Genomic DNA, 56,616 nt, shown 5'->3' with positions numbered 1-56,616 from the left:
GAGAACATCGTGCCGAGAAACAGCATGAAGCCGTCCGGATACTGATGATGCGCGCCGTGCGTCTGCGTGACGAGATCGGCCGGATCGCGGCTGATTTCGCTCATGTGGCTGACGCCTTCGAGCACGAAGCCATCGTCCGCGCCTTCGATGCGCAGCGACACGCTCGATGCGCGCACCGAATCCAGGGTGAAACGTTCGTCGAACAGCCGCACGAACGGGCCGATCGCGCAGGACGCGTTGTTGTCCTTCGCCTTGCCGAGCAGCAGCGCGCTGCGGCCTTCGATGTCGCGCAGATTCACGTCGTTGCCGAGCGTCGCGCCGACGATCTCGCCGCGCGCATTCACCGCGAGCACGATCTCCGGCTCCGGGTTGTTCCATTGCGATGTGGGATACAGGCCGACGTCCGCGCCGAACCCGACCGACGACATCGGCTGCGACTTCGAAAACACCTCCGCGTCCGGTCCGATGCCGACTTCCATGTATTGCGACCACGCGCCGCGTCGCTCCAGTTCGGCCTTCAGCTTCGCCGCGCTTTCCGAACCCGGCTTGATCTTCGACAGATCCGCGCCGATCAGCTTGTTGATCGTGTCGCGTACTTCCTGCGCGCGGCTCGCGTCGCCGCCGGCCTGCTCCTCGATCACGCGTTCGAGCAGACTCACCGCGAACGTGACGCCGCATGCTTTCACGGCCTGCACGTCGCACGGCGCGAGCAGGCGCGGGGCATCGGAGGCGCCCTGGAGCGTCGCTTGCAGCAAGTCCTGGACGTTGCCGAGATGTTCGCCTTCAGCGTTGCGGGCGATGTCGAGCGCATCGGCGTTATCGAAGAGGTCGGCGGTCGTCGGCGCGGCGCGCGTGATGTCGAACACTTCGCCCCGGCGCACGGCGACGACGGCGGGGCCGTTCACGGGCGCGGGACGCCAGACACGGCCGATCAGCACGGCATCGGCGAAATCTTCGGGCAAAAAGGAGGAGACGTTGGCGGTTTGCATGAATGCGGATGACCGGCGGGAAAGGAAAGCCGATCGTAGCCCGCGTCCGGGACGGTGTCCATCGGGTTGATTATTTATCCAACCTGTTGGAATATGGCCGGACGCAATGTCCGAGCCCGCACATGGAAAGAGCCTACGACGTCCCCGCGCTGCGCCGCGCGAGCGACATTCTGGATGCCCTCGCCGCCGCCGCGAAACCGGTGCGCGCCGCGTCGCTTGCCGAACAGACAGGCCTCTCGCGCAGCACGCTCTATCTGATGCTCGAAACGCTCGCGCGCATGCAATGGATCGAAAAACATGACGACGGCTACATGATCGGCGTGCGTCTGTTCGAACTCGGCAACGCGTATGTGCGTCACGACAAGCTGCAGGCCGCCTTTCGCGAAGGCGCGGGTGCGTTCATCAACAAGCACAACGAGGTCGTGCAGCTCGCGGTGCTCGACGGCGTGGAGGTGGTCTACATCGCGCGGGAGGATGCGCATCGTCCGGTGCGGCTCGTGTCCGATCTCGGCTCGCGCCTGCCCGCGCACTGTTGCGCGCTCGGCAAGGCGCTGCTGGCGGGAATGGCCGATGAAGCCGTGATCGGGCGCCTTCCCGAGCGTCTTGAAGCGGTGACGCCGCGCACCATCACGCGGCGCGCGGCGCTGTTGCGCGAACTCGCGTCGATCCGCAAGAGCGGGCTCGCTGTCGAGCGCGAGGAAGTCGCTGAAGGACTTGCGTGCTTCGCGGCTTACGTCGGGACGACGCCGGCGGGCAAACGCGTCGCGGTATCGACGAGCGTGCCGCTCGGCCGGCTCGATGCGAAACGTGAAAAGCAGATCTCGATCGGCATCGTGCAACTCGCGGCTCATTTGCGCGGCGCGCTCTGACGATGCGACGCGCGCGCGTCCATGCGGCCCGTCGAAGCGGTGAGGCGCGTGCCGATCGATTCCGCTTCCTGCTCCGCGCGCACCGGCGCCGGCGCGTGCGCCGCGATCAGCACGTCGCAGCGTGCGTGTGAGCAGACCACGTCGCGCAGACGTGCTTCGCCGTGGCGCCAGCCGGTGTCCGCTTCGCCGCCGAGCACGATGAGGTCCGCGCCCGCCGCTTTGGCCTCGTTCGCGATCAGCTCGCCAACACTCGTGCCGTCGAGCGGCTGCGTGACGCTGCGCGCGATGCCGTCGATGCCCGCGCTGTCGATCAGTCGCGCCGCATAGCGTGTCACGGCCCGCGCGTGGTCGTCGATCACGTGGAGCGTGTCGCCGGGATTGCTGTCGGCGGTGACGATCGCCCACCACGGCATCTGATCTACGATATGCAGTGCCGTGAGCCGCGCATTGCAGTCGCGGGCGCGCGTGATGGCGGTGGTGAGGGCGCTTTCGCTGAGGCTCGTGCCGACCGCGACGAGAATGTGCTTGTACATGATGACTCTCCGGTGTGTATCGCTCAGACCGGATGATCGGCGCGCAAAGTTAGCTGCGAATGAGCGCGAGTCGTCGCTGCATGTCGCTCGCCACCGCGATGATCCGCGAGCGCACGCAGGCGACGATCCTCGCGTATCTCGACGTTTTCGCCCCGTGCGCGATCTTCGCGTTCCTGTTCATTCCGCTGACGTTCTCCTTTTCGCCCGGGAAGGCGATCTCAGCGGCCACCGCCCAAAATTAACGGCGGCGTTTTTTCCAGTCGTAGTCGGCGGGCGGATCGGCGACGCCCGGCTTGCCGACCGCATGCGGGTTTTCACTGCATAACGTGACGAAGCTGATGTCTTCGCCATCGGCCTGGCGCTTGCGCAGGGCTTCCGCGTAGCGCAGCGCGTCGGCGAGCGCGTTTGCATCGAACCTTTTGAAGCATGCCGCACCTTCGGTATCAGGGTTGCCGCCGAGCCAATACACGACGAACATCGTTTAGCCTCTCGTTTGGGGATGTGCACCATCGTCGACACTCATGCACGGCGATGAAGATCCTGCACGGCGCCCGTGCATCGGCGCGCCGCGACAGCCACCGGGAATTCCCGAAGTGTAACGTTGGCGAGCCGCACGCCGCCTGACGATGACTTCAGGAAAGCTGCGAGGGAACGATCGTTGCTGTCATCCTCGTTTATTCCGAGGCCCAAACATGCAACGACAAGACCGTGTTCCTTCGCGAGCGCTGTGGCGCATCCCGCCTCGCGCGACGCACCACGACGAGCCGCGCGTGCTCATTGCCGATGACGATCTGGAGGCGACGCGCGCGATCTGTCTTGCCCTCGAAGACGCCGATTTCACGGTACGCGCGGTGCACACGGGCCTCGACGCGGTGTCGCTCGCGCGCAAATGGCGGCCGGGCGTCGTGCTGCTCGATCTGATGATGCCGCTCGGCGATGGCTGGGAAGCGGCCGAGGCGATCCGCGCGATCGATCTCTCGATGCTGCTGATCGCGCATACGAGCCGAACGGATATGGAGGATCTGACGCGCGCGCAGCAAACCGGCTTCAACGGCTACTTCGTCAAGCCGACGGAGCTCGACGGCATGATTGCGGTGCTGCGCGACTATTTCTCGATGCGGGAAGGCGAAGGCGATCACGCATCGGTGCGCGTGCGCTGAATGTCGACGCGCTTCGGCGGGAGCTCGTCCATATCCCCCTGGATGTGATCTTTCAGCATGTCTTCCCAGTACTGGCAATAACCGGCCCAGAACGGCATCTGCGTATGCGCGGATGCGGCAGTCGGCAGCGGATCGGGCAGCATCTTGCCCAGACGGCGGATCTCCTTGTGCTTCCATTGCAGCAGCGCGCGGCGATGTCCCCGTCGCGGGAGGCACATTTCGTTCATTCTCGCGACGGCGATCGAAAAGCCCTCAGCGGGACGCGAGGCCATCTTCGTCAGCACGGCTGTTTGCGGGCACGGCCCGCGTTCATGGCAGATGATCGCGCCGATCTGTCCAAGGATGAACATCGCTTTCGCCATCGGCGGCTCGGAAGGGTGTTGCATGACGCCTCTCGGTTGATCGTTATGAGTTTTCTTGACGGGCACTCGACGTTGCCTTGGTGTTGAATGGATACGTCTGGCTATGCCTATTAATAAGATACCGTAATCAGATTGATCTGAATTGTGTATCAACAAAAAGATACACTGGCGCCGACTGTTATCGCGCTCGAAAAAGCAAAACGCCCCTGTGTGGCATGCAGGGGCGTTCTATTTGTCGGCGCGTCCGGGCTTAGTTTAGTGCCGCGTCAAATCCGGATGTTGCGGCTCTTCGATGCTTACCGGCACGTCCTTGAGCCGATAATGCTCAACTGCGGCATTTGCGCCCGAAACGGATTGGCGCGGAAATCGAAACGCCGGCCGCTTCGGTCATCGGGCCGCGTCCAGCACATGACGGACGAACAGGTCGCGCACGCCCGTTGGCGCGTCGTGACTATCGCAGGTCGTGGCCGCGACGATCCGCTCGCGGGGCGCGACGAATATGAACTGGTCGCCGTGTCCAGCCGCGAAGACGTAACGCGGAGCGATCCAGCAGAGGTAGCCATATTGCGCGTCGTTCATCGGCGGGCCGCCGTCGCTTTGCACGGACATGGCTTCGTCGATGAACGTCTCGTCGACGAGCCGCGTGCCGCGCCATGCGCCGCGATGCATCATCAGGAGGCCGAGCCTGATCATGTCCGACGTGCGCAGCATGAGCCCGCGGCCGCCGAACGTGTGGCCTTCCTCGTCGCTGATCCATTCGCTCGCCGCGATGCCGAGCGGCGCGAACAGCGTATCGCGCGCATAGCGTGCGAGCGTGCGCCCTGTCACCGATTCGATCACGAGCGATAGCAACTGGACCGCATGCGAGTCATAGGCGAAGCGCGCGCCGGGCCGGGCGATCGGCCGCGACAGAATGAAGCGCAGACGACTGTCGCCGGGGCGAAACCGGTCGCAGGGACCGAGCACGCAATCGTCGATGACGCTCGGGTCGCACTCGAAGCCCGATGTCATCGTCAGCAGATGCCGCAACGTGACGCGCTGGACAAGGGGATCGAAGGCAGGCTCGCGCATCGACGGCAAAATGCGGCAGACGGGCGTGTCGAGCGGCGGCAACACGCCTTCATGCAGCGCCGCGCCGACCGCGAGTCCCACGACAGTCTTCGTGACGGAATTGATGTCTTGCAGACATTCGGGCGCAACGTCCCGCCGATAATGCTCGAACACGATGCGATCATCGTGCGCGACGACGAAGCTGCGCACGCCGCTTTGCGCACTCAGCGCGCGTTGCAATGAATCGTTAGCAACGTTCATGAGCCAAAAGAATAAAAAGGATGTCGAATCAAATACCGATCGTCGTGCAGGTGCAAACGAATCGTGTTACACATTGAGCAATCCGGATGCCAGGCACGACGGTATTGCCCTCTTCCAGCGGTTTCAACTCACTTTCAGCGAGCCCTCAATTTGTTCGTCCGACGACTCGCGACGCTCTGGCGCCTTGGCCGGGCGTTCGTCCACGAAAGCCAGCAGACGCATCTGACCGATGACGGCGCCGCAATGACGCGCGTCGCGCGCTTCTTCGCGTCGCATGGCGCGCGCGCCGCGCCGCTCGGCGCCGGTGTGCCCGCGCTCTCGCAGCTTTCGCGCGTGCTGGAAAACGCATCGGGCGCGCTCGCGCGTCATCCCGCGCTCGCTGAAACGGCGGTGCGCGTCGCGCTTTCCGAGCTCGATGGACTGTTCACGCCCTACGATGCAGCCCGCTTTCGCGCGGCTTGCAAAGCGGCGTTTCCCGCCACGCTCGCTTTCGAACTCACGGCGCTCTGCGACATGCCTTTGCGCTCGGGTGTCGCGGAGCAGACGCACGTCGCGCGCATCGGCGCGTTGCCCGTGCGCGTCACGCTATTGCGCGCGGACGCTTATGGCGAACTCGAAGACGATCTGGATTTGGCGCTCGCGGCGGCGCGTTTCGCGCAGCGGCGCTCGGCGAAGGCGCGCGACCTGCGTCCGGTGGAGTGGGTGAGCCGCGCGCGAGAGAGCGTCGATGCCATGATCGACCTGCGTCAGCGCGCGGCCGATCAGAGCTACTTGCGCTTCCGCCTGCGCGACGACAATCGCCTCGCCGTGCCCGAAGTGCTCTGGGACTATTGCAACGATGTGGTGCTGACCACGCGCGCGATCGAAACGGCGGCGCTGTCGGATGCGGATGCGCTCGCATCATGTGGGCTCGATCAGGCCGATGCCCTCGCGACGCTCATCGAAGCCTTCTTCGACATGGCGTTAGGCGTCGGGCTGTATCACGCGGGGCTGGATGCGGTGGGCGCGCGCGTGAGCGTCGAGCCCGACACGCGCGGCCAGATCGTTCTCGAAGCCGATAACCCGATGACGATCTTCGCCGCCCACGAACGCGATTTTCTCGTCGGCGTGTCGCATGCGCTCATGGCAGGCGATCACAAGGCGGCCGCCCGCGCCCATCTCGAGCACGGCCGGCCCGAGGCGAACGCGACGACTCACGAAGTGCGCGTCGAGGCGACGTATCGGCGTGAGGCGGAGCGTTTCGCCTCGCCGCATGCAAGGCGCAGCGCCGGCGTCGCGCATCTGTTTGCCGCGGTCGGCCAGGCGCCTGCCGAGCACATGTTCAGCGCGGCGCACGGGCGCATTGCATCGCGGGCGGTGTTGCTCTCGAGAGCGGCGGAAAGGATCGAGCGCGTCGCGCAGGACGTCGCGCCGAATGTCGATGTGTGGAAGATCGCGCGCAAGGTCATCGTGCGGCTTGCCGCCGATCAGTTGAGCTTCAGAAGTCTGGCGGCGCGCCTCGCGCATGAAGCGACGCACTGGCCGCATACGCTGCCGCGTCTGCCGTCGCTCATCGCGAATCGCGCGGCGGCCGCGCAACGCACGCGCGGCACGACGTCTCGTTAGCGCGTGCCGGGGCTCATGCGCTCCGCGATCGCGCGGCATGCTTCTTTCAGCGGCGCGATGTAGGTTTCGAGCGGGGTCGCGCTCTTTCTGAACAGCGGAATGCTGACGCTCACGCAGCCGAGCGTCGCGCCGTTCGCACCGACGATCGCACTGCCGTAGCAGAAAATCTGCGCTTCGTTTTCTTCGCGGTCTTCGGCGTAGCCGCGCATTCGGGTCGCGTCGAGTTCGGCGTCGAGTGCCTGGCGCTCGACGATCGTGTTCGGGGTGAAGCGCGCGAACGCGATGCCTTGCAGGAGCGCGTCACGTTCAGCGGGCGATTGTGTCGACAGATACGCCTTGCCGACGGAACTCGAATAAAGCGTCACGCGCGTGCCGATGCGCGAAGCCATGCGCACCGCGTGCGGGCTTTCGAGCTTCTCGACGTACACCATCTCCGAGCCGCTGCGCACCGCCAGATGCACGGTTTCCTGCGTCGCGTCGCGCAGGGTCTGCAATGCGTCGGCGGCGGCGATGCGCAGATCCGAGCGCTCCCAGCTTCGGCTTGCGAGCGACATCAGACGCGGGCCGAGCGCGTAGCATCCGGCGCGCGCGTTCTCGACGACCAGCCCTTCGGCAAGCAACGCGCCGACGATGCGATACACCGTCGGGCGGGGATAGCCGCTCGCGGCCGTCAGACGCGCGATGGTCGGCGGCTCGTCGGCATCGGCGATGAGTTGCAGCACCGCCATGAACTTCGAAAAGGCGGCGGTGCCGGTTGCCCTGGCGGCGTCGAGGGAAGTGGTGTCTGATGGCATGATCCGCGAATCATGCCACGAGATAGCCGCCGTCGACGGGAACGACCGCGCCCGTCATGAACGACGCCCCCGGCGACGCGAGAAACGCCGTCACCCGCGCGACGTCTTCGGGCAAGCCCCAGCGCTTCATCGGCGTGCGTTCGAGGATCGCTTGCGCGCGGCCGTCGTCGTCCTGGAGCGCCTGGGTGAGCGGTGTCGCGATCCAGCCGGGCGCGACCGCGTTCACGCGGATGCCGTCGGCGGCGTAGGCGATCGCGAGCGACTTCGTCAGTTGCGCGACGCCGCCCTTGCTCGCGCTGTACGCGGGCACGAGGCCGCCGCCGAAGAACGTCAGCATCGACGCCGTGTTGACGATAGCGCCACGGGTCTTCGCGAGCAGCGGGCGCGCGGCCGAGCACATGCGCATCGTGCCGTTGAGGTTCACGGCGATCACGCGCTCGAACGTTTCGATATCGTGCTCGTCGCCGCGACGGATCATGCCGGCGCAATTGACGAGCACGTCGAGCGTGTCGAGCGTGGCGAAGAGCGCGGCGGTGCTGGCGGCATCGGCGACATCGAGCGCGGCCACTTCGATGCCGTTGCCCAACGCGTCGCGCTGGGCATCGGTCGGCGCGAGACCGGCTGCAACCACGCGCGCGCCGAGCGCCGCGAACTGTTGCGCGATGCCCGCGCCGATGCCCTGGGTGCCGCCGGTCACGACGACGGTCTTGCCCTTGAAGAGATCAGATTGAAAAGTCATATCGTGAAGGTCAGACGGCGGGAATGGGTTCGGCCTGCTGCTCGGTATCTTCGATCGGCGAACGCACGACGAACATGTAGACGAGCGCGGCGGCGAACGCGACGCCCGCGCTGATCAGGAACGCGTTCACGAACGAGTGCGTCTTGTCGACCACGAGACCGGTGATGAACGGCGCGAACGAGCCGCCGAAATAGCCGCCGAAGTTCTGGATGCTGCCGAGCGACGCGACCATGTGGCGCGGCGCCGCGACGGAAACGAGCGCCCAGGCCGCGCCGCTCGCCATGTTGACGAAGAACATCGCAGCCGAGAGATAGACGATCGCGAGCGTGAGGTTCGGCGTGAACGCGGCCGGCACTGTGAAGAGCGCACCGCCGATGAGACCCGAGCAGATCGGCCACTTGCGGCTGCGGATCGGGGCGACGCCGCGCGCCATCAGTCCATCGGCGATGAAGCCCGACGACAGCATGCCGAGCGTGCCCGCGAGATACGGAATCGTCACGATCCAGCCCGTCTTCGCGATCGTCAGATGACGCTCATGTTCGAGGTATGCGGGCAGCCACGTCAGATAGAGCCACACCATGTAGATCACGCCCATGAAGCCGAAAATCATGCCCCACGTGGTCGCCTTTCCGAAGAGGCCGCGCCATTCCGCGAACGTCATGTTGCGTTCCTTGCGCTGCGTCGGCTCGCCTTCGGTCAGATGCGCGAGTTCGTCCGAGTCGAGCTTCACGTCGCGGCGATTGCGATAGACGATGTACCAGCCGATAGACACCGCGATGCCGAGCGCGCCCATGATGACGAACATGTTGCGCCAGCCGAACGACAGCAGCAGCACGGTAAGGATCGGCGGCGCGAGCGCGGGGCCGATCGTCGATGACGTGACGAAGATCCCCGTCGGTTTGCCGCGTTCGCGTTGCGCAAACCATTCCGACACCACCTTAGCGCCCGCCGGAAACTGCGGCGCCTCGCCGATACCGAGCGCAATGCGCGCCGCGAGGAATTGATGCAGGTTCGTCACGAGGCCGCCGAACAACTGCGCGACCGACCACACGAACATGCCGAGGCCGAGCATGATGCGCGCGCCGAAGCGGTCGAGCATCACGCCGATGGGCAACTGCGAGAATGCATAGGCGAACGAGAACGCGGAGAGCAGCAAGCCCATCTGCGAGGCAGAGAGGCCGAGCTCCTGCGTAACCGAGTGATTGGCAATCGAAAGCGTGCTGCGATCGAGATAATTCACGATGCCCGCGAGCATCAGAAAGGCGATCGCGACGACCTGAATGCGCTTCAGGCGCGGTGATTTTTCCAGCATTGTTGTCTCCTCCGGATGCTCTTTTGAGTCTGCGAGAGGTGGTTCGGGAAATTAGCGAATGAACTGGTCGACGAAATCCGCGCCGAGACCAACCGACTCATAGTGCTTGCGGCACATGTCGACTTTGGTGAACACGTCTTCGTAACCGGTGTAGTTGCCGTACGGGTCGCAATAGAACATCACGCCGTTCACCTGGAAGTAGGTGATCATCTCTTCCACGTCTTCCGGCACGTAGAGCGTGTGCGTTTCGCCGGGCGGCTCGAAGACGTAGCTGCCTTCGGTCGCTTCCCAGTCATGCTCGAGATAGCGCCAGCGGCCTTTCAGCACCATGCCGTGAACGGCTTGCGGGTGACGGTGGCGCGACAGCACGCCGGATTTGCGCACGCGCAGGAGGTTCATCCAGTAGCCGGTCGATACGTTCAGGCACAGCGGACGGAACCAGACGTTTTCCGCTTGCGGGACCCATTCGCGCTCGTCGGCGGGAATCGCGCAGGGGACGACGATTTCCTTTTGAGCTTCTTTCGGGAAGGGCAGTTGATACGGCGTCATGGCGTCCGCCGTGGGTTTTGGCGCGGTCATCGCGTCTCCTTGTCCATAATGTGGATCATAGATTCAAATTATGGACAAATAATCGGCCTCGTCGGGAAGATTGTCAAGATTCTTCACCGGATGCTGAATTCGTGCAGGATGACGGCCGGATCGCAAACGAAAAAAAAGCGGACCCGCAAGCGGGCCCGCCTTTCGATTCGCTCGGTGAGTCCGAGAGGCTTATCGCGCCATCATCAACATATGCACGTTATGCATCACCCAGACAGTGCCGACGATCAGGATGAACGACATGAGAATGGTGTAAGCAAACGACATCGCATGCCAGCGCTGTCCCTTCGACGCGTTCACGTGCAGGAAGAACACCACATGCACGATGACCTGCACCGCGGCCAGCACCGCGAGCGCGACGATGCCGCTCTCGCCCTTGAATGCGCCCGACGTTGCGGCCCAGAACGACGCCACGGTCAGCACCACGGCCAGCACGAAGCCGATGAGATACCCGCGCACGGTGACGTGCGGGACATCGCTCGAGTTGGTATGAGCATGTGCCATCAGACGACGCTCCCGAGATAGACGAAGGAAAACACGCAAATCCAGACGATGTCGAGGAAGTGCCAGAAGAGGCTCAGGCAGGCGAGACGACGCAACTCGCGCTCGTTCATCTCCGGATTGCTCGCGATCTGCACCGCCAGCACGACCAGCCAGATCAGGCCGATGGTGACGTGCAAGCCGTGCGTGCCGACCAGCGTGAAGAACGACGACCAGAACGCGCTGCGTTGCGGACCCGCGCCTTCAGCGATCAGATGCGCGAACTCGTGCACTTCCAGCCACAGGAAGCCCGCGCCCAGCACGAACGTGACGAAGAGCCACGCGAGCGCTGCGCCCGACTTTCTGCGAGTCGCCGAGATCATCGCGAGACCGAAGGTCAGGCTGCTCGTGAGAAGCAGCGCCGTTTCGTACGCGACGTCCGTGAGGTTGAAAAGATCCTTGCCCGTCGGGCCGCCTGCTGTCTGCATCGCGAACATTGCGAAGGCCGCGAAGAGTGACGCGAACAGCACGCAGTCGGTCATCAGGTAGGCCCAGAAGCCGAACACCGAATGCGACTGGTGCTCGTGCTCATGGCCGTGCGCGTGCTGCGCGGAAAGTGTCGATTGCGACATTACATTGCCTCCAGTTCGAGTTCGCGCTCCGCGCCGGCCTTCACAGGCGACTTCGGCGGGCGATTGCGCTCTTCGGTCGACTTCACGGTCGCAGCCGGGATGATGAAGCCCGCGTTCTCACGGAAGCTATAGCCGATCGCCGTCGCGACGACGCCAACGAGACCCACGACCGCCAGCCACCAGATGTGCCAGATCGCGGCAAAGCCGAATGCGAGGGCGAAGAGACCGATTGCGAGACCCGCGCTCGTGTTCGACGGCATGTGGATGTCGCGGTACGGACGCGTGTCGACGCGGCCATGTTCCTTGGCATCGGCGAAATCGTCGAGTGCGCGCACAGCCGGGATATTGGCGAAGTTGTAGACGGGCGGCGGCGAGCTGATCGTCCACTCGAGCGTGCGGCCGTTCCACGGATCGCCGGTGATGTCGCGATAGGCAGGCTGATTGCGGCGGATGATGCTCACCACGATCTGCAAGACCTGGAACACGACGCCCAGCGCGATGATCCCGACACCGATAGCGGCGACGATGAAGAACGGCTGCCATGCCGGGTTGTCGTAGTGATTCAGGCGGCGCGTCGCGCCCATGAAGCCGAGGATGTAGATCGGCACGAACGCGACGAAGAAGCCCACGAACCAGCAGATGAACGCGTTGCGGCCGAGCTTTTCGTCGAGCTTGAAGCCGAACACCTTCGGCCACCAGTACTGCACGCCTGCGAAGTAACCGAACACCACGCCGCCGATGATCGCGTTATGGAAGTGCGCGATCAGGAACAGCGAGTTGTGCAGCACGAAGTCCGCGCCGGGAATGGCCAGCATCACGCCGGTCATGCCGCCGAGCGTGAAGGTGATGACGAAGCCGATGGTCCACAGCACCGGCGTGGTGAACTGCACGCGGCCGCGGTACATCGTGAAGAGCCAGTTGAAAATCTTCACGCCGGTCGGGATGGAGATGATCATCGTCATGATGCCGAAGAAGGCATTGACGTTCGCGCCCGAGCCCATCGTGAAGAAGTGGTGCAGCCACACGAGGAACGACAGCACCATGATGCAGCACGTCGCCCAGACCATCGTCTTGTAGCCGAAGAGCGGCTTCTTCGAGAAAGTGGCGACCACTTCGGAGTAGATGCCGAAAGCGGGCAGAACCAGGATGTAGACCTCAGGGTGACCCCAGGCCCAGATCAGGTTCAGGTAGACCATCGGATTGCCGCCGCCGTCGTTCGAGAAGAAGTGCATGCCCATGTAGCGGTCCAGCGCCAGCAGCGCGAGCGCCACGGTCAGGATCGGGAACGTCGCCATGATCAGCACGTTGGAGCAGAAGGCCGTCCAGGTGAAGACGGGCAGCTTCATCCACGTCATGCCGGGCGCGCGCATCTTCACGATCGTGACGAAGAAGTTCACTCCGGTCAGCAGCGTGCCGACGCCGGACAACTGCAACGCCCAGATGTAGTAGTCGACCCCGACGCCCGGACTGAACTGCGTCTCGGAAAGCGGCGGATACGCGAGCCAGCCCGTCGACGAGAACTCACCGATGAAAAGCGACAGGTTGATCAGGATGGCGGCCACGGCCGTCATCCAGAACGAGAGCGAGTTGATGAACGGGAAGGCCACGTCGCGCGCGCCGATCTGCAGGGGCACGACGAGGTTGAAGAACGCGACCAGCAGCGCCATGGCCATGAAGAAGATCATGATGGTGCCGTGCGCCGAGAAGATCTGGTCGTAGTGATGCGGCGGCAGATAGCCCGGTGCATCGAGCGCAATGGCCTGCTGAATGCGCATCATGACGGCGTCGGCGAAACCGCGTACGAGCATCAGCCCGGCGACGATCAGATACATGACGCCGATGCGCTTGTGATCGACCGAAGTCAGATACTCGCGCCAGAGCCAGCTCCACTTTCCGAGTTTGGTGATAAGGGCGACGGTACCGAGTGCGAGGATCGCCATGAAGACGGTCGCCCCCATGATGATGGGCTCGTGGTACGGGATCGCCTCAAGCGTTAATTTGCCGAACATGGCTTACCCCTTTGTTACACAATTTTCGCCATTCACATCGAAGCGGCCATTGTTGTATTTGGCGACGATGCTTTTGAAAAGCTTCGGATCAACGGTCGAGAAGTAGCGTACCGCAACCTTCTCGCTCGGGCGTGCGACGCCGGCGTAGACGTCCATGCTCAACGCCTCGGGCGCGCTCTTGACTTGCTTGAGCCACGCGTCGAAGTCGGCGTTGGACATCGCCAGCGCGCGGAACTTCATGTCGGAGAAGCCCTTGCCGCTGTAGTTCGCCGAGATCCCCGCATAGTCGCCCGCGTGATCGGCCAGCAGATGCAGACGCGTCTGCATGCCCGCCATGGCGTAGATCTGGCTGCCGAGTTGCGGGATGAAGAACGAGTTCATCACCGAATCCGACGTGATGCGGAAGTTCACCGGCGTGCCCACCGGAAACGCGAGCTGGTTCACCGACGCGACGCCCAGATCCGGATAGATGAACAGCCACTTCCAGTCCAGCGCCACGACTTCGACGTTGATCGGCTTGACGTTCGATTCGAGCGGCTTATAAGGATCCAGCTCGTGCGAGGTCTTCCACGTCAGGATGCCGAGATACAGGATGATGATCGCGGGGATGATCCAGACGACGACTTCGATGGCCGTGGAGTGCGCCCACTTCGGCGCGTAGGTGGCGTTCTTGTTGGACGCCCGATAGCGCCATGCGACGAACAGGGTGAGCAGAATCACCGGGACGACGACCAGAAGCATGGCGTAAGTCGCGGTGGCGATCAGCGAAGATTCCGCTGCGCCAATCACGCCTTTCGAGTCCAACACCTCCAGCTTGCATCCCGAAAGACAGAGACTGGCTATCAACCCCGATAACAATGGCACTGCTAAACGTTGGGTATTTTCATTCATTGCATTCGCTGGTTTCTATGATCGAAGCGTCCCGGGAAGAACGCCACTGCACGGCTTTGCGCCGCGTCAAGATCATGCCACGCGCGATTTTTCGCGATGGCGCGAATGTTTGGAAAATTGTTTCAGATCAAACCGATGCGACAGGGTGTCGCGCAGGATGGGGCCTTGCCGGTGTGTCCGGAAGAGGGTAGGGGAGTCTACAACGAACGGATGAGGTCGCGGGTGTCATAAAGCGTGGCGTGGGAGCGCGCGGCGACCCGCCGCAATACGCCATGCCGACGCTTATGCGGCAAGCCAATTCTCTTCGTGCGTGCGGGCGCGCGCTCGGCTCGCAAGCCGCACCGCGACGCGAGCGGTATCCGAGTCAGGTCCTCCAAGCCTTCGACTCGGAATGTGCTGATTTTTATTGCCTGAGCCCGGCATCAGAATGCCTGCGCCAGCGAAGCTACCTCAAGAGGGAACGCCTCCCGCTATCTGCGAACGACTGCCATGCGTACCCACATGGCGTGGCGAACGCCCCGCCGTGTACGCGCGTCCATGCCGAAAGATCCGCGCAGCGCCGTTGCACACGAGAAAGATTGAGGACTGCAATCGTTATAAATATATGGACGCAAAAATTCAACGCATGAAGTCGTTCGGAGCAAGCATGCTCCTTGGAATCGCATTGCAGTGGACGGTCGCATCCGCGCACGCGGATAGTTCGGCCAGCAATAAACGCGAACTGGAAATGGCGTGGAAGGCGGCGCAGGCTGCGGCAATCGTAGGACCTGCCGACATTCCTCTGAGAGACCAGGCCAAACTCAAGATCGGGAACGGCGAGGTGTTCATCCCCAAGGCCCAGGCCGACCGGCTGATGAAAGCGAACGGCAACAGCGAGGACCCGGATCGCATTGGTCTGGTCGTGCCGACCAACGATGACGAATGGATCGTCGATGTCGATTACATCGCCTCGGGCTATATCAGGGACGACGAGGCTAGGGACTGGAACGTCGACGATCTCTACAAGTCCCTGAAGAAAGGCACCGAGGCGGCGAATGCGGACCGTGAGGAGCGAGGTATTGCTCCGGTCGAAATCATCGGATGGGTGGAACGCCCGCATTATGACGCCGCGAAGCGCCACCTGATCTGGTCGATGGCGTCGCGCTCGAAAGACGAGCCCGCCGGCGCGCCGCAGACGATCAACTACAACACGTACGCGCTCGGGCGCGAAGGTTACATAAGTCTGGATCTGATCACCGACAAGACCACGATCGACAAGGACAAGCGCGCCGTGCAGGCATTGCTCGCGGGCCTCGATTTCAACAGCGGCAAGCGTTATGCCGACTTCGACGCGAAGACCGACAAGCTGGCGGAATACGGCCTCGCGGCGCTGATAGGCGGTGTTGCGATGAAGAAATTGGGCCTCTTCGCGCTGATCGCTGCGTTCGCCGCGAAGTTCTTCAAGGTCATCGCGCTGGCGGTCGTCGCACTGGGCGGCGGTCTCGTGAAGTGGTTCAAGCGCAAGCCGAAGCCTGATTCGCACACGACGCCGGATGCGTAGCGGGCAGTCATGCGCGCTCCGCGGCGGCGCACGCTCGAGCTAGGCCGTTTCGACTAGCGGCACATCGTCGCTTCATCCTCACGGCGGATAGGCGTTTCGTGCGACGCTCCTTACCATTCGGAGCCTGCGTCTGACAATATTCCGCGTGCACCCCAGCCGCGGTGATATCCGTCACCTAAGCGTCCCATAAGCTTCAGGCGCCGAAAATGTAAGTTTCGTTCCTGAATGCGGAGCGTTCCGGCGCGTTTTGCGCGCCGCGGTCTCCGCTGGCGCGCATGCCCTCCACCGACCGAATCTCCCAGCTTCACGCCGCGGAAGTTCCGTGGCGCTATTACGATCTCGCCAAGTCGCGCGTGCAGGCCCACGAACCGCCGGCGCCCGGCGAGGTCTGTCTATGGCTGGTGCCGAGCGAATTCCGCTTTGCGTCGGCGTCGAATATTGGGAACTGGCTCAGTCCGGCCGAGCGCAAACGCGCGCGCCTGCATCCGAACTCGGCGCTCGGGCGGCGCTTCGGCGTCGCGCGCGCGACGCTGCGTCTCGTCCTCTCGCACATGCTGCACTGCGAGCCCGACCAGGTGGGCGTGGAGGACGAACCCGGCGAACGCATCGTCGTCACGCACCCGCTCGTCGAGGGCACGATTCATGTCGATGTCGCGTACTCGGGCATCTGGATCGTGATCGCGGTGGCATCGACGAGAATAGGGCTCGGCCTGACCGTCGAGACGACCGGCGCCCACGACACGGACGCCAGACAGCTCATGTGGGGCGAAGCGGCGCGGATCGGCAGACTGCGCGCGGCACACGGCACAATGCACGACGACGCCTCGCCGCCCGACTGGCGCGGCCTCACGCTGCCGATGCCCGGCGGAATTTGCGGCGTGCTTGTCGTCGACCAACCCGTCGCGCGTGTGCAGGCGTTCGGGTGGGAAAGGCCGTTCGAGGCGGAGGGGAGCGCAGCCGCGTCCTGAATCCGCACGAGCGCCGGGCAATTCGGGAGAAACAGGACATCATGGATTACACGGCGCTCGCGCAACGCCATGCGGTCGCGATCATCGCGATCGTGCTCTTCGTCGTTCCTTCCATCGCGGCCTGCGCCTCGGCCTATGCCGCGCGGGACAGGCGGGCGTCGGGCACCACCGTCGCGGTCGCGGCGTCCGTGACGGCCGCACTGGGCGCGGCGGTGTTCGTCGCCATTGCAATGCGCATTGCGCACGGCACGGCGTTTTCATCGGCGGATCAGCGTGTGCTCGACGCCGTGCGCGACGGCACGCCCGCACTCGCCGCGCGATGGTTCGCCAGTCTCACGCATCTCGGCGATCCCTGGTTTCTCACGCTGCTGTGCGCGCTCATGTGCGTGGCGCTGATTTTCACTCGCCGCTTCGGTCTCGCCGTGTATTTCGCCGCGGTTACGAGCGCGGGCGGCCTGCTCAACCATGCGCTCAAGGCGATGATGCGCCGCGGCCGCCCCACCGGCTCCACGGTGCCGCTGCCCGAAAGCTTCGCGTTCCCGAGCGGCCACACGTTCGGATCGATCGTCTGCTACGGCATGTGCGCGTACGTGCTGCTACGCCTTGCGCCCACGCGCCGCGATCCGCTCATCGTCGCGCTGGCGTGCTTCATCGTGCTCGCGATCGGCACGAGCCGCGTCGTGATCGGCGTGCACTTTCCCGGCGATGTGATCGGCGGTTTCGCGTCGGGCGGCGCGTGGCTGGCGGCGTGCATCGGCGTGGCGGAACTGGCGCGGCGACGCTCGCCCGCACTTTCAGATTAAGTCGATTGTTCCGCCAGAGCGATGTCGGTAGCTTCAGACCTTTTGCGAGGACTGAAGCGATGCTCAAATCGAAGGCGTGTGGCGCAGTGGGGCTGGTCCTGATCGTGGTCGGCCTGAACGGATGTTCCGTCCTCAGCAAGGATCCCGATCCGCAGCAATACATGAGCCGCGTGAAAATCGGCATGACGCGCGCGGACGTCGAAGACAGTCTCGGGCCGCCCGACGGAAACTGGGGGCCTTGGTATTCGCCGTGCACCGAATATGCCTTCCAGAAGCATGGCACCGACCGGTGGTCGGTCTATTACAACAATCAGAACCGCGTCGTATTCACGGAACACGCGGCGTGCAACGTGCAGCGCGCCAAGCAAGTCGGCCTTCGCTGAACCCCAGGAATGAAAAAACCCCACGCGTGGGGTTTTTTCCTGTCGGGCGCGTCAATTTGCCGTGGGCCGCCACTTCAGCAGACGCTGCTCGAGCGCGGTCAGCAGATAATCCGCCGCGAGCGCCACGACTGCGAGCACGATCATCGCCGCGAACACGCCGCTCGCGTTGAACGCGCCTTGCGCCGTCGAGATCAGCAAGCCGATGCCCTGCTTCGAGCCGAGGAACTCGCCGACGACCGCGCCGACCAGCGCGAAGCCGAAGCTGACATGCAGGCTCGCGAGAATCCACGAAAGCGCGGACGGAATCACGACGGAGGTCGTCACCTGCCGGCGCGACGCACCGAGAATCTGCGCATTCGCGATCATGTAGCGATCCGCTTCGCGCACGCCCTGAAACGCGTTCGCGAACACGACGAAGAACACCATCACGACCGCGAGCGCCACCTTCGACGCCATGCCGAGACCCAGCGCAATCACGAACACCGAGCCGAGCACGACGCGCGGAATCGAGTTTGCGATCTTGATGTAGATGCTGAACACGTCCGACAGCAGCTTGTTGCGGCCGAGCACGATACCGCAGAACACGCCCGCCACCGAGCCGATGATGAACCCGAGGCCCGTCTCTTCGAGCGTGACCCACACTTGCGTGAGCAGCGGACCTTGCGACGTGCCGTCGACGAACCATTCGACGATCTGATCGAAGATCGCGGACGGCATCGAAAAAAAGAACGGATCGATCCAGTGGAGGCGCGCGGACAGTTCCCAGCCGCCGAGCACGAACACGAGCACCGCGATGCGCAGCCCGATGACGAGCGCGTTGCGCTGGCGGATGCGCTTTTGCGCCTCGCGTTCGACTTGCGCGAGTGCGCCGGGATCGATGCCCGAGGGCATCGTTTGTTGAGGCGTGGACATATTGATGTTCCTATGGGGCAGGTTCAACCGATCTGCACTTCTTCGCGCAGGTCGTGCCAGATATCGCGCGAAATCTCGATGAAATGCGGGTGATAGCGAATCTCGGACGTGATGCGCGGACGCGGCAGATCGATCTCGTAGACCTTCTTGAGCGTCGCGGGGCGCGCCGTCAGCACGAACACGCGGTCCGCGAGCGCGATCGCTTCTTCCAGATCGTGCGTGACGAACACCACCGAGCCCGCATTCGCCGACCACAGTTGCAGCAGTTCGTCCTGCATGAGCGTGCGCGTCTGCATGTCGAGCGCGCTGAACGGCTCGTCCATCAGCAGGATTTCGGGCTTGTTGATGAACGTCTGCGCGAGCGCGACACGCTTTCTCATGCCGCCCGACAACTGATGCGGATAATGCTTGCCGAACTTGTCGAGACCGACGCGCCGAAGCCACGACTGCGCTTCGTCATACGCGGCGGACTTCGAGCGGCCGCGGTAGAGCGGGCCGGCCGCGACGTTGTCGAGCACCGAGCGCCACGGAAAGACCGCGTCGGCCTGGAACACGAACCCGATGCGCGGATCGATGCCATCCACCGGCTGGCCCATCACGCGCACTTCGCCGGTCGTCGGCTTGAGCAGGCCGGTGATCATGCTGAGCGTGGTGGACTTGCCGCAGCCCGTCGGGCCGACGATCGCGACGAACTCGCCCTTCGCCACCGACATGCTGAAGTCGCGCAACGCGACCGTCGCCTTGCCGTCCGGCGAAATGAAGCGGCACGAGACGTGGCGCAGCTCGATCGCGGGCGTATCCTGCTTGCTGGTTGAAGTCATCGCGTCGAGTCTCACTTGGATGCCGTCGCGGTGCCCGACAAATATTCGTTCGAATACGTGCGCGCCAGGTCGATATGCTTGCCCTTCACCGAAGGATTGAACGCGGCGAGCACCTTCAGCACGGTGTCGGGGCCGTCGGCGGGCATCTTGCCGTCCTTCGTGAACATCGGCAGCGAGGCTTTCAGCGCGGCCACGTACAGGTCCTTGTTCTTCGCGTAATAGTCCTTCGGCATCTTTTCGGTGATTTCTTCGGCGCTATGCGTCGCGATGAAGTTGAGCGTCTTCGCGAACGCGTGCGAGAGCTTCGCCGCATCCGCCTTGTGCGATTGCGCCCACGCGCGCTGCACGTAGAAGCTCGATGCCGGATACGTGCCGCCCAGCGCGGCGCGCGTGCCTTCGATCGTGCGCATGTCGACGAGCACCTTTGCGTCGCCGGTCTTCAGCAGTTGCGAGACGGTCGGCTCGGTCGTCATGCCCGCATCGATGCGCTCCTGCTTCACCGCCGCGATGAAGCTCGCGTCCGCGCCCACCGGCAGCAGCGTGTATTCCTTCGACGAGACGCCCGCGCGCTGCGCGAGATATTGCGTGAGGAAGCTCGTCGACGACCCGAGGCCGGTCACGCCGAGCGTCTTGCCTTTGACGTCGGCCATGCTCTTGAGCTTGTCGGCGGCCTTGGTCGAGACCATTTCGACTTCGCCCGGCACCTGGCCGAAGATCACGAGCGCCTGCACTTCCTTGCCCTTGCTCTGCAGGTCGATGGTGTGATCGTAGAAGCCGACGACGCCTTGCACCGCGCCCGCGAGCAACTCGTTTTCGGCATCGACGCCGGCGGGCTGCGAAAGGATTTCGACGTCGAGCCCTTCGTCCTTGAAGTAGCCGAGCTGCTCGGTCAGCTTCGCGGGCAGATAGATGATCTTGGTCGCGCCGCCGACCATGATCGAAATCTTCTCCGCATGAGCCGATACGGAAGCGGCCGCGAGTGCGAAAGCGATACCGGATACAGCAGCGATCTGGCGCAGAGTACGCATCAGGAGTCTCCTTGGTGTGGGCCGTGATGTAAGGGAAGGCCCGCTTTTTCAGTTGTGTGCGGCGATTATAGAAAGGCGAAACCTTCTGCCAGCTTTCTGAGCCGATGACAAAACATGGGTGTTAACCCGATGCTTCAAAAGCGTGTCGAAGCCCCTACAATCGCGCGGCCAAGCTCCGCACACGCGTGCAACCGCTCATGAAACTGCTGTTGATCGAAGACAATCCGACGCTTTCGCTCTGGCTCGCAAAGATGCTGGAACAGGCGTCGTTCGTGCTGGAGGCCGTGCAGGACGGTGAATCCGCCGATCAACTGCTGCGCACGAATCAATACGATGTCGTGCTGCTCGATCTCAACCTTCCGCGGCTGTCCGGCAAGAACGTGTTGCGCCGCATGCGTCAGCGCGGCGACGCGACGCCCGTGATGATCCTCACGGCGAGCGGTTCCATCGACGAGAAAGTGGAGTTGCTCGGCGCGGGCGCGGACGATTACCTGGTCAAGCCTTTCGAAGTGCGCGAGCTCGTCGCGCGCGTGAAGGTGATGATCCGGCGGCGCACGTCGTCGACGGCGAACGAGGTGTCGTGCGGCGATCTCGTCTTCGATATCGACACGCGCCAGTTCGCGCTCAAAGGCGCGCCGCTCAACGTGACGCCGCGCGAGCGCAGCGTCCTCGAAGCGTTGATCCTGCGTCTCGGCAAGACGGTGTCGAAGGCGTCGCTGCTCGATGCGATCTTCACGCATGAGGACAGCCCGAGCGAGGACGCGCTCGAAATCTACGTCTCGCGGCTGCGCAAGAAGCTCGACGCCAGTTCGGCCGCGATCGTCACGCTGCGCGGCCTCGGCTATCTGCTGCGCAAGAAGGACGATGACCAATAGCCTGCGCGTGCGTCTTCTGTGGTGGCTGCTCGTGCCGCTCGCGATCTACGTGTTCGTGACCGGCAAGGCCGCCTACGACAACGCGCTGCACACCGCGGATCTCGTGCAGGAGAACACACTGCTCGCGTCGGCGCGGATGATCGCGGGCGAAGTGGAGTGGTCGGACGGCAGGTTGCTCGTCGATATTCCGCCTGCCGCGCTCGAAGTGTTCGCATCGCCCCAGGGCGATCAGGTTTTCTACAACGTGCGCGTCGACGACGGCCGTCTCCTCGCGGGACTGCCTGATTTTCCTTTGGGACCGACGGCGGCGATGCACGATGCGCCGCGCTATTACGACGCGGACCTTCACGGCACGCCGTTGCGCGTCGTCGGCTTCGTGCGGCAAATGTACGACAACGGCGCGATCCGTCGCGTGCTGGTCTCGGTCGGCAAGACGCAGGCGTCGCGCGACGCGATGGTTCGCGAGATCTGGCGCCCGCAACTCTTGCGGCAGATCGAGATGGTGCTCCTCGCGGTGGCCCTCGCCTGCATCGGCCTGACGTTCGAATTGCGGCCGCTCCTCAAGGTCAAGAAAGAAGTGATGGACCGCGATCCGATGCAGCTCGAGCCCTTGCGCGTCGAGCGTTTGCATACGGAGTTGCGGCCGATCGTCGAGGCGATCAATCAGTGCATCGCGCGGCTCGGGCTTCAGGTGGCGGCGCAGCGGCGCTTCATCGCGGATGCGGCGCATCAGTTGCGTACGCCGCTCACGCTGCTTGCGACGCAATTGCAATTCGCGCGGCAGCACCGCGGGATGGAGCCATCGTTGCATGAAGCGCTCGCGGCGATGCAGCGAAGCAATCGCTCGATGGTCGGACTCACCAACAAGCTCTTGCTGCTCGCGCAGGCCGAAGCGGCGGACTACACGCAGCTCGCCAGACAGAAGGTCGATCTCGCCGCGATCGCGCAGGACGTGATCGAGGATCTCGCGATGTTCGCGCAGAAGCGCGAGATCGATCTGGGCGCGGAGCTCGTTGAATCGGCGTGGATGATCGGGCATGAAGGGTTGTTGTCGGCGCTCGTCTACAACATCGTGGAAAACGCGATTCGGTATACGCAGCCAGGCGGGCATGTGACCGTCGCGGTGACGCGCGATGCGCAACGCGTGACGCTGACCGTCACGGACAACGGCCCCGGCATTCCCGCCGAAGCCCGCAGCCGCGTGTTCGAGCCGTTTTACCGCGCGTCGGCGGAGACGGACGGCACGGGGCTCGGGCTCGCGATCGCGAAGGAAATCGTGCAGGCGCATCGGGGGGACATCAGGCTCGGGCAACGTGAGCATCCGGAGCGCGGGGTAATGGTCACGGCGGCATTTCGAATGCTGCAGAGCGGAAGACCGATGAGTTCCGTGAATACTATGAAATGACCATTTGAATTTGACCGCCCGTTAGAAAATATACTTCTCCTGTCGAGCGCCAAGACGCGCGGGCCGTGCGGCCACGGAGAAGAAAATGAAACGGTTAAGAGCGTGGGTATTTGCATTATTGTTAGGAATGCTGGCGAGCGGATGCGGCGGAGGCGATAACAACGACGGCGTCAATTCCGCAGGCAGGCAATCCGGCGCGCAAGAGAAGGCCACATCCAAGGGATACGCCTTGTCCACCGTCATCTGGAAGCACGAGCCGATCGGCGTCTGCTGGGACTTGAGCAACGCTGACTTCGCGCTGTACGCCAGTCAGCGCGACTGGAGCCGTCTCGCGGTCGAGGCGAGCTGGGAGGCGCATTCCGGCGTCACGTTCACGGGTTGGCAGCAATGCACGAACGATCCGAATTACTACGGCATAAGGATATCGGTCGAGGACAGCGCCGTGACCGGTCCGCATACGCAAGGTCTCGGAACGGAGTTGAACAATGTCGTAGGCGGGATGGTGTTCAACTTTACTTTCAGGAACTGGAGCCCGAGTTGCGTGGGGCGTGAAGAGTATTGCATTCGCAATGTCGCCGCGCATGAGTTCGGTCACGCGATGGGTTTTGCGCATGAGCAGAACCGGCCGGATACACCGTCGACATGCAAGGAGCCTGCGCAAGGCACTTATGGCGACACGTTGATCGGCGCGTGGGATCTGGCATCGATCATGAATTACTGCAATCCGGACTGGAACGGCGACGGCCAACTAAGCACGACGGATATCGTGATGGCGCAGATGTTTTACGGGCCGCGGTGAGTCGTTCAAACGTTAACTTCGCTAGTCGCGGTCAGGCGATATCTGCAATCGGCTTGCCTTCTGCGGCGCTCGCCTATCAAACGATTGCGAAGAAGCGACCAAGCTCGCATTGACACGACGATCCAAAGAATTTGGAAAAATTATGTAATGTACATTCCAATTTGATTACATGATGAAAATATACTTCTCCGACCTGTGCGTGAGAACGCATGGCGTATCTATAACGGAGAATAAAGATGAAAGGGTTACGAGGGGTACTGCTCGCTCTATTGGCAGGAATACTGATTAGTGGTTGCGGCGGAAGTGACGGCGGCAACGACGCGCTTGGCTCAACGGGCAGGGCTTCGGTCGAACAATCGGCGGCGCAGGATAGGGCCACGGGAAAGGGCTATGCCTTGTCGACCGTTATTTGGGATCGAGTGCCCATCGGTGTTTGCTGGGATTTGAACGACGCGGATTTCGCGCGGTATTCCGCGGAGCGCAACTGGAGTCGTTCCGCGGTCGAAGAGACTTGGGAACAGCACTCCGGCGTCGAATTCAGCGGTTGGCAGCAGTGCGCGAACGAACCGAATTACTACGGAATTCGGATTTCAGTCGAGGACATTGCCGGGAGCGCGCCGCATACATGGAATTTGGGCGCGAGGCTGAACAATGCCCGGGGCGGAATGGCGCTGAATTTCACCTTCAATAACTGGAGCCCAAGTTGCCAAGGGCGCAAGGAGTATTGCATTCGCCGGATCGCTGCGCACGAATTCGGTCACGCGCTGGGTTTTGCGCATGAACAGAATCGGCTGGATACGCCGTCGTCATGCATCGAGCCTGCACAGGGCAATCAAGGCGACACGATGGTCGGCGAATGGGATCTTGCCTCGATCATGAACTATTGCAATCCGAAGTGGAACGGCGACGGCAAACTTAGCGCCACCGACATCGAGATGGTTCAGAGATTCTATGGCCCGCCCCGACCCAAGGAAACCATCTACACGTTGACGCGCGCCCAGGCTCCCGCCCAAGTGACCGCATACGATTTCTCAACGCGTGAAGTGAAGGCCTCGATCGACCTGTCGCTGACGGAGGACTACAAGCAAGTCGATCAGATGTTCGCGAGCGCCGATGGCAAACGCCTGCATGTGCTTCTGGAGAGAAGCTCGACGTCGATCGATCTGGCGACCATCGACACCGCGACCAACACGATCATTCGGGTCGTGCCCATCGCTCCGCTGCTGACGACCTTTACCGGTTATAACCTGCAACCCGCTTACGAAGGCAATCAGGTTTACGTGTCGAACAAGAACAGGATCAGCGTCGTCGACACGGACTCGGGGCAACTGATGAAGAACATCGTGCTGCCGGAAGGCTATAGCCTGATCAAGGTAGCGACGGCCAAGGACGACGCCAATAGCATCTATGCACTGACAAACGCGCCCGGTACGAAGCTGCAGATCCTTCGCATCGACACGGCCAGCGCTTCGATCGCGCGTGCCTATCCGGTCGGCTCTGCATCGAGCACGATCAGGGATCAGTTCGCGGTTACGCCAGACGCGAAGAAAGCTTACTTCCTCAGCTTCACGTCGTACACCGGCGACGGCAGTCTGACGGAACTCGATCTGACGAGCGGTAACATGCGCGTGCTGGCCGATCTGCCGGAAAAGAAGCCGAAGTTCCTCGCGGCGATCAGCAACCAGCAGATCCTTTTCGGCGACGATAACTACACGGGTCCGAGTCCGATCATTCTCTACGACGTGACGAGCGGGAACAAGACGAGCCTGATGGCGGCGTCCAACCTGTTGGGTTATCTGCAATACGAACCCAGAACCAAATCCATTCTCTTCGAAAGGAACGGGACGTGGTCCGTCAGCCAGTTGCAGCCGCAGGCCGACGGTAGCTACAAGAGCATCGATCTCGGGCTGAAATCGTTCAGCAGCGGCGCGGGATACGGCGGCATCGCTCCGTTTGTGTTCGTTTCACGCTAAGACGCAGCGATTCATTAGATAGAAGAATCCGCAGGCCTCGAAAGTTTCGAGGCCTTTTCTCGTGATGAGCCTCGAGGGCGGTTCTTCGTCTACTTCGAGTCCAGGCTCCGGTTCAACTTGAGATGACTGCGCGGGCTTACGAAACTCGGATCGCGACAGTTGTATTTTGAGGGCCAATAGTTGACGCGCCCACGGGAATAGAACTGGAGCGCAAGTAGCCAGCCATTCGTGCTCAATTTTGGATCCAAAATCCTTGATTCAATTTTGACATAGGCGCACAATCCCCGGACCCGCACCCCAAGCGACCGAGGGACACTCCCATGACCGACCGCGTCAACGCCGTTGCGAACCCGTACACCGCGGGCGACAGCCCCCGGGCTTCATCCAGATCCAGCCGCGCGGTGACCGCCGCTGTCGTGGGCAATATCCTCGAGTGGTTCGATTTCGGCACATACGCGTTCCTCGCGACCGTCATCGCCAAAGTGATGTTTCCCACCGGCGACGACTTCGCCGCGATGCTCGGCACTTTCGGCGCGTTCGGCTTGGGCTTCGCCGCGCGTCCGCTCGGCGCGATCATCTTCGGCTGGCTCGGCGACAAGAAAGGCCGCAAGTGGACGCTTACCTTCGTCATGCCGCTGATGGCCGCCGCCACGCTCTTCATGGCGCTGCTGCCGACGTATGCGTCCATCGGCATCATGGCGCCGATTCTGCTCGTCGCTGCACGCATGCTGCAGGGGATTTCCGTCGGCGGCGAACTGGGCAACGCGGTCGCGTTTCTCGTCGAATGGGCGCCGCCGAGCAAGCGCGGCTTGTATGGCAGCTTCCAGCAATGCAGCACGCTCGGCGGAATGCTGCTCGGTTCGGGCGCGGCCGCGCTCATGACGACACTGCTCAGCCCAGAAGCGCTGCTCGACTGGGGCTGGCGCGTGCCGTTCATCGTCGGTGCGATCGTGATCGGGCCGATCGGCTGGATCATCCGCAAACGCAGCGAAGAGACGCCGGTCTACCAGAGCGCAAGCGACGAAGCACCCAAGACGAAAGGCCGCGCACCCGCGCTGCTCGGCCTGCAGGCTTGCGGACTCGTGATCGTGTGGACGGTCTCGCTCTATGTCCTGCTCAACTACCTGCCTTCTTTCACGACGAAGTACGTCGGCATCCATTCGTCGACGGCGCTCTGGCTCAACACGGCGGGCCTGATCGTGATGACGGCATCCATTCCGTTCTGGGGCGCGGCTTCGGACCGCTTCGGACGCAAGCCCATCTATACGATCGGCTGCATCGCGTTTCTCATACTGCCGTATCCGATCTTCCATCTGATGCTCGAATACAAATCGGCGGCGATCGTCGGCGCGGTGCAGGTGTTGGGCGGCGTGATCATCGGCATCTTTTCGGGCGTCGGGCCGGCGGTGTTGTCGGAACTCTTTCCTACAAAGATCCGCACGACGTGGATGTCGATCGGCTACGGCATCGCCAACGCGGTGTTCGGCGGTTTCGCGCCGATGATCTCCATCGCGCTCATCAAGGCGACCGGCTCGCCGCTGTCGCCCGCGTATTTCGTGATGCTCGCCGCGCTGCTTTCGACGATCACGGTCGTCACCATCAAGGAGACGGCGCACGCGCCGCTGCAATAAACATGCGCTGGAACCGGACGCTTACAGTGGTGAACTGCCATGCCGAAGGCGAAGTCGGCAACGTGGTGACGGGCGGCGTTTTCGACGTGCCCGGCGCGACCATGTTCGACAAGATGATGCATCTGGAAGAAGTGCGCGACGACCTGCGCCGTATCTGTATCTTCGAGCCGCGCGGGTCGGCGAATCAGACCGTGAACTTCCTGCTGCCCGCAACCGACCCGCGCGCGCAAATGGGTTACGTGATCGCGGAATCGACCGAGTATCCGGCGATGTCGGGCTCGAACACGATGTGCGTCGCCACGGTGCTGCTCGAAACCGGCATCCTGCCGATGGTCGAGCCCGTCACCGAGCTCGTGCTCGAAGCGCCGGCCGGGCTCATTCATTTGCGCTGCGCGTGCGCGAACGGCAAGGTCACGAAGGTCGAGTTCACGAATCAGCCCGCGTTCGCCAATCATCTCGACAGGACGATCGAGGTGGAAGGCGTCGGCAGCCTGAGCGTCGATGTCGGCTATGGCGGCATGACGTACGTGTTCGTCGATGCCGAAAAGCTCGGCTTTCGCATCGCGCCCGACGAAGCGCGCGAACTGTGCGAACTCGGGCAGATCATCAAGGCCGCGGCGGCGGCGCAGTTGCCTTCGCCGCATCCGTTGAATCCGCTCATCAAGGGCATCACGATGACCGAGTTCGTCGGCCCGCTCTCGCGCGAGAACGGCGTGCTGAAATCGCGCAACACGGTGATCGTGTCGCCGGGCCGCTGCGACCGTTCGCCGTGCGGCACCGGCACCTCCGCGCGGCTCGCGGTGATGCACGCGAAAGGGCTGATCGACGTGGGCGAAACCTTTTTGCACGAGTCGATCATCGGGTCGGTCTTCGAAAGCCGCATCGATTCGGTCACGCGCCTGGGCGACGTTCCCGCGGTCGTGCCGGTCGTGGCGGGGCAGGCGTGGATCACCGCGATTTCGCAAGTCGGCGTCGATCCGACCGATCGCTTCCAGACGGGCTTCACGCTCGCGGATACATGGTGCGAAGCCGTCGACGACAAGCTGATCAAATCGCGCGTGGGGATATGAGGACGACAGACGAAGAAATGGCGGATGTCGTCGTGATCGGCGCGGGCATCGTCGGGCTGGCCTGTGCATGGGCCGCGTTGCGCGACGGCGCGCGCGTGACCGTGATCGACCGGGATTTCGAAGGCGATCGCGCATCGCATGGCAACGCGGGCGGCATCGCGGTGACGGAGAGCACGCCGATCGCCGTGAACGGCATGTTCACGAAGATCGCGACATGGCTGATGGACCCGCTCGGGCCGCTCGCGCTCGACTGGAGGCATCTGCCGAAGGCGCTGCCGTGGTTCATGGCATTTCGCCGCGCAAGCGAGCCGGACCGCTATCAGGCGATATCCCATGCGCTCGCGTTGTTGAACAACCGCGTCTACGACGACATCGTGCCGATGTTCGACGATATCGGCGCGAGCGCGATGCATTATCGCCGCGGCGCGCTGACGGTCTATGAAACCGACGAAGCCTTCGCCGCCGATCAGGCGGAATGGGCGTTGAAGCGTGAACTCGGCGTGCGCTGGCGCGCGCTGGACGCGCAGCAGGTGCGCGAATGTGAACCGTCGCTCGCGCCGGTGTTCAGACACGGCGTGTTTCTCGACGACTGGTCGCATATCGGCGATCCGCGCCGCATCGTCACGCTCCTACGGGAGCGCGTGCGGGCGCTCGGCGCGCGCTTCGTGACGGGCGTCGCGCGCGCGATCGAATCACCGGATTCGGTGTTGCTGGCGGACGGCAACCGCGTGAAAGGACGACGCATCGTGATCGCGGCGGGCGCGTGGTCGGCGGCGCTCGCGAAGTCCATCGGCGATAGCGTCCTGCTCGAAAGCGAGCGCGGCTATAACGCGACGCTGCCGAACCACGGCGTCGGGCCGACGCGTGAAGTGATCTTCGCGGAGCGCAAGTTCGTCGCGGCCCCGCTCGACGTCGGTCTGCGCATCGGCGGCGCGGCGGAGTTCGCGGGCACCGCTGCGCCGCCGAACTATCGCCGCAGCGATGCATTGCTCACGCTCGGCAAGCGCTTCATTCCCGGCATCGACGATACGGGCGCCGCGAAATGGATGGGCAATCGCCCCGCGACGCCGGATTCGCTGCCGGTGATCGGCGCATCGCCGCGCATGCCGTCGGTCGTCCATGCATTCGGTCACGGGCATCTCGGCCTGACGCAATCGGCGACGACCGCCGCGCTCGTCGCCGATGTGCTCGCGGGCCGCACGCCGCGCGTGCCGCTTCGCCCGTATTCGATCGCGCGTTTCGACCACTGAGAATCCAACGGAGGAATCAGACATGCAAGTGAACTGGAAAGGCGTATTTCCCGCCGTCACGACGAAGCTCAAACAGGACGGCTCGCTCGACCGCGATGCCATCGTGAGCGGCCTGAACCGTCTGATCGACAACGGCGTCGGCGGCGTCGTGATGATGGGCATGGTCGGCGAGAACGCCCAACTCACGCCCGAGGAAAAGCGCACGGTGCTGAAGATCGCCGTCGAAACGGTGAAGGGGCGCGTGCCTGTCATCTCCGGTCTCGCGGAACTGAATACGGCCAACGCGACGCAATTCGCGAAGGACGCGGAAGCGATCGGCGTGCAAGGCCTGATGGTGTTTCCGGGTCTCACGTATCGCTCGGACGATCGCGAAACCGTCGAATATTATCGGTCGATTGCGCGCTCGACGAAGCTCGGTCTGATGATCTACAACAATCCGCGTGGCTATGGCGTCGACATGCGTCCCGACCTGCTCGCGCAACTCGCCGATGAGCCGAACGTCGTCGCGATCAAGGAAGAGACCTACGACACGACGCGCGTCACCGACCTCTATGCGCGCTTCGGCGAGCGCTTCGTCGTGTTCTGCGGCGTGGACGACCTGATCGTCGAATCCGTCGCGCTCGGCGTGAAGGGCTGGGTGTCGGGCATGGCGAACGCGATGCCAAGGGAATCCGTGGACTTGCTGAACTACGCGGTCAATGGCGAGTACGACAAGGCGCGCGCGCTCTATCGCGCCTTGATCGACCTGTTCCATCTCGACACGCACGTGAAGCTCGTGCAATACATCAAGCTCGCGGAAAACATCACGGCGGGTTACCCGGAGTACGTGAAGGCGCCGCGCCTGATGCTCGAAGGCGAAGAGCGGCGGCGGACCATCGAGATCGTCGAGAAGGCGATCGCCAGTGTAAAGGCGCTCGCCCGATGAAATCCACGTTCTTCTGCATCGACGGACACACCTGCGGCAATCCGGTGCGCGTCGTCGCGGGAGGCGCGCCCCCGCTCGAAGGCGCGAACATGATCGAGCGCCGCGCGCATTTCCTGCGCGAATTCGACTGGATTCGCACCGCGCTCATGTTCGAGCCGCGCGGCCACGAAGTCATGTCCGGCAGCATCCTCTATCCGCCGACGCGTCCCGATTGCGATCTCGCGATTCTCTTCATCGAAGTGAGCGGCTGCCTGCCGATGTGCGGCCACGGCACCATCGGCACCGTGACGACGGCCATCGAGCACGGACTCGTGCGACCACGCGAGCCCGGTGTGTTGCGGCTCGATACGCCCGCGGGTGTCGTCGTCGCGCGTTATCGGATGAACGGCGAGCATGTGGATTCTGTACAGCTCGTCAACGTGCCGTCGTATCTGCATTCGCGGGACTTGTCCGTCGAAGTCGAAGGTCTGGGCGAGATTTGTTTCGATGTCGCCTATGGCGGCAACTTCTATGCGATCGTCGAGCCGCAGCGCAACTACGACGGCTTGCACGCGCTGAAGCCTTCCGACATTCAGCGCGTAAGTCCCGTGCTGCGCCAGAAGGCGAACGAGAAGTACACGTTCGTGCATCCGGACAACGACGCGATACGCGGCCTCAGTCACGTCATGTGGACAGGCGAGCCGACAGTCGAAGGCGCGAGCGCGCGCAACGCCGTGTTCTACGGCGACAAGGCCATCGATCGTTCGCCGTGCGGCACGGGCACCTCGGCGCGCATGGCGCAGCGTGTCGCGAAGGGGCAGTTGAAGATCGGTGAGCGCTTCGTGCATGAGAGCATCATCGGCACCTTGTTCGAAGGCGTGCCGATGGAAGCGGCGCGCGTCGGCGAATACGATGCCATCGTGCCGGGCATAGAAGGCTGGGCGCGCGTGACCGGTCATAACACGATTTTCGTCGATGACCGCGATCCGCTCGCGCACGGATTCCTGCTGAAATAAACGGGAGAGATCAAGTCATGCTGATTCTGAAAAACGCCCGCGTGCTCGACGCCGATCACGAGCGCGACGACGGCCGCTATTCGATCGTGATCGACGGCGACACGATTCGCGATGTCACGCGCGAGCCGGTCGAGGCGAGCGGCGCGCAGGTGATCGATGTCGGCGGGAAGACGGTGATGCCCGGCATGATCGATTGCCATGTGCATGTGATCGCATCGGTCGCGCATCTGGGCAACAACAGCCGATTGCCGAATACGTTCGCCGTGCTGCGCGCGGTGCCGATTCTCGCGGGCATGCTTCATCGCGGCTTCACGACCGTGCGCGATGCGGGCGGCGCGGACTATGCGCTGTCGCGTGCGATCGAAGATGGCATCATCGCGGGGCCGCGTTTGTTCGTCGCGGGCAAGGCGCTCTCGCAGACCGGCGGGCACGGCGATTTCCGCGAGCGCTTCGACAACTCGGACCCGGACCCGTGCGGCTGCAATCGCAACATGGGCGCGATCGGGCGCGTGGTCGATGGCGTCGATGAAATGCGCCGTGCCGTGCGCGAGGAGATGCGCGCGGGCGCGCATCACATCAAGATCATGGCGTCGGGCGGCGTGGCTTCGCCGACCGATCCGATCGGCAACCTGCAATTCTCCGTCGATGAAGTGAAGGCCGCCGTCGAGGAAGCCGAATCGCATCAGACCTACGTGATGGCGCACGCCTATACGGCGAAGGCGATTGCGCGCGTGGTGAAACTCGGCGTGCGCACGATCGAGCACGGCAATCTGATCGATGACGACACCGCGCGCGTGATGGCCGAACACGGCGCATACGCGGTGCCGACGCTCGTCACCTATGACGCGATGTCGAAAGTCGGCGCACAGATGGGCCTCGCGAGAGACACGCTCGACAAGAACGAGTCGGTGCGCAAGCGCGGCCTCGAAGCGCTCGCGATGCTGCATGCGCGCGGCGTGAAGATGGGCCTCGGCACCGATCTGCTCGGCGACATGCATCAATATCAAAGCGACGAGCTTTCGATACGCGCGGATATCGTCGGTGCGTTCGAGGCCATTCGTCAGGCGACGGCGTTCGGCGCGGAGATCGTGAACATGAAGGGCAGGCTCGGCATCGTCGCGGCGGGTGCTTATGCGGATTTGCTCGTCGTCGATGGCGATCCGCTGAAGGATATTCGCGTGCTCACGGGACAGGGCGAGCGCATCGCGGGCGTGATGAAGAACGGCGCGTGGGTGCGGGAGAATCTGCTATGAACTCGCGTTACCAAAGGCGATGCGTACCGTGCAGAAGCGCCCTTCCGTGCATGCTACGATGCCGCACTCATACGAACAAGCGCTAAAGAAGCACATGCCTCCGGTCGCCACACATTCCCGCCGCGCGGACACATCGAACGCGGGCGATTCCACGCACAAGATCGTGCGCACGACGACGGTCGAACTCGTCACCACGGCGATCCGCCAACGCATTCTCTCCGGCGATCTCGCGCCGGGCGAAGTGCTGCGCCAGGAAGCGCTTGCCGACGAACTCGGCGTGAGCCGCGTGCCGATTCGCGAGGCGATCACGCGGCTGACCGGCGAAGGCCTGTTGACGAAGGTGCCGCACAAGGGCGCGTATGTCGCGGAGTTGTCGATAGAAGAAGTGCAGGAGACGTTCGAAATTCGCCTGCGGCTGGAGCCCTGGCTCTTCTCCCAGGCGATTCCGCATATCACCGATGCCGAGATCGCGAAAGCCGAGAAGCTCGTCAGCGAAATGGATCACGCGGATTCGGGCGTATGGGGTCAACTGAACTGGCGCCTGCACGAAACGCTTTATTTGCCGGCGCGGCGCGAGATCACATTGCAGATGCTGCGCGGGCTGCACGATCGCAGCGACCGCTATTTCCGCTTTCAGGTCGTGCAGGTGCCGATCCGCGAACAGTCGCACGAAGAGCACATGAACCTGATCGATGCATGCAAAAAGCGCGATGCGAAGCTCGGCGCGAAGCTGCTCGAACAGCACGTGAAGACGGCGGCGCAGCAAATCATCGCGGTGGTTCAGACGATCATGGCGCGATGAGGCGCACGTTCGCGGGCCGCGTCGCATCGCGTGCATCGATTTCGATGTGAGCATCGGCGTTCGCGATTAGCGTGAACGCGGTTTCATCGACCATTACGACCGGCACGTCCGCCGCATATAGTTCGTTCGCGACGATCGCGCCTATCGACAGAATGAGATCGCGCTCCGTGAGCACAATGCCCGCTGGCCCGGTGCCGTTGCGCAACGCTTCGGCGAGCACGCTGCTGCTCGAACTCGATCCGCGCGCGCGCGGCATCACGAGTATGCGCGACGCGAGACTCCGGCCGTGACCGGCATGCGTGGCATCGACGATCACGCCGCGTTCGGCGTCGTAACCGCCCCAGAAGCTGAGCGGCGGCAGCGCGATGCCAGCGGCGCGCGCGTGGCCTGGAACGAGTGTGACGGCCTCAAACGTTTTCATCGATGCATACCTTTCCTTCGAACGCCGATCGCACGCATTCGCTCATGCTGCCGAATGCGACCGTCACGCCGATGTTCGCCGGCGCGTAATGCGCCCACTTGCCCGAGTTGGTCATCACGAGACCGCTCACTTGCTTCATCACCGGCGTGATGTACGTGCAGGTATCGACGACGATCTGCACGCCGCGCTCCGTGAGCCTCTGCGCAATGCCTTCTTCTTCGAGTTGCCAGAGCACGAAGCGGCTGGTGTTCACATAGATATCGCAGCGCGGCGCGCCTTCATGCCGATCGAGGAGTGACGCGAGCGTGCGGAATTCATCGACGGAAAAGTGCGGCGTGCCGAGCGCGATGGCCGCGAGCGCGTCGCCCGGCTTCGCCCGGCTCCAGCGCTTGCGCACGGCATGAAGATCCGACGCGCTGACCGCGATCGTTCGCTCGGGCGCGTGTCCCTGAAGCGCGGCATCGAGCGTGGCGGCCTCCGGCGTGATGCCGACTGCATGAAAGAGCGCCACCGATCCGCTCGATGCCGCCGCCGCGCCGAGCGCTTTCAGTTCGTCTTCGGTGGTGTCGGCGGGCAGGCCGGTGATGGCAGCGACCGTCGCGCCGACCTCGCCGCCGAGCAGGAAACCGAGCGCCGCAAAATCCGCGTCGCGATGCGGCGACACACGCAGATCGGGCGCCGCGATCACGATGCGCGCCGCGCGATTCGCCGTGACGTGCAGGCCCGCGTTCGGCACGCGGCCGGTGATGGCGGCGGCGAGATCGAGGAAATCGCCATAGCGGCTCGTGCGCGCACCGAGCACGGAATTGGCGAAGACGATCGCGTTCGATTCGGCCCACGCGATCTGATCGCCCAGCTTCGGACGATGCTTCAGTTGATAGGGCGCGCACGTGAAGCTCGCTTCGCAGCCGAGTTCGATATGCGCCTGCATGAGCCGCGCGCCCGCGCTCGCGATACTGGCATCGCCTCGAAACAGCTCCGGATGGATGAGATCGAGCGAGCCGACGTTGAGCGTGGTCGGCACGGCGACCTTCGCGCCGCTCGCGACGAAACGCTCGACGAAATCGAGGCTCGCCGCGCCGTGATAGAGGCAGCCGTCGATATGCGCGGACGAGATGTCGATGAGCGTATCGGCGTCCATGACGCGCGCCGTCGCCGCGACGATGCGCATCGCGAGTGCGAGGCCATCGCCGAGATCGCCGTCGAGCATCGCGGTGTCGCGTGGGGAAAGAGTAAGCATCGGTTCCGGTTGCGCAGCGCTGAACAATGACAGCGCAGCATAACGGATAGGCCCGATGCTGTGCAGGTTACCTTCGCCCGAAACGACGGACGAAGCAGTAGAAAATCCACGGATGGATTTTCAGCATCGCCATTACGATAGAGAGCTTCGGCCTGTGATCCGAACACATGCCGAGCAGATGCGCGAGACGAAGCCTGTCTGAAACGCTGAAAAGAATCGGCTTTGCGAGTCGATAGGTCGGCGCCTTGATCGCCGCCTGAAACGCGATCGTCCGGTAAGCGTAGATATATTTCAGCCGAAAAAGCAGGCGCCGGTAATTGGGTATCGGCATCGACGCGGTGCTTCTTTCCACCCGGTCGATGATCGCAAAAAGATCCACGATCTTCGGATTGAAGCGGGTCGAAATTCCCGATTCGCGATACATGTACGCATATAACGTGTCGGGACACAGACGCACGACTCTGGACTTGCCGAGTGTCTGGACCGACACGCAGATATCTTCGTAGATCAGTCCGGTCGGATGTTCGACCGATAAGAAGATCGATCGGCGCACGAGCTTGTTGAAGCAATAAGCCTGTAAGGAAAGATCGAGAATCTTCTCGACCGCCTGTACGCCGGTGATGACGGCGTCGCCCGTTTCGACACGGTAATTGACTTTGCCATCCGGCGCGATGTTTTCGGCAGCGAAGACCACGACGTCTGCATGGTGCGTATCGGCTTCGTCGATCACCTTGCGAATCAGGTCGTGATGAACATGGTCATCGCTGTCCACGCACAGAACGTATTCGCCGCGCGCGGCCATCGCCGCGATCTTGCGGGTTTCGGCAAGCCCTTTGTTCTCGAGATTCTTGATGAGCTTCCACGGAATTCTGTTTTGCTTCTCCAGAATGCGGGAAGTCATTTCGCCGGATCTGTCAGGACTGCTGTCGTCGACGGCGATGATCTCGAAGTCGGTTGAAGTCTGTGCCAGGAGCGAGTCGAGGCACTCTTCGATGTACGGCTCAACCTTGTACACAGGCAGCAGGACACTGATCTTGGGCGGTGCTTGCATGTATGTGTAGCCCTCACTTCTGGAATTTTCAGGAGAACGACAAGTGCCAGAGGATTCTACGTGCTAAGTCGCATGCGGGCATCAGGTCATTGGCTATTGTTAGCACTGTCCGATGGATATTCAAGGGCATTCTATTGTCTGAATAGTCGTCGCCCTGCACACGATACTCTACTGGATTCTCCACAACGCCATTAATAACGGGCTACGAAAGCACGATTATTCATTAGCCATCGTGTCGCGCAGAGGCAATATCGCGGTAACGCTGCCTGTCACTGTGTCACGCGGGAAGAGCAGTCTGTCGCCGGGCGGGTCGCGGCGGCCGAATCGGCGGTGATGGCATCGTCCTTGCGTGTGCGTGTCCTTTCGGTTTATCGAACCATCGTTCAGCTTGCCAAGGAGAATGCACATGAGTCTCGATTTGACGTTTCGCGCAGGCGAAGCAACCGTGTTGGCCGCACCGGGACAGGCGACCGATGCGATGCCGGAGATCCTGATCGGCCGTGTCGACGGGCCTGTCGGCCACGCGTTCGCCAACATGATGGCGCAATCGAAAGGGCATACGGCCATGTTCGCGATCCGCGCGTGCAATCAGATGGTCCGCCCCGCAACGATGATCGTCCCCAAGGTTACGCTGAAGGACATGGCGAACATCGACCTCTTCGGCGGCGTGGTGCAGTCCGCCACCGCCGACGCCGTGGTCGATTGCCTGATCGAAGGCATCCTGCCGAAGGATCAGGCCAACGAACTGTGCATCATCAGCCTCGTGTGGATCGATCCGCGCTGCGCGACGGACGCGAACCTTGACAAGAAGGACATGTATCGCACGAACTACGAAGCGACGAAACTCGCCATTCAGCGTGCGATGAACAACGAGCCGAGCGTGGAGGAACTCATCGCGAATCGGCACAGCATCAGGCACGATATGGACGACTGGAGCTGAACGCTTGCTTCCCGATAGCGCACAGGGAAGCATCCAGAATGGTAAGGGGTACGACGGAAACCTCTGCGGAAGGCTTCACGTTTTGCCCGCTCTTCGTCATGATGAGCCGAGGAAGGCCCTCGCGCACGCCGCCTGCCAAGCTTTTACGACGCTGATAGACTGAACATCCGTGCGGAACTGCGTCTGGCTGCGCTTATCTCACGTGGAGGCATCGCGGGTTATCGTGCATTGCAGCATGCGACAGCACATCGAAAAATGCTCTCTGCCTATAGCCGTCACCTATCAGCGGCATTGCAAAAATCGCCTTCTATTGAACGTCGGTCTCACGTATTTTCTAATTTGAGGAAAGCTGTCGGACGATTCGCGCGTCGCCCGATGCACGCAGCGAAATCCCTTGTCGGATCGGGTCCGCGCAGCACGGGAAATACGAATCCGACGCCTTGTTGGTGAGTAGTAAAAGAACTAATGGGTACGTCCTCGCAAGGAGATAACGCATGTCGAACGAATCGAAGTGCCCGTTTACACATGCCGCCGGCACCGGTACGACCAACCGTGACTGGTGGCCGCGGCAACTACGGGTAGATCTGTTGAGTCAGCATTCCAGCAAGTCGAATCCGCTCGGCACGGACTTCGACTACGCCGAGGCTTTCAAAAGCCTCGATCTCGCCGCGGTCAAACAAGACCTCGCGGCGGTCATGACCGATTCGAAGGACTGGTGGCCTGCCGACTTCGGTCATTACGGCCCGCTTTTCATCCGCATGGCGTGGCACAGCGCCGGCACCTACCGCATCGGCGATGGTCGGGGAGGCGGCGGGCGCGGCCAGCAACGTTTCGCGCCGCTCAACAGCTGGCCCGACAACGTGAGCCTCGACAAGGCCCGCCGGCTGCTCTGGCCGGTCAAGCAGAAGTATGGCCAGAAGCTTTCCTGGGCCGATTTGATGATTCTGGCCGGCAACGTCGCGCTGGAAACGATGGGCTTCAAGACCTTCGGCTTCGCGGGCGGACGCGAGGATACATGGGAGCCCGATCAGGACGTCTACTGGGGTAATGAAAAGACCTGGCTCGGCGGCGATGTCCGCTACGGCAAGGGCGCGGCGGGCAACGACGAAGATCAGGGCGTGATCACCGCCGACGTCGAGAAGCATGGCGAAGAAGTCAGCCGCACCGAGGGCGGCCGCCATCTGGAGAATCCGCTCGGCGCGGTGCAGATGGGTCTCATCTATGTCAACCCGGAAGGCCCGGACGGCAACCCCGATCCACTCGCGGCGGCGCATGACATCCGCGAGACGTTCTCACGCATGGCGATGAACGACGAGGAAACCGTCGCGCTGATCGCGGGCGGGCACACCTTCGGCAAGACACATGGCGCGGGTCCGGCCGATAACGTCGGTCCCGAACCGGAATCCGCGGATCTGGAAAACATGGGCCTCGGCTGGAAGAGCAGCTACGGCTCGGGGAAGGGCGCGGATACGATCACGAGCGGCCTCGAAGTCACCTGGACCACGACCCCGACGAAGTGGGGCAGCGGCTTCTGGGAGAGCCTTTTCGGTCACGAATGGGAACTGACCAAGAGTCCGGCGGGCGCGAATCAGTGGGTCGCGAAGGATGCGGGCGAAACTGTCCCGCACGCCCACGATGCGTCGCAGAAGATCAAGCCGACCATGCTGACGACGGACCTGTCGCTACGGTTCGATCCGGAATACGCGAAGATTTCAAAGCGCTTCTGGGAGAATCCCGACCAGTTCGCCGACGCCTTCGCCCGCGCGTGGTTCAAGCTGACGCACCGCGACATGGGTCCGAAAGCGCGCTATCTGGGGCCGGAAGTGCCGCAGGAAGAACTGCTGTGGCAGGACCCGATCCCGGAAGTCGATCATCCGCTCGTCGAGGAACAGGATGTCGCGGCGCTGAAGCAGAAAGTGCTGGCGTCGGGGCTGTCGATTTCCGAGCTGGTTTCGGTGGCCTGGGCATCGGCATCGACGTTCCGCGGCTCGGACAAGCGCGGCGGCGCGAACGGCGCGCGCATTCGCCTCGCGCCGCAAAAAGACTGGGAAGCGAACGACCCCGAGCAACTCGGCAAGGTGCTCTCGACGCTCGAGGGCATCCAGAAAGAGTTCAACGGCGCGCAATCCGGCGGCAAGAAGATTTCGATAGCCGACCTGATCGTGCTTGCGGGCGGCGCGGCGATCGAAAAGGCGGCGGAGAAAGCCGGCCAGAAGGTCACGGTGCCGTTCACGCCGGGCCGCATGGACGCGACGCAGGACAAGACGGACGTGCTTTCGGTTTCGGCGCTCGAACCGGTCGCCGATGGCTTTCGCAACTACGTCAAGGGCAACGTGCGCGTGCCCGTCGAGTCGCTGCTGATCGACAAGGCGCAATTGCTGACGCTGACCGCTCCGGAGATGACGGCGCTCGTCGGCGGCCTGCGCGCGCTGAACGTGTCGTACGGAAAGAGCGCGCAAGGCATCCTTACCGACAAGCCCGAAACGCTCACCAACGACTTCTTCGTCAATCTGCTCGACATGGACACGGAATGGCAACCGCTGTCGTCGCGCCGCGACGTGTTCGAAGGGCGCGATCGCAAGACGGGTGAGCGGAAGTGGACCGGCAGCCGCGTCGATCTGATCTTCGGTTCGCATTCGGTGTTGCGTGCGCTCGCCGAAGTCTATGCGAGCAGCGACGCGCAGGAGAAGTTTGTCAATGACTTCGTCGCGGCCTGGACGAAGGTGATGAATCTCGATCGCTTCGATCTGAAGAAGAAGTAAGCGGCAGCGCCATTTAGAGTCGCAAGACGCGGCGGTCCTTCGGGACCGCCGTTTTTCTTTGCCGGCTGTCTCAATGCGCCACGCGCGCGGGCCGTTGCCTGAACAGAAGGCCGCACACGATGATGAACATCACGAGCGCGATCGACGCGCCATAGCGGCTCATCGCCAGTCCGCCGTTCGCGATCGGCTTGTCGAGAAAATCGCCGACCACGGCGCCGAGCGGCCGCGTCAGAATGAAGGCGCTCCAGAACAACACGGTGCGCGACATCTGTGTGAAGAAATACAGGAGCACGATCAGCAGCAACAGGCCACCGAAGATCATCGCGGCGCCGGTGTAGCCGAAGCCCGCGCTGTCGGCGGTCCAGTCGCCGAGTGCGGTGCCGAGTGTCTGCGAGAACATGATCGTCACCCAGTAGAACGCTTCGGCTTTCGGCGATGCGATGGTCGAGACCGAGACCGAGCCCATCGTGCGATGCCACACCGCGAGCGATGCAAGCAGCAGCGCGAGCAGGATCGCGCTGCCGCCCGCATAGCCGAGGCCGAGCGAGCGGTCGGCGAAGTCGGCGAGCGTGGTGCCGACCGTCGTCGTCGCGATGATCGTGATCCAGTAGAGCGCTGGCTGAAACCGGTCCGCCTTGATCTGCGCGATCACCGCGATGCCGAAAACGGCCGCGAAGATGAACGTGCTCATCAGATAGCCGAGATTCATGGACATCGAGAGCGCGTCGCCGCCCGTTTCGCCGAGCGTCGTCGCCGCGATTTTGATGGCCCAGAACGCCAGGGTCAGCTCCGGAACCTTGGCGAGCGCATGCTTCGTGTGTTCCATGTCGTGTCTTACGGAAAGGGAAGGCTCAAGCGTAGTGGGTGCTTGCTTAAGAGAGACTTAGTGATCAGCGCGGTTTCGCGCGAAGGCGTATCGTTTTTCGTTCTGACTCGATTTCCCAAAGGAGACCCGCCATGCCCCGCACCGTCGCCGCAAAACGCGCCGCCTTTCGCGCGCTGCACGAATCTGGTTGCTTCATGCTGCCGAATCCCTGGGACGTCGGTTCCGCGCGCTATCTCGAAACGCTCGGCTTCAAGGCGCTCGCGACGACGAGTTCGGGCTTCGCATGGTCGAAGGGCCACGCGGACAATCACGTGACGCGCGACGCGGTGCTCGCGCATTTGCGCGAGATCGTCGACGCGACCGATCTCCCGGTGAACGCGGATTTCGAAAGCGGCTTCGGCGCGACGCCGGATGACGTCGCGCAGAGCGTGAAGCTCGCGGTGGCGACGGGTGTCGCGGGCTTGTCGATCGAGGATTCGACGAGCGATGCATCGGCGCCCCTGTTTCCGGTCGATGTCGCCGTGGCGCGCATGAAAGCGGCGCGGCGTGCCATCGACGAAACCGGCGGCGACACCTTGCTCGTCGGCCGCGCGGAGAATTTTTTCGCAGGCAAGCCCGATATCGACGACGCGATCGCGCGTCTCAAAGCGTACGCCGATGCCGGCGCGGACTGCCTCTATGCGCCCGGCATCAAGACGCGCGAGCACATCGAGGCCGTGGTGAAGGCCGCGGGATCGAAGCCGGTGAATCTGCTGATCGGCGGCGTGTCGGAATTCACCTTGAGCGATGTCGCGGCGCTCGGCGTGCGGCGCGTGAGCGTCGGCGGAGGGCTCGCGCGCGCTGCGTGGGGCGGGTTCATGCGCGCGGCGCAAGGGCTCGCCGATGGCCGGTTCGACGGCTTCAGGGACGCGGCGGCGGGCAATGACCTGAACGAAATTTTCGTGGGGCGCGCGTAGTGCCTCACCGTAAAGGAGACGATGACAATGGCTCGCGAAATCATCCGCGTCGAACCGCTTTCGACCTGGCTCGAACGATTCAAGGCGCCGACGTCCGCCGTCACGCGCCACGGCGATACGGTCTATGTGTCGGGCTTTCCGCCGTTCGATCCGCTGACCGGCGAGGTCGTTGCGAATGCAACTATCGAACGTCAGACCGAACTGGTGTTGCAGCAGTTGAAGTTGTGCGTCGAAACCGCGGGTTCGTCGCTCGATCAGGTATTGAAGTGCAATGTCTACTGCACGTCGGTTCAAGCGTTTCCCATCGTCAACGCGGTCTACGGGGGCTTCTTCGGGGCGAACCCGCCGGCACGCATCTTTGTCAACGTGCCGGCGTGGCCGGGAGGATTCGACATCGAAATCGACTGCGTGGCGGCGGTCGCCTGACGGTCGATACCGTCGATACCCTCAGTCCGCGTGCGCCCGATCGAACGCCCACACTTCAGGAAAGCCCATCAGCTCGCACATTTCGGAGAAGGGATACATCGTGCCGAGAGCGCCTTGCGTGCCTTTGCGCGCGAGGATTTCGCCGTAAACATCCTTCAGCGCCTTCGCGACGGCCAGAAACCCGGACGCCGGATAAATCGCGAGCGAAAAGCCCAGCTTCTGCAATTCCTCGGGCGCGAGTTGGGGTGTGCGTCCGCCTTCGACGACATTCACGAGCAAGGGCATGTCGAACGCGCGCCCGATCTTCTCCAGCTCTTCCACCGTCTCCGGCGATTCGATGAACAACACATCCGCGCCCGCCTTCGCATACGCCTCGCCGCGACGCAGTGCTTCATCGAGTCCGAGCGACGTGCGCGCGTCGGTTCGCGCGACGATCTGAAAGTTGCTGTCGGTGCGACTTTCCACCGCGACCTCGATCTTGCGGACCATGTCTTGCATCGCAATGACGCGCCGTCCCGGCGTATGCCCGCACTTCTTCGGGAATTCCTGATCTTCGAGTTGAATGCCCGCCGCGCCCGCATGCTCGTAACCGCGCACCGTGTGCGCGACATTGAGCAGGCCGCCATAACCCGTGTCGCCGTCGCAGATCATCGGCGTGTTCGTGCCGCCGCAAAAAGCCGCGACGCGATCGACCATGTCGGTATAGGTCGCGAGCCCCGCGTCGGGCAGGCCGAGGTAGGACGCAACCGTGCCGAACCCCGTCATATAGAGGCAATCGAAGCCCATCGAATCGGCCATCTTTGCGGAGATCATGTCGAAGATGCCCGGCGCGGTGACGATGTCCTTGCGCGCGAAACGCGCTTTCAATGCCTGACGCTTGTTTTCATGCGTAACGCTCATCACGGTTTCCTCAGAAAGTTTCAACGATGCGATTCTTGCGAAAGCGCCGACGCGGCGAGCGTGCCATCGGCATCGGGCGCAGGCGCGATGTCTTCCAGCGAGCGGCGATTCGTCTCGATGCCGAACACCGCGAGCACGACGGCCATCACGACGAGCGCGCCGATGATCATCGACAGCACGTCCTTCACGCCGCCCGCCGCGTACATGACGAGGACGAGCTGCGGCGCAAGGATGCCCGTGACGCGCCCCGCGCAGCCCGCTATGCCGTTCGCGCGCATGCGGTTCTCGGTCGCGAAGAGTTCGGGGATGTACGTCGCGATGCCGAGCGCGACCATCAGATACGTGAGCGTGAAGAGCAGGAAGCCGAGCAAGGTGGCCATCGCGACGCCGGTGGAATGCCCGTAAAGCCAGCCGATCACCGCCGCGAGCGCCGCGACCGCGATCAGGCCGTTCTTGCGCCCGACCCGGTCGGCGATCAGCACGCCGACGAGCGCGCCCGCCGGACCGCCGAGCGACATGAGCGTCGAATAGCCGAGCGACGACGCCATGCCGATGCCCTGCTTCATCAGAAAGGTCGGCACCCAGACGATGAAGCCGTAGATCACCATGTTGACCGCGATCTGCACGACGATCGACACGAACATGCGGCGAATCTGCGAAGGCGAGAAAAGCTCGATCAACGTGGTTTTTTTCGTCACGGTGCGCGGCGCATCGTCGATCGGCGGCAGCGGCGCGTGGCGCGAAGACTCTTCTTCGGCGGCGCGCAGGATTGCTTCCGCTTCGTCGTAGCGGCCTTTCGATTCGAGCCAGCGCGGCGATTCGGGCATCTTCTTGCGAATGACCCACACGATCATCGCGCCGATGCCGACGATCGCGAACATCGCGCGCCAGCCGATCGTCGGAATGATCAGGTAGCCGAGAAACGTCGAGAAAAAGAGCGCCGAGTTCGTGATGAGCGACAGATACGCCGACCACTTGCCGCGCACGGCGGGCGGCATGAATTCGCCGACCGATCCATAACCGACGACGATTTCCGCGCCCAGTCCGAGCCCCATGAAGAAGCGGCACACGATGAGCCACGTCATGTTCGGTGCGAACGCGCCGGCGATCGACGCGAGTCCGAACACCGCGAGATTGAACTGATACGTGAACTTGCGGCCTTTGGCGTCGCCGAGCACACCCGCCGCGAACGCGCCGATCAGCATGCCGACGAACGTCGACGAGAGGAACGCGGCGTTGAGCTGCATCGTCGACCAGCCGGTCTTGGCCAATGCACCGAGCACGCCGCCCGCGAGATAGATGTCGAACGAATCGAGGAACATGCCCGCGCCGATGAGCCAAAGCACGCGCTTGTGAAACCCGGAGATCGGTAATCGGTCCAGACGCGGGCCGGCGCTTACGGTGCTTATGATCGTGCCATCGGTGCTCAGCATGTCGTGTCTCCTGTGTCGCTCGCGCGACTATTCAACGACTGTTTGTAATGCTGTTGCGACCCGAACCGCTTCGGGCTCAGGACGCTGGATGTTCCCGGCCGTGGCGGTCGAGCACCGCCTTTTCGGCGGCGAGAATATGGCAGCGCGTGATGGCTTCCGCCCACGCGGCGTTGCGCTGTTCCAGCGCGTGAACGATTTCGACATGCTGGCGCGCACTGCGCTCGCGGTCCGCGTCGTTATAGGTGTCGAAGGTCCATTTGATGAGCGGCGTTTCCTTCATCGACCTGAGCGAGCGATCGAGGCGCGCGTTGTTCGCGGCGGCCGTGATGATCGCGTGAAACTCGCCGTTCGCGGCGAACCACGCTTCGCAGGATTCGGATGTCGTCGGACGTTGCGTGATGTCGAGCATCGCATCGGCGAGCGCTTTCAGGCGCGCGATGTCGGCGGCGCCGATTGCAAGCGCCGCGCGCCCGGCGAGATACGGCTCGATCAGAAGCCGCGCCTCGAAGATTTCGCGCGCGTCCTGCAAGGTCCACGCTTTCACGCGCACGCCGTAGTTCGCGCGTGTTTCGACCCAGCCTTCCGCATCGAGCCGGCGCAACGCTTCGCGAACGGGGGTGCGGCTCACGCCGAGACTTTTTGCGAGCTGCTCCTCGCGCAGATATTGGCCCGCGCTGTACTGGCCGCCCGCGAGCGCCTCTTTGATGGCGACGTAGACGTCGTCCGCCGAACGCGCCGGTTCGGGCAGAGTTGTATGCAAAACAACTTCGGTCGGCGTCACTTCGGGCTCGTTTCAGGCAATCGACGAGACGATTGTATGCAATGTCGCCACGATGAAACTTGGGGATTTCCCGCAGTGCCTGCTTACTTCATCGCTGACCGGATCGCGACGCCGAACCCGAATCGTTCACCCGAAGACGGCCCGATTCGCCTCCACGAACGCTTCGACGGTCTGCGGAGCCGTCCCCGTCACGCGCTCGATGATGCCGTCCGTGCCCTCGAAGACGCCGTTCTGATAGTCGATCGCTACTTCGACGAAGTGCTGAATCGTGAAATCCGGAAGATCGTAGTGGCTCAGATGCTCCCGGTAACCGTCGAGCGTCGCCGGCCGGTACACGATTTTCCTGCCCAGCACGCCGCTCATCACGCCGGCAATTTCCGCTTGATTCATTTGCGTCGGCCCGCACAGCTCGTATGTCTTGCCGACGTGATCATCCGGACTTGCAAGCACAGCGGCGATGAAACGCGCCTGGTCCGCCGCCGCGATAGGCGCATGCCGGCCATCGCCGAACGGCAATGCAATCTCGCTGTTTCGAACGATCGTGTCTCGCACCCACGGAAAGACGAGCCATTCAGAGAAGAAGGTCGGCCTGATGTGCACGGTCGGCACGCCTGCCCAGTCGAGAACGCGCTCCGCAATCCAGTGATCCCGGGCCGCGTGGCTTTTCGCGTTCTCACGAGCCGAGATTTGCGACATGTTCACGACCGCATGCAGCCCCGCACGGCGCGCCGCATCCGCGAAATAGGCGGTGGCCTGGATGAAGCCCGGACGAACGGGATAACAGAGATACGCCGCGTCCATTCCGTCGGTTGCGCGAATGGCGTCATCGTGCGAGAGGAGATCGCCGGTCATGATCTCAGCGCCAGCGTTCCGGAGCGCGTCGCTGCGCTCGTCCTCCTTGCGAACGAGCGCGCGCACGGCGTGACCGCTCTCGAGAAGGTTTCGCACCGTGTGAACACCTGTCTTGCCGGCAGCCGCCGTGACCAGAATCCTGCGTGCTTTCATGATGAATCTCCATTGACTAGAGTGCATATGCACTATTTCGGGCGAATGCGTGTCGACGCTTCCTGTCGATATTGCATTGATCTGGATGTTAGTCATAATCCAGAAGTCCCGCAATTCTTCGCGGCTCAACTCTGAATTGCCAGGCCCGCATCAATGGAAAACGGATCGCGGGATTACACTTGCCCGCCAGAGCAGTGTGGAGATGTTGAATGGGCCATTCCCAGGCACAAAAGATTGCGACACGTCAACGCATCGTTGAGGTGGCGGCGAAACGGTTGCGTGAGCGCGGCATCGATGGCGTGAGCATTGCCGATCTCATGAAGGAGGCCGGGCTCACCGTAGGCGGCTTCTACAAGCACTTTGCGTCTCGCGACGAACTCGTGCGGGAAGCGTTCGAATGTGCGCTGCGAGACATCGAGTCGTGGGAAGCATCGATTCCGACCGAGCCGCAACGAGCGATGCGTTCGTATCTATCCGCGGCGCACAGGGATAACATTTTTCGCGCCTGTCCTGTCTCCGCGCTCGTCAATGACATGAGCCGCTGCGAGGGCGCGACTCGGGAGGTGTATTCCCGCCGCGTCGAGAAAATCGTGGGGCTGATCGCTCAGGCATCGCCTGCGTTGCTCAACGCCACGAAGCGCGCGCAAGCGCTTCACATTCTGAGCGCCTGCGTGGGCGCGGTGACGTTGTCGCGGGCCGTTTCGGACCCTGATCTGTCCGCCCAGATCCTGGATGGCGCGCTGAACGGCGTGCTCGCGATGCTGTCCCACCAACGCGACGCTGACGAAGAAAGCGCGGCGTGAGCGTGCGCGCGTCGTCGGCATTGTTCACCGTTTTAGTGCCGGGCGTCGGAACTGTTACTGGTCCCGGCTTTTGCAACCCCACTTGATGGGGGGCAATCATCCAGCGGACGCGGTATCCGTGTAAGGTTCTACTCGGACGACGATTCGGGCTCGATAGCCCGCACGCGATCCGGTGAAGTTCGATCGATCGAACGTCGTCTGTCTTCGCTTGTCTTGCCGCAAGAACATCGAAGCCGGCGCTGAGTTTCAAACCTCGGCCCGGCGTCCTGCAAACCTTTTTTCACGAGTGAGGATTACCATGCCGTTCGTCACGACCAAAGATAACGTCGAAATTTTCTATAAGGACTGGGGGCCGAAGGACGCGCAACCGATCGTCTTTCATCATGGCTGGCCGCTTTCCTCGGACGACTGGGACGCGCAGATGCTGTTCTTCGTGCAGCGGGGATATCGTGTGGTCGCGCACGACCGGCGTGGGCACGGCCGCTCGTCGCAGGTCTCGGACGGTCACGATATGGACCATTACGCCGCCGACGCATTCGCGGTCGTCGAAGCGCTGGACCTGAAAAATGCCGTTCACATCGGACACTCGACAGGCGGCGGCGAAGTCGCCCGTTATGTCGCGAAGCACGGCGAACCGTCAGGACGTGTCGCGAAGGCGGTACTCGTCAGCGCGGTGCCTCCGCTGATGCTGAAAACCGAAGCAAATCCGGAAGGCCTGCCTGTCGAGGTTTTCGACGGCTTTCGCAAGGCACTGGCCGACAACCGCGCCCAGTTCTTCGTCGATGTTCCGGCGGGACCCTTCTACGGATTCAACCGCTCGGGCGCGACCGTCCAACAGGGCGTTGTCCAGAACTGGTGGCGTCAGGGCATGATGGGTAGCGCGAAGGCGCACTACGACGGCATCAAGGCGTTCTCGGAGACGGACCAGACTGAAGACCTGAAGTCGATTTCCGTGCCGACGCTCGTCCTGCATGGTGAGGACGACCAGATCGTGCCCATCGCCGACGCTGCGCTGAAGTCCATCAAGTTGCTGAAGAACGGCACCCTGAAAACGTATCCTGGCTTCTCGCACGGCATGCTCACGGTCAACGCGGACGTCCTCAACGCCGACCTGCTCGCATTCGTGCAGGGCTGATAGGAGAAACGGGCGGCGAGCCGGTATCGATACCGGCTCGCATCTCAGCGCACGCCGCCCTCATATGCGATGCGCAAAGCGTGCGGCGAGCGCGGCCCTGAAACAGGCGGCGATTTTGGCGAAGCCCGCGCCGGTGGGATGCAGTTCGTTGGCCCAGTCATCGGGCGCAAGCGTGCCTTGCGTCTCGACCAGCACCAGATTGTGCGCGGGATCGCTGGCGAGCCGCAGCAGCATCGCGCGGAACTGGACGAGGATCGTCCGCACGATCAGCGTGCCGGGCGCGAGGTCCCGCCAGCCCCGATCGACGAGCGAAGGACGAAGCCACGGTCCGGCGAGATGGCAGGCCGATGTGCCGCTGGGAATCGCAAAGTCGTAAGCGTGCACGAAGATGGGTGCGTGAGGCGCGAACTGGTCGCGGATGCGGATCAGATCCAGATAGGCGCTCTCGACCACGCCGAAGATATTCGCGAGCCGCCGGATATCGATGCCCTGCGCAGGATCGTTGGCGACCGCGTCTGCATCGTGGAGCCAGAAGCGGAACTGGTCGCCGACCACATCGTTGCCGCCGCCGGAAAAAAGCAGTGCGTCGATGGGTCCGTTGGCCGGGTCCTTCAACTGATCGATGAGGCGGTTGCGCTTGTTCACGCCGAGGAGCGTCGTGGTCGCGTCGCTATAGTGCGCGAGCTTGAGGATCAGCGGAACGGGCTTGCCCGTGTTCTCGAGCGCCTGCAATACATCCGTGGGATGAAGTGGGTCCGGCAGCGGATAGTCGAACCACGAATCGCCCTCGCCGATCAGGACGAGCGGCGCAGGCGCGCCGGTCTGACGCGCCTGCTGCACTTTCGCTTGCCGCACTTCGTGCTGATGCGTCCTGACGCGCGCATTCAGCTCCCGCTGAATCTGTTCCTGCCAGCTCTCGTAGAGGTTACTCGCCGGACCTGTCATGGTGTATCTCCGTTGCAGTTGCAGGGAGTGCGCCGATGCGCGCGTTCACGCAGCCATTGTATCGGCGCACGACTCACCGCATGAGGATGTCGAATCGAGAAGCTAAGGAATGTTGATCAGATGAATCGTCCGATGCGGCGCGGAAAGACGAGGCGTAAACTCGACGAGAACAAACGAGGAACGCAATGGCGAAGCGCACACCGGAGCCGTGGTATCACCCGCCGCAGGAGGAAATCTGCGCGCTGTGCGGGCGCGCGGTGCCGCCATCGGAGCGCGATTTGCATCATCTCGTGCCGAAATCGCACGGTGGCAGGCAGACGGCCGTGCTGCATCGCATCTGTCATCGGCAATTGCATGCGCTCTTCACCGAAAAGGAGCTGGCGCAGCGCTATTCGACCGTCGATGCACTGCTCGCGCACGAAGGCGTGCATAGCTTCGTCGAATGGGTGAAGACCAAGCCGGACGCCTTCTATCAGCGCACGCGGCGCGCGCGTGCACGCTGAGCGCGCACGTCACTGCGCGCATGAAGTTTCGCTCCGGTACGCCGTCATGCCGAAGCGCTGAAGGATGAAGTTCTCGACGACGAGACGAATATCCGCTTCGCGCGGCCGCGTGCCCCAGCGGCTGTTTCCCGCCACCGACGCCACCGTGAACCATGATTGCGGCGGAAACAATTCGACGCGAAGCATGCCGCGTTCGAAGATCCTGAGGCGCCCCGTGTCGATATGAAACTCGGCGCTGACCGCGCCGCCCGGCATGCCGATGCTTGCCGTAATTGCCTTCGCCTTCATGGTCTCGCTCTCTCAAAGTTCCGGCGCCGTGCGATGAGGATGGCCGTGTCCTCGCGCACGATCACTTTAGGACGCTCGTCTGCTCTCGACCATCCCCATTAGCAGGGAGTCGAAAGAAGGGCGTTCGATTGTCAAATTCTCCGGCGACGCAATTGCACAGTTCTTTCGAAAGGCATAATCGAGCCGCCATTTCGGCAGAGAAGTTTTTATAGGCATACAGTATTGAGGTTGCGTAGCGCCGCCGAAATATCGGCGCAATCGGCAAGTCACTCGCAACGCGTGCGGTGCATGACGGCGACAGTTCGCTGCCGCACAAACCCGTTCACCTGACACGTCTCATCGGCCGGCCTTTTCATTGCGTCGGGGCCGGCTCGTCCACGAAAGATTCAAATCAAGGAAGGAAGCACAATCATGCTGAAAGCGTATTCCTATGCAGCCGCCGCAGCCGACAAGCCGCTCGGCCCGCTCGAAATTCAGCGCCGCGATGTCGGCCCGAACGATGTGCGCATCGACATTCTCTTTTGCGGCGTGTGTCACTCCGATCTGCACATGGCGCGGAACGAATGGGGCGGCTCGAACTTTCCGGTCGTGCCGGGGCATGAAATCGTCGGGCGCGTGGCGGAAGTCGGCTCGGACGTGTCGAAGTTCAAGGTCGGCGACCTCGCGGGCGTCGGCTGCATGGTCGATTCATGCCGCACGTGCGCGTCCTGCAAGGAAGGACTGGAGCAGTTCTGCGAAGGCCCGGAAAGCTTCACGCAAACCTATAACTCGCCGGACAGAAAGTCCGGCGGCTTCACGGCGGGCGGCTATTCGACGAGCATCGTCGTCGACGAGGCGTTCACGCTGAGCATCCCCGGGAACCTCGAACTGGCGGCGGTCGCGCCGTTGCTGTGCGCGGGCATCACGACCTATTCCCCGCTGCGCCACTGGAACGTGCAGAAGGGGCACAAGGTCGGCATCGTGGGTCTCGGCGGTCTCGGTCACATGGGCGTGAAGATCGCCGCCGCAATGGGCGCGCATGTCGTGCTCTTCACGACTTCGCCGGGCAAGATCGAGGACGCGAAGCGTCTGGGCGCGCATGAAGTCGTGATTTCGAAAGACCCGGCCCAGATGGCGGCGCACGCGAACAGCTTCGACTTCATTCTGAACACGGTGGCCGCGTCGCACGATCTCGATCCGTTCATGGCACTGCTCAAGCGGGATGCCACCATGACGCTCGTCGGCGCGCCGGAGCATCCGCACCCGTCGCCTTCGGTGATGAACATGATCTTCAAGCGCCGCTCGCTCGCCGGATCGCTCATCGGCGGTATTGCGGAGACGCAGGAGATGCTCGATTTCTGCGCGGAGCACGGCATCACCTCCGACATCGAGATGATTCGCATGGACGAAATCAACAAGGCTTATGAGCGCATGTTGAAGAGCGATGTGAAGTATCGCTTCGTCATCGATATGGCGACGATGGAGAAGTAAGCCTGTTTCGTTCTCGGAGCGCGTCCTTCAGCGCTCCTTCAAAAGGGCGATCGGCCCCGCAGCTCCCGAATGGTCGATCGCCTCCAAGCAAGCCGCTCACACGCATATCGCGTTTTCATCAGACGAAATCACGCGACGACGCAGTGTCGGATTTTCGCCTCGACGATCTCGCCCGAACGTTGGGAAAGCTAACTGGTTAGGTAAAAAACGCCGCTCGACTTTGGACAAAAACTCGCCAAACCGGCGCTTCGCGTTCTCGTTAGACTTTTTTACATTTTAGTTGGCTGGCGGTCCTAAACGTCTGAATACAATCGAAATTGTTAAAGATTGTGCAATCGTCGGGACCTAATGAACACGAAGCGAAAAACGATACTTTCCATATTTGGAACGCGGCCCGAGGCGATCAAGATGGCGCCGCTCGTCAAGGCGCTGGAAGCGGAAGCCGGTGTGCGGTCCGTGGTGTGCGTGACCGGCCAGCATCGCTCGATGCTCCGGCAAGTGCTGGATCTGTTCGACATCACGCCGCATCACGATCTCGCGGTCATGTCGGAGAACCAGAGCCTGAACGGGCTGGTTTCGCGCCTCATCGCGTCGATCGACGACGTCATCACCAAGGAACAGCCGGATCGCGTGCTCGTGCACGGCGACACGACCACCGCGACGGCGGGCGCGCTCGCCGCGTTTCACCGGCAGGTGCCGGTCGCGCACGTCGAGGCGGGGCTGCGCACGGGCGACATGAGCAGTCCGTGGCCGGAAGAGATGAACCGGCGTTTCGTCGATGTCGTGAGCGACATGATGTTCGTCCCGACCTTGCGCTCGCACGCCAACCTCGCGAAGGAAACGGTGCATGGACGCGCATTCGTCACCGGCAACACGGTGATCGACGCGCTGCATTCCGTCACGAAGCGCATCGATTCGCAGGATGCGCTGCGCCGCAAGCTCGACGCACGCTTTCCGTTTCTCGATCCATCGAAGCATCTGATTCTCGTCACGGGCCACCGGCGCGAGAGTTTCGGCCGGGGCTTGCGCGATATCTGCGCGGCGCTGGTTCGTCTCGCGCGCCGTTCCGATGTGCAGATCGTCTATCCGGTTCATCTGAACCCGAACGTGCGCGCAACGGTGATCAGCGCGCTCGGCGGTGCGCCGAACGTGTTTCTCATCGAGCCTCAGGACTATCTCGGCTTCGTGCGGCTGCTGCAGCGCGCGACGCTCGTGCTGACCGATTCGGGCGGCGTGCAGGAAGAGGCGCCGGCGCTCGGCAAGCCGGTGCTCGTGATGCGTGACGTCACCGAGCGTCCCGAGGCCATCGATGCGGGCACCGCCGTGCTCGTCGGCACGGACAGCGACGCCATCGCCGCGACGGTCCATCTGCTGCTCGACGACACGAACGCCCGCGCGGCGTTCACCCGCAATGTCAATCCCTACGGCGATGGGCGAGCCTCGGCGCGCATCGTCGCGGCGCTCGCGGGCCGCCCCTTCGAGGAATTCAAACCCGTCATGCCGCGCGCCACGAAAAATGTGACGCGTGTCGTGGGCGAGGCGTTCGCGTAGTCCTTCGGCCGCGTACGTACAGCCTGTCGCGCCAAAGGCCGGGCCGCGACTCCGGGCACCGGCTCTTTCTTCAGCAACACGCGCCTGATCGTTCCGGCCAGGGAGTCCGGAATCAGGCTTCACGCAATCGAGGCGGATCGCGCGCGACGTGCGTGTGCCTTCGCGGCCATCCCGCCCCGTTGCGTCAACTTCGAGCACTCAACTTGGTCAACGACATCTTCAAGCGGCGCGCCCAGCGTGCCGTTCTGGCTTCAATCGCGCTGTTCCTGGGTCTGCAGCATGCGGCCTTCGCTGCCGCGACCGGCACCGGCATCGCGGGCGCGCTCGGGCGGCTCGGCCTCGATGTGCCGGAAACGCGCACCGTGACCTTGCGACAACTCGGCCTGCTCGAAAGCGTGACGCTCGGCGCACCCGATACGCGCCGCGAGTTCTTCCTGCCTGTGCCCGCCGGCGTGCCGATCACCGATGCGACGCTGCAATTCGACGGCGGCTATGTGCGCGGCGACGGCGGCCGCGTGACGATGCTCCTTTCTCTCGACGGCTCGCCGGTGCTCGCGCGTGCGTTCACGCAGGATGCGGGCGGCGTGTCGGTCAATCTCGGCGTCGATGGCGCGGCGCGTTCCGCCGGCTTCGTGCGCGTGGGGCTTGGGTTCGCGTCGGTGGTCAGCCAGGGCGAGTGCTCGGATCAGACCGCCATCGGCAACGTGCTGCGCGTCGATCCGACGACGCGTCTCACGTTCCGCTTCAGTCCCGCCGACGTGCAGGACCTGCGCACCGCATGGAGCGCGCTGCCTTACGCGCCGGTGCTCGCGGTGTCGGGCGGCAAGCTGTCCGCGAACGCATTCGACACCGCCTGGCGCACCGACGCGCTGCTGCAACGCGACGGCAAGCGGCCCGTGATGCAGGCGCTGCCGGCCGTGGGCGATACCGTGGATCTCACGGGCATCGACGTGCCGGCGCCGTTGCGCGGCGTGCCCGCGTTCGCCGCGCTGGCAGCGGGCGGCAAGCACGCGATCGCCGACGACGCGGAACTCGGCGCGCTCGTCGCGCTCGGCGCGCGCGCGGCGTTCGGCCCGGACGTGGTCGTCGCCGACGAGACGATGCGCAAGACCATCGACCGCGCGCTCGACGCGTTGCGCGCGCAAGTCACGAACACATCGGGCGATGCGCTCGCCGCTTTCGACGCATGGCGCAAGCAATCGGCGTCGCAACTGACTTCGCCGCTCGCGCCGGGCGAAGTGCGCGTCGCGCACGTGGGCGGCCGCGCGATGATCGTCGTCGGCGACACGCGCGGCATCGGCGCGCTTGCGCACGGCTGGCGTCCCATCGATGTATCGAACCGCGTGGTCGTGCATCGCATCGACGTGGCGCAGCAGACGCGCGGCGACACCATCGCGCTGTCCGACCTCGGCGGCGATCCGCGCAGTGTCGACGTGCAGACGGCCGCGTCGTGGGATGCGCGCTTCGACCTCGCCGCGGCTTCGGGCAACGGCCGCTTGCCGGAGCAGGTGGTGCTCGATCTCGCCGCTTCGCCGACGCTCTCCAACGGCGCGGCAACCGCCACCGTGTACTTCAACGACGTGATGATCGGCGCGAAGCTCATCAACGTCGATGGCGCGCGCGAGCGTCTCGTCGCGCCGATTCCGCGCTACGCCCTCGCGCGCACCAACGATCTGCGCGTGACCTTCCGCCGCCAGCCGGACGGCGGCTGTCAGGCGCGCCAGACGTATCCCGTCGCCGTGCTGCCGTCGAGCCATCTGCGGCTTGCGAAAGGTCCGCCCGACAACACGTTCGCGGGCATGGCGGCGCGTTATGCGTCGTCGGCGACGGTGTACGTGCCGCGCGCCTGGCTCGACGATGCAATGAACAGCGTCCCGCGCCTTGCCGTGCTGACCGGCGCGGCGGGCATCGCGCCGGTATCGGCGAAATTCGTGGTGAACGCGGCAGACGCGGCGGCGAATCCGGCCGGCCCGTTCCTCGCCGCCGACGTCAAGCTCGCCGACGAGAAGAATCCCGCCGCATATTCGGCCGAGCGTCTTTCGCTGACATCACCCGCGGGCGATACGCTGCTCGACATGTCGGGGCTCTCGCGCGTCGCGGTCGTGAGCGTTGCGAGTGCGGGCGGCGAGAGCGGCGTCGTGTATCGATCGGCGGGCGCGGCGCCCGTACTGACCGACAAGCTGCAGCTTTCGCGCGGCAATATCGCCGTGGTCGACGGCAGCGGCGTGCTCAAGCAGTTCGACACGGTCAACCCCGAAGAGATGACCGACGAACCCGCGTCGAGCGCCGACTGGGTCACGCGGCATTGGGCGCGCTGGGGCATTCCGGCCGTGCTCGTGGTGCTGTTGCTCGCGTTGATCGCGCTCGCGGGCCAGGCGCGCCGGAAGCATCGCGCGCGCGCCGGTGATGACGAGGATCGCGCGTGATGCCGGAGGCGCTCGGGTGGTACGGCGAGATTCTGCTCGCCGAGTACTACCAGGGACTCGAATACGTGGCCGCGACGGTCGCGGCGATCATTCTGCTTTCGAGCCTGGACGATCTGTTCATCGACGTCTGGTACTGGACGCGCAAGTTCTGGCGGCGCGTGACGGTCGAGCGCCGCTACGCGCCGCTCACCGTCGAGCAGCTTTATGCGCGCGACGAGCAGCCCATCGCGATCATGGTGCCCGCGTGGCAGGAACACGACGTCATCGCCGCGATGATCGAGGATCTCGTGCGCGTGCTCGACTATCGCGCATACACGGTGTTCGTCGGCACGTATCAGAACGACGCGGCGACGATCGCCGAAGTGGAGCGCATGCGGCATCGCTACAAGCATCTGCATCGCGTGGAAGTGCCGCACGACGGTCCGACATGCAAGGCCGACTGCCTCAACTGGCTCGTGCAGGCGATCCTGCATTACGAGTTCGAAGCCGGGATGGAGTTCGCGGGCATCGTGATGCACGACAGCGAAGACGTGCTGCATCCCGTCGAACTGAAGTTCTTCAACTATCTCCTGCCGCGCAAGGACATGATCCAGTTGCCGGTGGCGTCGCTCGAACGGCACTGGTTCGAGCTCGTCGCCGGCACGTACATGGACGAGTTCGCGGAATGGCACGCGAAGGATCTCGTCGTGCGTGAGAGTCTTGCGGGCGCGGTGCCGTCGGCGGGCGTGGGCACGTGCTTTTCGCGCCGCGCGATCCGCGCGCTCGTCGAAGAGACGCAGCACCAGCCGTTCAACACCGAAAGCCTCACCGAGGATTACGACATCGGCACGCGCATCACGCGGCTCGGCATGCAGTCGATCTTTCCGCTCTTTCCCGTCGAATTCACGACGCGCCGCAAGGGCTGGTTCGGTTTGGGCCGCGAGCGCGAAATCAGGCTGTCGATGCCGCTGTGCGTGCGCGAGTTTTTCCCCGACACGTTTCGCACCGCCTATCGGCAGCGCGCGCGCTGGACGCTCGGCATCGGCTTGCAGGGATGGG

Annotated in this window: 56 protein-coding genes (2 of these 56 cut by a window edge); 30 read left to right on the top strand and 26 right to left on the bottom strand. The window is 63.2% G+C overall.

Features of this window, described 5'->3' with window-relative positions; translation table 11 throughout:
* On the bottom strand, window positions 1-989 hold the 5' portion of the coding sequence (locus NCT32_RS24300; protein ID WP_061119242.1) for a fumarylacetoacetate hydrolase family protein. It extends 196 nt beyond the left edge of the window; only the first 989 of its 1,185 coding nucleotides appear in the window; it begins with the start codon at window positions 987-989; its stop codon lies off the left edge, out of view.
* A gap of 122 nt (window positions 990-1,111) precedes the next feature.
* Between NCT32_RS24300 and NCT32_RS24295 the strand changes: the two genes are divergently transcribed.
* Entirely contained in the window at window positions 1,112-1,858 is a 747-nt protein-coding gene (locus tag NCT32_RS24295; protein WP_061119241.1) for an IclR family transcriptional regulator, read from the top strand.
* Here NCT32_RS24295 and NCT32_RS24290 read toward each other — a convergent pair.
* Window positions 1,837-2,391, bottom strand: a complete 555-nt coding sequence (locus NCT32_RS24290; protein ID WP_061119240.1) for a universal stress protein — start codon at window positions 2,389-2,391, stop codon at window positions 1,837-1,839. The genes NCT32_RS24295 and NCT32_RS24290 overlap by 22 nt on opposite strands.
* A gap of 80 nt (window positions 2,392-2,471) precedes the next feature.
* Here NCT32_RS24290 and NCT32_RS24285 point away from each other — a divergent pair, with 80 nt between their 5' ends.
* The gene (locus tag NCT32_RS24285; protein ID WP_250477757.1) at window positions 2,472-2,633 is read left to right on the top strand and encodes a hypothetical protein; all 162 of its coding nucleotides are present in this window, start codon (window positions 2,472-2,474) and stop codon (window positions 2,631-2,633) included.
* Here the strand turns inward: NCT32_RS24285 and NCT32_RS24280 are convergent.
* A complete protein-coding gene (locus tag NCT32_RS24280; protein WP_061119238.1) occupies window positions 2,630-2,869 on the bottom strand; it encodes a hypothetical protein in 240 nt (79 codons plus the stop codon). The genes NCT32_RS24285 and NCT32_RS24280 overlap by 4 nt on opposite strands.
* Window positions 2,870-3,083: 214 nt before the next feature.
* Between NCT32_RS24280 and NCT32_RS24275 the strand changes: the two genes are divergently transcribed.
* Window positions 3,084-3,551, top strand: coding sequence for a response regulator (locus NCT32_RS24275; protein WP_061119237.1), 468 nt, complete (start codon window positions 3,084-3,086; stop codon window positions 3,549-3,551).
* Here NCT32_RS24275 and NCT32_RS24270 read toward each other — a convergent pair.
* The gene (locus NCT32_RS24270) at window positions 3,527-3,937 is read right to left on the bottom strand and encodes a hypothetical protein (protein ID WP_061119236.1); all 411 of its coding nucleotides are present in this window, start codon (window positions 3,935-3,937) and stop codon (window positions 3,527-3,529) included. The two genes, NCT32_RS24275 and NCT32_RS24270, sit on opposite strands and share 25 nt — an antisense overlap.
* 363 nt (window positions 3,938-4,300) lie before the next feature.
* Window positions 4,301-5,224 (bottom strand): serine hydrolase, encoded by a 924-nt coding sequence (locus NCT32_RS24265; RefSeq protein WP_061119235.1) that lies wholly within the window; start codon window positions 5,222-5,224, stop codon window positions 4,301-4,303.
* 150 nt (window positions 5,225-5,374) lie between these two features.
* On the opposite strand from NCT32_RS24265, the gene NCT32_RS24260 reads away from it, so the two are divergent.
* Window positions 5,375-6,829 carry an AarF/UbiB family protein gene (locus NCT32_RS24260; RefSeq protein ID WP_061119234.1) on the top strand — a complete coding sequence of 485 codons (1,455 nt, stop codon included), beginning with the start codon at window positions 5,375-5,377 and terminating at the stop codon, window positions 6,827-6,829.
* Here the strand turns inward: NCT32_RS24260 and NCT32_RS24255 are convergent.
* The 8 genes from NCT32_RS24255 to cyoA form a co-directional block, all read right to left on the bottom strand.
* Complete coding sequence (locus tag NCT32_RS24255; protein WP_061119233.1) at window positions 6,826-7,623, bottom strand: IclR family transcriptional regulator; 798 nt, start codon at window positions 7,621-7,623, stop codon at window positions 6,826-6,828. The genes NCT32_RS24260 and NCT32_RS24255 overlap by 4 nt on opposite strands.
* A 10-nt stretch (window positions 7,624-7,633) precedes the next feature.
* Entirely contained in the window at window positions 7,634-8,362 is a 729-nt protein-coding gene (locus NCT32_RS24250; protein WP_061119232.1) for an SDR family NAD(P)-dependent oxidoreductase, read from the bottom strand.
* Between the two features lie 10 nt (window positions 8,363-8,372).
* Window positions 8,373-9,674 carry an MFS transporter gene (locus tag NCT32_RS24245; RefSeq protein ID WP_061119231.1) on the bottom strand — a complete coding sequence of 434 codons (1,302 nt, stop codon included), beginning with the start codon at window positions 9,672-9,674 and terminating at the stop codon, window positions 8,373-8,375.
* 51 nt (window positions 9,675-9,725) lie between these two features.
* Entirely contained in the window at window positions 9,726-10,253 is a 528-nt protein-coding gene (locus NCT32_RS24240) for a 2,4'-dihydroxyacetophenone dioxygenase family protein (RefSeq protein ID WP_061119230.1), read from the bottom strand.
* Window positions 10,254-10,442: 189 nt separating this feature from the next.
* A complete protein-coding gene (gene cyoD / locus NCT32_RS24235; protein ID WP_061119229.1) occupies window positions 10,443-10,775 on the bottom strand; it encodes a cytochrome o ubiquinol oxidase subunit IV in 333 nt (110 codons plus the stop codon).
* Window positions 10,775-11,383 (bottom strand): cytochrome o ubiquinol oxidase subunit III, encoded by a 609-nt coding sequence (gene cyoC / locus NCT32_RS24230; protein ID WP_061119228.1) that lies wholly within the window; start codon window positions 11,381-11,383, stop codon window positions 10,775-10,777. The genes cyoD and cyoC overlap by 1 nt, the downstream gene beginning before the upstream one ends.
* A complete protein-coding gene (cyoB, locus tag NCT32_RS24225) occupies window positions 11,383-13,392 on the bottom strand; it encodes a cytochrome o ubiquinol oxidase subunit I (RefSeq protein WP_061119227.1) in 2,010 nt (669 codons plus the stop codon). Before cyoB ends, cyoC begins: the two co-directional genes overlap by 1 nt.
* Window positions 13,393-13,395: 3 nt before the next feature.
* Entirely contained in the window at window positions 13,396-14,283 is an 888-nt protein-coding gene (gene cyoA / locus NCT32_RS24220; RefSeq protein ID WP_250490598.1) for a ubiquinol oxidase subunit II, read from the bottom strand.
* Window positions 14,284-14,929: 646 nt separating this feature from the next.
* Here cyoA and NCT32_RS24215 point away from each other — a divergent pair.
* From NCT32_RS24215 to NCT32_RS24200, 4 genes are all read left to right on the top strand, one after another.
* A complete protein-coding gene (locus NCT32_RS24215; RefSeq protein WP_250490597.1) occupies window positions 14,930-15,823 on the top strand; it encodes a DUF2167 domain-containing protein in 894 nt (297 codons plus the stop codon).
* Between the two features lie 275 nt (window positions 15,824-16,098).
* Entirely contained in the window at window positions 16,099-16,791 is a 693-nt protein-coding gene (locus NCT32_RS24210; protein ID WP_061119224.1) for a hypothetical protein, read from the top strand.
* 41 nt (window positions 16,792-16,832) lie between these two features.
* Window positions 16,833-17,594: a phosphatase PAP2 family protein gene (locus tag NCT32_RS24205; protein WP_061119223.1), complete on the top strand. Its 762-nt coding sequence runs from the start codon at window positions 16,833-16,835 to the stop codon at window positions 17,592-17,594.
* Window positions 17,595-17,653: 59 nt separating this feature from the next.
* Window positions 17,654-17,977, top strand: a complete 324-nt coding sequence (locus tag NCT32_RS24200; RefSeq protein WP_250477749.1) for an outer membrane protein assembly factor BamE — start codon at window positions 17,654-17,656, stop codon at window positions 17,975-17,977.
* 51 nt (window positions 17,978-18,028) lie between these two features.
* Here NCT32_RS24200 and NCT32_RS24195 read toward each other — a convergent pair whose 3' ends face one another.
* The 3 genes from NCT32_RS24195 to NCT32_RS24185 are packed head-to-tail and all read right to left on the bottom strand — an operon-like array spanning window position 18,029 to window position 20,738.
* A complete protein-coding gene (locus NCT32_RS24195) occupies window positions 18,029-18,889 on the bottom strand; it encodes an ABC transporter permease (RefSeq protein WP_061119221.1) in 861 nt (286 codons plus the stop codon).
* A 23-nt stretch (window positions 18,890-18,912) separates the two neighbouring features.
* The gene (locus NCT32_RS24190) at window positions 18,913-19,710 is read right to left on the bottom strand and encodes an ABC transporter ATP-binding protein (RefSeq protein ID WP_061119273.1); all 798 of its coding nucleotides are present in this window, start codon (window positions 19,708-19,710) and stop codon (window positions 18,913-18,915) included.
* Window positions 19,711-19,721: 11 nt separating this feature from the next.
* Window positions 19,722-20,738 carry an ABC transporter substrate-binding protein gene (locus tag NCT32_RS24185; RefSeq protein ID WP_250477745.1) on the bottom strand — a complete coding sequence of 339 codons (1,017 nt, stop codon included), beginning with the start codon at window positions 20,736-20,738 and terminating at the stop codon, window positions 19,722-19,724.
* Window positions 20,739-20,935: 197 nt separating this feature from the next.
* Here NCT32_RS24185 and NCT32_RS24180 point away from each other — a divergent pair, with 197 nt between their 5' ends.
* The 11 genes from NCT32_RS24180 (at window position 20,936) to NCT32_RS24130 (ending at window position 33,716) form a co-directional block, all read left to right on the top strand.
* Window positions 20,936-21,613, top strand: coding sequence for a response regulator transcription factor (locus NCT32_RS24180; RefSeq protein ID WP_061119219.1), 678 nt, complete (start codon window positions 20,936-20,938; stop codon window positions 21,611-21,613).
* Window positions 21,603-23,018, top strand: coding sequence for a sensor histidine kinase (locus tag NCT32_RS24175; RefSeq protein WP_061119218.1), 1,416 nt, complete (start codon window positions 21,603-21,605; stop codon window positions 23,016-23,018). The genes NCT32_RS24180 and NCT32_RS24175 overlap by 11 nt, the downstream gene beginning before the upstream one ends.
* A gap of 229 nt (window positions 23,019-23,247) precedes the next feature.
* Entirely contained in the window at window positions 23,248-23,817 is a 570-nt protein-coding gene (locus NCT32_RS24170; RefSeq protein ID WP_250477743.1) for a M12 family metallopeptidase, read from the top strand.
* Between the two features lie 236 nt (window positions 23,818-24,053).
* Window positions 24,054-25,790: an ATPase gene (locus NCT32_RS24165; protein WP_250477742.1), complete on the top strand. Its 1,737-nt coding sequence runs from the start codon at window positions 24,054-24,056 to the stop codon at window positions 25,788-25,790.
* Between the two features lie 320 nt (window positions 25,791-26,110).
* Complete coding sequence (locus tag NCT32_RS24160) at window positions 26,111-27,421, top strand: MFS transporter (protein ID WP_061119216.1); 1,311 nt, start codon at window positions 26,111-26,113, stop codon at window positions 27,419-27,421.
* A 2-nt stretch (window positions 27,422-27,423) separates the two neighbouring features.
* Entirely contained in the window at window positions 27,424-28,491 is a 1,068-nt protein-coding gene (locus NCT32_RS24155) for a proline racemase family protein (protein ID WP_061119215.1), read from the top strand.
* Window positions 28,488-29,741: an FAD-binding oxidoreductase gene (locus NCT32_RS24150; RefSeq protein WP_250477741.1), complete on the top strand. Its 1,254-nt coding sequence runs from the start codon at window positions 28,488-28,490 to the stop codon at window positions 29,739-29,741. The genes NCT32_RS24155 and NCT32_RS24150 overlap by 4 nt, the downstream gene beginning before the upstream one ends.
* 22 nt (window positions 29,742-29,763) lie before the next feature.
* Entirely contained in the window at window positions 29,764-30,666 is a 903-nt protein-coding gene (locus tag NCT32_RS24145) for a dihydrodipicolinate synthase family protein (protein ID WP_061119213.1), read from the top strand.
* Window positions 30,663-31,661 carry a 4-hydroxyproline epimerase gene (locus NCT32_RS24140; protein ID WP_061119212.1) on the top strand — a complete coding sequence of 333 codons (999 nt, stop codon included), beginning with the start codon at window positions 30,663-30,665 and terminating at the stop codon, window positions 31,659-31,661. Before NCT32_RS24145 ends, NCT32_RS24140 begins: the two co-directional genes overlap by 4 nt.
* A gap of 17 nt (window positions 31,662-31,678) precedes the next feature.
* Window positions 31,679-32,914: an amidohydrolase family protein gene (locus NCT32_RS24135; protein ID WP_061119211.1), complete on the top strand. Its 1,236-nt coding sequence runs from the start codon at window positions 31,679-31,681 to the stop codon at window positions 32,912-32,914.
* Window positions 32,915-33,008: 94 nt separating this feature from the next.
* Window positions 33,009-33,716, top strand: a complete 708-nt coding sequence (locus NCT32_RS24130; protein WP_061119271.1) for a GntR family transcriptional regulator — start codon at window positions 33,009-33,011, stop codon at window positions 33,714-33,716.
* Here NCT32_RS24130 and NCT32_RS24125 read toward each other — a convergent pair.
* From NCT32_RS24125 to NCT32_RS24115, 3 genes are all read right to left on the bottom strand, one after another.
* Window positions 33,703-34,137, bottom strand: a complete 435-nt coding sequence (locus NCT32_RS24125) for an aconitase X swivel domain-containing protein (RefSeq protein ID WP_061119210.1) — start codon at window positions 34,135-34,137, stop codon at window positions 33,703-33,705. The genes NCT32_RS24130 and NCT32_RS24125 overlap by 14 nt on opposite strands.
* On the bottom strand, window positions 34,124-35,377 hold the full coding sequence (locus NCT32_RS24120) for an aconitase X catalytic domain-containing protein (RefSeq protein ID WP_061119209.1): 1,254 nt from the start codon (window positions 35,375-35,377) through the stop codon (window positions 34,124-34,126). The genes NCT32_RS24125 and NCT32_RS24120 overlap by 14 nt, the downstream gene beginning before the upstream one ends.
* Before the next feature lie 67 nt (window positions 35,378-35,444).
* Window positions 35,445-36,428, bottom strand: coding sequence for a glycosyltransferase family 2 protein (locus NCT32_RS24115; RefSeq protein WP_061119208.1), 984 nt, complete (start codon window positions 36,426-36,428; stop codon window positions 35,445-35,447).
* 406 nt (window positions 36,429-36,834) lie between these two features.
* On the opposite strand from NCT32_RS24115, the gene fae reads away from it, so the two are divergent.
* On the top strand, window positions 36,835-37,368 hold the full coding sequence (gene fae / locus NCT32_RS24110; protein ID WP_061119270.1) for a formaldehyde-activating enzyme: 534 nt from the start codon (window positions 36,835-36,837) through the stop codon (window positions 37,366-37,368).
* A gap of 494 nt (window positions 37,369-37,862) precedes the next feature.
* Window positions 37,863-40,130 carry a catalase/peroxidase HPI gene (gene katG, locus NCT32_RS24105; protein ID WP_061119207.1) on the top strand — a complete coding sequence of 756 codons (2,268 nt, stop codon included), beginning with the start codon at window positions 37,863-37,865 and terminating at the stop codon, window positions 40,128-40,130.
* A 70-nt stretch (window positions 40,131-40,200) separates the two neighbouring features.
* Here katG and NCT32_RS24100 read toward each other — a convergent pair whose 3' ends face one another.
* Window positions 40,201-40,956: a hypothetical protein gene (locus NCT32_RS24100; protein ID WP_061119206.1), complete on the bottom strand. Its 756-nt coding sequence runs from the start codon at window positions 40,954-40,956 to the stop codon at window positions 40,201-40,203.
* A 131-nt stretch (window positions 40,957-41,087) separates the two neighbouring features.
* Between NCT32_RS24100 and NCT32_RS24095 the strand changes: the two genes are divergently transcribed.
* Window positions 41,088-41,912, top strand: coding sequence for an oxaloacetate decarboxylase (locus NCT32_RS24095; RefSeq protein WP_061119205.1), 825 nt, complete (start codon window positions 41,088-41,090; stop codon window positions 41,910-41,912).
* 27 nt (window positions 41,913-41,939) lie between these two features.
* Window positions 41,940-42,338, top strand: a complete 399-nt coding sequence (locus tag NCT32_RS24090; RefSeq protein WP_061119269.1) for a RidA family protein — start codon at window positions 41,940-41,942, stop codon at window positions 42,336-42,338.
* A gap of 21 nt (window positions 42,339-42,359) precedes the next feature.
* Here the strand turns inward: NCT32_RS24090 and NCT32_RS24085 are convergent, their stop codons facing one another.
* The 4 genes from NCT32_RS24085 to NCT32_RS24070 all read right to left on the bottom strand — a co-directional run bounded on the left by NCT32_RS24085 (window position 42,360) and on the right by NCT32_RS24070 (window position 46,457).
* Window positions 42,360-43,238, bottom strand: coding sequence for an oxaloacetate decarboxylase (locus NCT32_RS24085; RefSeq protein WP_061119204.1), 879 nt, complete (start codon window positions 43,236-43,238; stop codon window positions 42,360-42,362).
* 20 nt (window positions 43,239-43,258) lie between these two features.
* Window positions 43,259-44,671, bottom strand: a complete 1,413-nt coding sequence (locus NCT32_RS24080; protein WP_250477740.1) for an MFS transporter — start codon at window positions 44,669-44,671, stop codon at window positions 43,259-43,261.
* 76 nt (window positions 44,672-44,747) lie between these two features.
* On the bottom strand, window positions 44,748-45,431 hold the full coding sequence (locus tag NCT32_RS24075; RefSeq protein WP_284502384.1) for a GntR family transcriptional regulator: 684 nt from the start codon (window positions 45,429-45,431) through the stop codon (window positions 44,748-44,750).
* A 147-nt stretch (window positions 45,432-45,578) separates the two neighbouring features.
* Window positions 45,579-46,457, bottom strand: a complete 879-nt coding sequence (locus NCT32_RS24070) for an NAD(P)H-binding protein (protein WP_061119201.1) — start codon at window positions 46,455-46,457, stop codon at window positions 45,579-45,581.
* A gap of 209 nt (window positions 46,458-46,666) precedes the next feature.
* Between NCT32_RS24070 and NCT32_RS24065 the strand changes: the two genes are divergently transcribed.
* Both NCT32_RS24065 and NCT32_RS24060 read left to right on the top strand, forming a co-directional pair.
* Window positions 46,667-47,260 (top strand): TetR/AcrR family transcriptional regulator, encoded by a 594-nt coding sequence (locus NCT32_RS24065; RefSeq protein WP_061119200.1) that lies wholly within the window; start codon window positions 46,667-46,669, stop codon window positions 47,258-47,260.
* 298 nt (window positions 47,261-47,558) lie between these two features.
* The gene (locus NCT32_RS24060) at window positions 47,559-48,395 is read left to right on the top strand and encodes an alpha/beta fold hydrolase (protein WP_061119199.1); all 837 of its coding nucleotides are present in this window, start codon (window positions 47,559-47,561) and stop codon (window positions 48,393-48,395) included.
* A gap of 60 nt (window positions 48,396-48,455) precedes the next feature.
* Here NCT32_RS24060 and NCT32_RS24055 read toward each other — a convergent pair whose 3' ends face one another.
* Window positions 48,456-49,340, bottom strand: a complete 885-nt coding sequence (locus NCT32_RS24055) for a hypothetical protein (RefSeq protein ID WP_061119198.1) — start codon at window positions 49,338-49,340, stop codon at window positions 48,456-48,458.
* Window positions 49,341-49,525: 185 nt separating this feature from the next.
* On the opposite strand from NCT32_RS24055, the gene NCT32_RS24050 reads away from it, so the two are divergent.
* On the top strand, window positions 49,526-49,843 hold the full coding sequence (locus NCT32_RS24050) for an HNH endonuclease (RefSeq protein WP_061119197.1): 318 nt from the start codon (window positions 49,526-49,528) through the stop codon (window positions 49,841-49,843).
* Between the two features lie 9 nt (window positions 49,844-49,852).
* On the opposite strand, the gene NCT32_RS24045 is transcribed toward NCT32_RS24050, so the two are convergent.
* Window positions 49,853-50,131: a hypothetical protein gene (locus NCT32_RS24045; RefSeq protein ID WP_061119196.1), complete on the bottom strand. Its 279-nt coding sequence runs from the start codon at window positions 50,129-50,131 to the stop codon at window positions 49,853-49,855.
* A gap of 411 nt (window positions 50,132-50,542) precedes the next feature.
* On the opposite strand from NCT32_RS24045, the gene NCT32_RS24040 reads away from it, so the two are divergent.
* The 4 genes from NCT32_RS24040 to NCT32_RS24025 form a co-directional block, all read left to right on the top strand.
* Window positions 50,543-51,601, top strand: a complete 1,059-nt coding sequence (locus tag NCT32_RS24040) for an NAD(P)-dependent alcohol dehydrogenase (protein ID WP_061119195.1) — start codon at window positions 50,543-50,545, stop codon at window positions 51,599-51,601.
* 348 nt (window positions 51,602-51,949) lie between these two features.
* Entirely contained in the window at window positions 51,950-53,152 is a 1,203-nt protein-coding gene (gene wecB / locus NCT32_RS24035) for a non-hydrolyzing UDP-N-acetylglucosamine 2-epimerase (protein WP_250490596.1), read from the top strand.
* Between the two features lie 203 nt (window positions 53,153-53,355).
* Window positions 53,356-55,578: a cellulose biosynthesis cyclic di-GMP-binding regulatory protein BcsB gene (locus tag NCT32_RS24030; RefSeq protein WP_061119193.1), complete on the top strand. Its 2,223-nt coding sequence runs from the start codon at window positions 53,356-53,358 to the stop codon at window positions 55,576-55,578.
* A protein-coding gene (locus tag NCT32_RS24025; RefSeq protein ID WP_061119192.1) for a glycosyl transferase family protein crosses the window boundary here: on the top strand, window positions 55,578-56,616 show its start. The gene runs 1,139 nt beyond the window's last position; the window shows 1,039 of its 2,178 coding nt (coding positions 1-1,039); it begins with the start codon at window positions 55,578-55,580; the stop codon falls past the right edge of the window. Before NCT32_RS24030 ends, NCT32_RS24025 begins: the two co-directional genes overlap by 1 nt.

Source organism: Caballeronia sp. INML2 (assembly GCF_023631365.1).
Lineage (GTDB): Bacteria > Pseudomonadota > Gammaproteobacteria > Burkholderiales > Burkholderiaceae > Caballeronia > Caballeronia turbans.
The sequence above is the reverse complement of the archived record's forward strand: the minus strand, read 5'-3'. Positions and strand labels throughout refer to the sequence as shown.

Coding starts and splice junctions, on each gene's coding strand:
- fae (WP_061119270.1), top strand. CDS start 36,835: ATGAGTCTCGATTTGACGTTTCGCGCAGGCGAAGCAACCGTGTTGGCC.
- NCT32_RS24210 (WP_061119224.1), top strand. CDS start 16,099: ATGCCCTCCACCGACCGAATCTCCCAGCTTCACGCCGCGGAAGTTCCG.
- NCT32_RS24045 (WP_061119196.1), bottom strand. CDS start 50,131: ATGAAGGCGAAGGCAATTACGGCAAGCATCGGCATGCCGGGCGGCGCG.
- NCT32_RS24080 (WP_250477740.1), bottom strand. CDS start 44,671: ATGCTGAGCACCGATGGCACGATCATAAGCACCGTAAGCGCCGGCCCG.
- NCT32_RS24245 (WP_061119231.1), bottom strand. CDS start 9,674: ATGCTGGAAAAATCACCGCGCCTGAAGCGCATTCAGGTCGTCGCGATC.
- NCT32_RS24050 (WP_061119197.1), top strand. CDS start 49,526: ATGGCGAAGCGCACACCGGAGCCGTGGTATCACCCGCCGCAGGAGGAA.
- NCT32_RS24130 (WP_061119271.1), top strand. CDS start 33,009: ATGCCTCCGGTCGCCACACATTCCCGCCGCGCGGACACATCGAACGCG.
- NCT32_RS24140 (WP_061119212.1), top strand. CDS start 30,663: ATGAAATCCACGTTCTTCTGCATCGACGGACACACCTGCGGCAATCCG.
- NCT32_RS24265 (WP_061119235.1), bottom strand. CDS start 5,224: ATGAACGTTGCTAACGATTCATTGCAACGCGCGCTGAGTGCGCAAAGC.
- NCT32_RS24150 (WP_250477741.1), top strand. CDS start 28,488: ATGAGGACGACAGACGAAGAAATGGCGGATGTCGTCGTGATCGGCGCG.
- NCT32_RS24145 (WP_061119213.1), top strand. CDS start 29,764: ATGCAAGTGAACTGGAAAGGCGTATTTCCCGCCGTCACGACGAAGCTC.
- NCT32_RS24090 (WP_061119269.1), top strand. CDS start 41,940: ATGGCTCGCGAAATCATCCGCGTCGAACCGCTTTCGACCTGGCTCGAA.
- NCT32_RS24175 (WP_061119218.1), top strand. CDS start 21,603: ATGACCAATAGCCTGCGCGTGCGTCTTCTGTGGTGGCTGCTCGTGCCG.
- NCT32_RS24280 (WP_061119238.1), bottom strand. CDS start 2,869: ATGTTCGTCGTGTATTGGCTCGGCGGCAACCCTGATACCGAAGGTGCG.
- NCT32_RS24185 (WP_250477745.1), bottom strand. CDS start 20,738: ATGCGTACTCTGCGCCAGATCGCTGCTGTATCCGGTATCGCTTTCGCA.
- NCT32_RS24275 (WP_061119237.1), top strand. CDS start 3,084: ATGCAACGACAAGACCGTGTTCCTTCGCGAGCGCTGTGGCGCATCCCG.
- NCT32_RS24270 (WP_061119236.1), bottom strand. CDS start 3,937: ATGCAACACCCTTCCGAGCCGCCGATGGCGAAAGCGATGTTCATCCTT.
- cyoC (WP_061119228.1), bottom strand. CDS start 11,383: ATGTCGCAATCGACACTTTCCGCGCAGCACGCGCACGGCCATGAGCAC.
- NCT32_RS24125 (WP_061119210.1), bottom strand. CDS start 34,137: ATGAAAACGTTTGAGGCCGTCACACTCGTTCCAGGCCACGCGCGCGCC.
- cyoD (WP_061119229.1), bottom strand. CDS start 10,775: ATGGCACATGCTCATACCAACTCGAGCGATGTCCCGCACGTCACCGTG.
- NCT32_RS24155 (WP_061119215.1), top strand. CDS start 27,424: ATGCGCTGGAACCGGACGCTTACAGTGGTGAACTGCCATGCCGAAGGC.
- NCT32_RS24070 (WP_061119201.1), bottom strand. CDS start 46,457: ATGAAAGCACGCAGGATTCTGGTCACGGCGGCTGCCGGCAAGACAGGT.
- NCT32_RS24250 (WP_061119232.1), bottom strand. CDS start 8,362: ATGACTTTTCAATCTGATCTCTTCAAGGGCAAGACCGTCGTCGTGACC.
- NCT32_RS24085 (WP_061119204.1), bottom strand. CDS start 43,238: ATGAGCGTTACGCATGAAAACAAGCGTCAGGCATTGAAAGCGCGTTTC.
- NCT32_RS24040 (WP_061119195.1), top strand. CDS start 50,543: ATGCTGAAAGCGTATTCCTATGCAGCCGCCGCAGCCGACAAGCCGCTC.
- NCT32_RS24135 (WP_061119211.1), top strand. CDS start 31,679: ATGCTGATTCTGAAAAACGCCCGCGTGCTCGACGCCGATCACGAGCGC.
- NCT32_RS24120 (WP_061119209.1), bottom strand. CDS start 35,377: ATGCTTACTCTTTCCCCACGCGACACCGCGATGCTCGACGGCGATCTC.
- NCT32_RS24060 (WP_061119199.1), top strand. CDS start 47,559: ATGCCGTTCGTCACGACCAAAGATAACGTCGAAATTTTCTATAAGGAC.
- NCT32_RS24215 (WP_250490597.1), top strand. CDS start 14,930: ATGCTCCTTGGAATCGCATTGCAGTGGACGGTCGCATCCGCGCACGCG.
- NCT32_RS24160 (WP_061119216.1), top strand. CDS start 26,111: ATGACCGACCGCGTCAACGCCGTTGCGAACCCGTACACCGCGGGCGAC.
- NCT32_RS24190 (WP_061119273.1), bottom strand. CDS start 19,710: ATGACTTCAACCAGCAAGCAGGATACGCCCGCGATCGAGCTGCGCCAC.
- NCT32_RS24285 (WP_250477757.1), top strand. CDS start 2,472: ATGTCGCTCGCCACCGCGATGATCCGCGAGCGCACGCAGGCGACGATC.
- cyoB (WP_061119227.1), bottom strand. CDS start 13,392: ATGTTCGGCAAATTAACGCTTGAGGCGATCCCGTACCACGAGCCCATC.
- NCT32_RS24065 (WP_061119200.1), top strand. CDS start 46,667: ATGGGCCATTCCCAGGCACAAAAGATTGCGACACGTCAACGCATCGTT.
- NCT32_RS24205 (WP_061119223.1), top strand. CDS start 16,833: ATGGATTACACGGCGCTCGCGCAACGCCATGCGGTCGCGATCATCGCG.
- katG (WP_061119207.1), top strand. CDS start 37,863: ATGTCGAACGAATCGAAGTGCCCGTTTACACATGCCGCCGGCACCGGT.
- NCT32_RS24290 (WP_061119240.1), bottom strand. CDS start 2,391: ATGTACAAGCACATTCTCGTCGCGGTCGGCACGAGCCTCAGCGAAAGC.
- NCT32_RS24100 (WP_061119206.1), bottom strand. CDS start 40,956: ATGGAACACACGAAGCATGCGCTCGCCAAGGTTCCGGAGCTGACCCTG.
- NCT32_RS24195 (WP_061119221.1), bottom strand. CDS start 18,889: ATGTCCACGCCTCAACAAACGATGCCCTCGGGCATCGATCCCGGCGCA.
- NCT32_RS24115 (WP_061119208.1), bottom strand. CDS start 36,428: ATGCAAGCACCGCCCAAGATCAGTGTCCTGCTGCCTGTGTACAAGGTT.
- NCT32_RS24165 (WP_250477742.1), top strand. CDS start 24,054: ATGAAAGGGTTACGAGGGGTACTGCTCGCTCTATTGGCAGGAATACTG.
- NCT32_RS24200 (WP_250477749.1), top strand. CDS start 17,654: ATGCTCAAATCGAAGGCGTGTGGCGCAGTGGGGCTGGTCCTGATCGTG.
- NCT32_RS24095 (WP_061119205.1), top strand. CDS start 41,088: ATGCCCCGCACCGTCGCCGCAAAACGCGCCGCCTTTCGCGCGCTGCAC.
- NCT32_RS24255 (WP_061119233.1), bottom strand. CDS start 7,623: ATGCCATCAGACACCACTTCCCTCGACGCCGCCAGGGCAACCGGCACC.
- NCT32_RS24180 (WP_061119219.1), top strand. CDS start 20,936: ATGAAACTGCTGTTGATCGAAGACAATCCGACGCTTTCGCTCTGGCTC.
- NCT32_RS24240 (WP_061119230.1), bottom strand. CDS start 10,253: ATGACCGCGCCAAAACCCACGGCGGACGCCATGACGCCGTATCAACTG.
- cyoA (WP_250490598.1), bottom strand. CDS start 14,283: ATGAATGAAAATACCCAACGTTTAGCAGTGCCATTGTTATCGGGGTTG.
- NCT32_RS24295 (WP_061119241.1), top strand. CDS start 1,112: ATGGAAAGAGCCTACGACGTCCCCGCGCTGCGCCGCGCGAGCGACATT.
- wecB (WP_250490596.1), top strand. CDS start 51,950: ATGAACACGAAGCGAAAAACGATACTTTCCATATTTGGAACGCGGCCC.
- NCT32_RS24055 (WP_061119198.1), bottom strand. CDS start 49,340: ATGACAGGTCCGGCGAGTAACCTCTACGAGAGCTGGCAGGAACAGATT.